The sequence below is a fragment of the Actinacidiphila sp. bgisy145 genome (assembly GCF_057708125.1).
This window is the reverse complement of the sequence record NZ_JBYIRL010000049.1, coordinates 1-56,779: the sequence shown is the minus strand read 5'-3', so window position 1 is coordinate 56,779 and position 56,779 is coordinate 1. Positions and strand designations below refer to the sequence as shown.

The following is a 56,779-nucleotide window of genomic DNA, read 5'->3' as shown; positions in this document are numbered from 1 at the left end:
GGCTGACCCCACCCCACCGGCCCGCGGCCCGACCGGGTTCCGGCCCGTGACCGGCCCGCCGTGATGACGGGCCGCCGCACGGCACCCGCACCTGTGCGGCCATGAAGGCGGTGTCTGCGTGGACCGGGCCGACCGGTCCACGCAGACACCGCTTCGAGCCCGCCGACCGGTCATCGCGCTTCGAGGCGCCACGCTCGTGGACACCCGCTCGGCCCGCACGGACGCCCCTGTCCTCCGCCGGCGGCCTGGACGTGATGGCTAAGCCACCGGCCACCGGCCAGACCAACCAGCAGTGGACACACACCGCGAGGAGACCGCAGTGATCAGCACAGTCACGCGCATGACCGCCGCCCTGGCAACCGTCGCCCTGATGGCGGCCGGGTTGCTGGCAGGCGGTGGCACGGCACACGCCGCTTCGGCGACCGCCGCCGCGTCCACCAGCCAGTTCCACGGAGTGAACTGGGCCGACCCGGACGACAACTTCATCACAGGCCCGAACGTCCCCGTCGGCCTGTCGACCTCGGACAGCTACGCGACCGCCTACACGAAGTCCACGGCCATCCTCACAGGCTTCCAGAACCTCGGGGCCAACACCGTCCGGATGGGGTTCAACGCGGCGACCACCTCCGGGACCTGGTGGAACACCTACACCGCCGCCCTGGACGCCGCCACCGCGCTGGGCATGAACGTCATCGTGGCCCCCTGGTTACAAGGCGGCAAGGTGAGCGACAGCGCGTCCTTCTACCAGATGTGGGACACGATGATCGACAAGTACGGCGGCCACGGCAACTTCTACTTCGACATCATGAACGAGCCCTACGGGTACGACGCCACGGATCTGACCGACTTCGAGGCCACCTGGCTCGCGCGCTACCCCGACCTCCCCCGCGGCCACGTGATCGTGCCCGGACTGTACTCCGACGGAAACCTGTGTGCCGTCGGCGCCGACTCACGCCTGTCCGGCACACTGCTGTCGATCCACATCTACGGCATGTTCGGCGACTCGCACACCACGGAGGCCGCATGGGTCAGCGACTTCACCGGCAACCTGTGCGGGAACGCCGACCGTGCCGTGCTGACCGAGTTCGGTGTCCCCATGAACACCGGCGTCAACTACAACGGACCCAAAGACGGCAACAACGACCTGTCGTACCTGTACGCCATCACGGACACGGTGCGCAGTATGGGCATCGGCTCCGTCCTGTGGACGGGTGTGAAGGGCGCGACCCAGAGCCAGGGCCCCGGGCCCTGTGAGAACGCCTCGTGCGCCATCACCACCCTGAGCGGCAGCGGCACCGACCTCTCGGTGGGCGTCACCAACCAGTCCGGCCTGGACCGCCTTCAGTGGGGGTGGGGCACGGGCGGCAACCCCGGCGGCGGCAATGGCGGCGGAGGCGGCGGCACCAGCGGGGTGCTGCGTGGCGCCGGTTCCGACCGCTGCCTCGACATTCCCAACGTCAGTACGGCCAACGGCGTGCAGACCGACATCTGGGACTGCAACGGCGGCACCAACCAGTCGTGGACGCTCAACTCGTCGCAGGAACTGGTCGCGTACGGCGACAAGTGTCTGGACGCCTCGGGCAAGGGCGGCACCGCCGGCACACCGGTGATCATCTACGACTGCAACGGCGGCACCAACCAGCAGTGGAGCCTCAACGCCGACGGCAGCGTGACCAACGTGCAGTCCGGCCTGTGCTTGGACGTGACCGGCGCCGCCACGGCCGATGGCGCGTTGGTGGAACTGTGGAACTGCAACGGCGGCAGCAACCAGAAGTGGTCCCGGTCGTAGCGCCCCGGTGACGCTCGGGGGCGGTCCCTACGGCGCCAGGATGTCCAGCTCGCGCAGCGCTCCGACGCAGATCTCCCGCATCAGGGACTCCGCGGCGACCGCGTCGCTCGCCCGGACGGCCTCGGCCACCCGCACGTGCAGGGTGACCGCCTCCGGATCGGGCGCGGTGAACATCACGTGGTGCTCGGTGCGTCCGGTGAGCACCTCGGCCACGACGTCCCCGAGCCGGGCGAACATCTCGTTGCCGGAGGCGTTCAGCACCACGCGGTGGAACGCGATGTCGTGCACCAGATAGGCGGCCAGGTCCGCAGCGCGCCCCGCCGCCGCCATCTCCGCGGCCAGCATGGTGAGTTCGCGGCACTGTTCGGGCGTGGCCGTGGCCGCGGCCAGTCCGGCGGCGACCGGTTCCACCGCCGTGCGCAGCGTGGTCAGCGACCGGAGCTGGCGGGGCCGGTCGGCGCCGGCCAGCCGCCAGCGGATGACGGCCGGGTCGAACACGTTCCACTCCTCGGTGCGGCGCACGGTGACGCCCACCCGGCGGCGCGACTCGACCAGGTGCATCGCCTCCAGCACCCGCACCGCCTCCCGCACCACCGTGCGCGAGACGCCGTAGCGGGACTCCAGTTCGTCGATCCGCAACACCGTGCCGGGCGGGTGCTCGCCCGAGGCGATGGCCGGGCCGAGTTCGGCCAGCACGCGGGAGTGCAGGCCGCCGCCCGCACTGCGCTCCCGCTGGTCGCGCGGGGAATCCTGCTGAGGCATGCGCCAAGCGTAGAGCCGACCGGGCGGCCGGTCCGCCGACCGGTCATCACAGTCGTATGACGTTTGCTTCACATCCTCTTGAATAAGTAGTACCTATGGGTGTTCAGTGGTCGCCACGCCGCCGGACGGGGCCCCTGACCACCACCCGGCGGTGTCCGCACCCGTCCGACACCACGGAACACCCCGCAGAAAGGGAGGAAGCATGACGGCCGCCGCCTCCGCGCCGCTCCCCGTGATCGTGGTCATGGGAGTCTCCGGCTCCGGCAAATCCACGGTCGGCGGCCTGCTGGCGCAGCGCCTCGGCGTGCCCTACGCCGAGGCCGACGATTTCCACCCGGCGGCCAACATCGCCAAGATGTCGGCCGGCCACCCGCTGAACGACGCCGACCGGGCTCCCTGGCTCGACGCGATCGCCGGATGGATCGCCGAACGCGGCGACCGCAGCGGCGTGGTGAGCTGCTCGGCACTGCGCCGCCGCTACCGTGACCGGCTGCGCGCCGACGCGCCCGGCCTGTTCTTCCTCCACCTGGACGGCCCGCCGGAGCTCATCGCCTCCCGGCTGGCCGCCCGGACGCAGCACTTCATGCCGTCGGGCCTGCTCGCCTCGCAACTGGAGGAACTGGAGCCGCTCGACGCCGACGAGGCGGGCGCGGTGGTGTCCATCACCGGCGGTCCGCAGGAGATCGCCGAACGGGCGCTCGCCGCACTGCCGCAGCGCCTGGACGCCGTCTGACCGCTGTCTGACCGCCGGAACCTCCTCGTTCCGCGCGGACCGCCCCCCACCCGTCGCCGCCCGCCCTCGCACGGTCCCGCACGGTCCCGCACCTTCCCCGGTGTGCGTGCCCGATGTCCCCCCCGCTGTCCCGTCCCCTTGGAGCCCCTCGTGTCCGCACTCAGCGTCGAGCTGCTGGCCGCCGCCACCCCGCCCCCGATCGCCGACGCGGGCCACACCCGCCTCGCCCTGGCCGCGCTGGCCGGCATCGCCGTCATCGTGCTGCTCATCACCCGCTGGAAGGTGCACGCCTTCCTGGCCCTCACCATCGGTTCGGGGGTGCTCGGCGCGGTGGCCGGCGCATCGCTGGCCGACACCGTCACCAGCTTCACCACCGGGCTGGGCTCGACGGTGGCGAGCGTCGGCACGCTGATCGCGCTCGGCGCCATCCTCGGCAAGCTGCTGGCGGACTCCGGGGGCGCGGACCAGATCGTCGACACCATCCTGGCCAGGACGAGCGAGAAGCGGCTGCCCTGGGCGATGGCGCTGATCGCCGGCCTCATCGGGCTGCCGCTGTTCTTCGAGGTCGGCATCGTGCTGCTGATCCCGGTGGTGCTCCTGGTGGCCCGGCGCAGTGGCCAGTCGCTGATCCGGATCGGCATACCCGCGCTGGCGGGCCTGTCCGTGATGCACGGCCTGGTGCCGCCGCACCCGGGTCCGCTGGCGGCGATCGACGCGATCCACGCGGACCTGGGCACCACGCTCGCGCTCGGCGTGCTGGTCGCCCTGCCCACCCTGGCGATCGCCGGCCCGCTGTTCGGCCGCGTCGCCTCCCGCTGGGTGGACGTCACCCCGCCGGACCGCATGACGCCGGCCCGGGCCTCCGACGAGCTGGAGCGCCGTCCGAGCTTCGCGGCGACGGTGTGCACGATGCTGCTGCCGGTCGTGCTGATGCTCTCCAAGGCGCTCGTCGACGTCATCGTGGACGACAAGAAGTCCTTGGTCTACCGGGTGTTCGACGTCATCGGCACCCCGCTGATCGCCCTGCTCGCGGCCGTCGTCGTGGCCATGTTCACGCTCGGCCGGGCGGCCGGCTTCAGCAAGGACCGCATCTCCGCGACCGTGGACTCCTCGCTGATGCCGATCGCCGGAATCCTGCTGATCGTCGGTGCCGGCGGCGGGTTCAAGCAGACCCTGATCGACTGCGGCGTCGGCAAGATGATCCTCGACTGGTCGGACGGCTGGCACATCTCCGCGCTGCTGCTCGGCTGGCTGATCGCGGTGCTGATCCGGGTGGCCACCGGCTCGGCGACGGTGGCGATCATCTCGGCGTCCGGCCTGGTCGCCCCGCTCGCCGCGAACATGTCGAGCACCCACACCGCGCTGCTGGTGCTCGCGGTCGGCGCCGGCTCGCTGTTCTTCTCGCACGTCAACGACGCGGGTTTCTGGCTGGTCAAGGAGTACTTCGGGATGGACATCCCGCAGACGCTGAAGACCTGGTCGGCGATGGAGACGGTGATCTCGGTGGTCGCCCTCGGTTTCGTGATGCTGCTGTCGCTCGTCGTGTGAGCCGCGGGGCGGGTGGCAGCCGGCAGACCACCGGCCGCCACCCGCCCCGTTCCGGTCGGCAAAGGGCGCCCACCAGCGCGGGCCGCCGCGCCGACCGCGGACGAGCCGACCCTGCCGCTCGCAGAACGGCCCTACGACCTCCGGCACGCCGGCATCGCCTTCTGGCGCGGGAGCACGACGACGACCGCACCGAGGAATCGATGCGGCGCCGGGCAGCCCCGGCTCCGGGTCGTCCGCCCCAGCCGATGCCGTCTCGGCAGGGTGCCGCACCCCTTGCGGGTGATGGCTTGTCGACCTACCGTCGTTCTGCGCATGACAACGATGTCTTCGAGTGGCAACGCGGTGAGGACGCTATGCATTCCACGCGATACGCAACAAGCCGGAACAGGCCGACGGCACGACGCACCACGGGTCGACTGCGGGCGGCGGCACTGTGCGTCGCCCTCGCTCTGGCCGGGTCCGCCGGGACGGCGGTGAGCGCGCACGCCGCCCCCCAGTCCGTGGCGGCCTCCGACGCGGTGCCCGGAGCGGGGAGCGATCTGACCAAGCTGGTCAATCCGTTCATCGGGACGGAGAACGAGGGACTGGACTTCCCGGCCGCGGGCGCGCCGTTCGGCCTGGTGCAGGAGAGCCCGCTGGTGAAGACGGCCGGCGGCACCGGATGTGACACCGAGTCCGCCGGCACCGTCACCGGGTTCAGCCAGACCACCATCAACGGCTGCCGGTTCAACTACCTGCCGATGATGCCCACCACCGGCGAGGTGAGCACGACCGATCCGGCGCAGTACGCCTCGACGTTCAGCCACACCGACGAGACGACGGCCCCCGACTACTACGGGACGAAGCTCGACAAGTACGGCGTGGCCGTCGGGCTGACGGCGACCGCGCGGACCGGGTGGCAGCAGTACACGTTCCCGCGGACGAGCCAGGCGAACGTGATGTTCAACGCCGGCTCCGGAGTGAGCGAGTCCGAGATCCACGTCGTCGGCGACCGCACGGTCGAGGGGTGGGTCGAGGACTCCAAGAAGACCTACTTCGTCGCCCAGCTGAGCCGGCCGTTCACGTCGTACGGCACCTGGAAGGGCACCGACCGCAGCACGGGATCGCGTGACTCGGCCGCGAAGGGCGCCAACGGGGCGTGGGTCACGTTCGACACGACGAAGAACGACGCTCCGGTGGTCGCGAAGGTGGGCCTGTCCTTCACCGGGCTCGCCGGCGCCCGGAAGAACCTCTCGACGGAGACCGGGAAGCTCGGATTCGACTTCGAGGCGGCCCACAAGGCGCTGAACAAGCAGTGGAACACGATGCTGCACAGGGCCGCGATCGGCGGCGGCTCGCACGACCAGCAGGTCGCGTACTACACGGCGCTCTACCACTCCATGCTCGATCCGAACCTCATCGGTGACGTCGACGGGCGCTATGTCGGAGCCGACAAGAAGCTGCACACCGCGAACGGCTACGCCCCCTACAGCAACTTCTCGCTGTGGGACACGTTCCGGACGCAGAACCAGCTTCTGGAGACGCTGGTCCCTAAGGTCGCGCACGACATCGACATGTCGATCCTGGCGGTCGCGCGGGAGGGCGGCGGGCTGCCGCGCTGGTACCTGGAGGACCAGGAGGGCAACATCATGACCGGCGACCCGGTCACGCCGTTCCTGGTCGAGGGCTGGTCGAAGGGGCTGCTCACCGGGGCGGACGCGCAGGAGGCGTACCGGTACCTGCGGGCGAACGCGACCGAGGTACCGGCCGCCGACGTCCGGGAGAACGGGCGCGCCGGGGTGGCGTACTACGCGGACCGCGGATACATCCCCTACGGCCTCAACATCAAGCCGAACGCCGACTGCGCCCCGGGCACGAGCGGCAACTGCTGCCCGACCAAGTCCAACGACAACGACTGCTACTACGGCACGTCGGCCACGCTGGAGTACGCGGCGGCCGACGCCTCACTGGCGCTGATGGCGAAGGGCCTCGGCCACCCGGCCGACGCCGCGATGTTCGCCGAGCGCGGCCAGTCCTACAAGAACGTCTTCGACACGCAGACCAGCCAGTTCCGGCCGCGCACCGCCACCGACGGCACCTGGCTGGCCCCGTACGACCCGGTGACGAGCGACCACGCTTTCCACGAGCAGAACGCGACCCAGTACCAGTGGCTGGTGCCGCAGGACCCGGCGGGGCTCGTCGGCATGCTGGGCGGCAAGGCCGCGACGACCAGCCGGCTGAACGACTTCTTCGCGTACGACGACCTCCTCTCCGACCCGTCGGGGACCGCGCACACGGAGTGGGTCAGCGACCCGTACGACTACTACGACTCCACGAAGTACAACCCCAACAACGAGCCGAACCTCATCGCGCCGTACCTGTACGCGTGGACCGGGCAGCCCGGCAACACCGCGACCGTGGTCAAGGCGCAGGAGACCCTGTTCACCAACACCCCCGGCGGCATCCCGGGCAACGACGACATGGGGGAGATGTCCTCCTGGTACGTGATGTCGTCGCTGGGCCTCTACCCGACGACCAGTGGCGGCAACTTCGACGTCCTCACCACCCCGCAGTTCCCGAACGCCCAGGTGACGATCGGCGCCTACGGGAGGCAGCAGGGCGGCACCCTGACGATCTCGGCGCCGGGTACCAGCATGGCCGATCGGTACATCGCCTCCGCGAAGGTGAACGGCAAGGCGTGGGACAAGGCATGGGTCGGCCAGTCCGACATCGCCCACGGCGGACGGATCGACTTCGCCCTGAGCACCACGCCCACCGCGTGGGCGACGGCCGCGAAGGACGCGCCGCCGTCGATCGACACGGCGCCGAACCCGCAGACGCAGCTCAGCGCGGACGTCTCGCCCGACCAGGTCGCCGTGCAGCCCACGGCGGATGGCCCGTCGGAGCAGCAGGTCGGCCTGACGCTGCTGGCCACCGCCCCGCACACCGCGCGGGTCGCCGTGACCGCCGCGGCCCCGAAGGGGTGGTCGGTGTCACCGTCGCACACGACGGCGACGGCCGCCTCGAACGGGCTCCCCGCCCAGGTGAACGACCGGTTGCGGATCACCGCGCCGGCCGGAACCCCGGCGGGCACCTACGCCGTGTCGGTCACCGCCGAGCTCCCCGGCGCCGCCCCGGTGAAGAAGACCGTCTCCGTCGTGGTCGGACCGGCCGGAAAGTGCGCGATCCGGACCGGCACGTCGTGCGCCGTCGACCTGGACACCGCCTACAACAACGACGGCGTTGCCACGCTCGACGCGCCCGGTCAGGGCGACTTCGACGGCACGGGCCTGAGCTTCGCCGCCGACCAACTGCCCGCACCGGGCCCGGTCACCCTCGGCGGCGTCACCTACCAGGCGCCCCCGACCGCCGGCACCAGCCAGAACTTCGTCAAGTCCACCGGCCAGGCCATCGCCCTCCCGTCCGGTGACTACGGCAGCCTCCACATCGTGGGCGCCTCCGACAACGGCAGCACCGGCGCCGCGTCGGCCACCGCGGTCGTCACGTACACCGACGGCAGCACGGCGACGGTCCCGCTGGAACTCACCGGCTGGGCGAACAAGACCCCGGACTTCGGCAACTCCGTCGCACTGACGACCGCCTACCAGCTCAAGGCGGGCACCGGAAAGACCACGACGAAGGCTTCCCTCTACGAGACGACCGTTCCCCTGGCCCCCGGAAAGCAGGTCCGCTCCCTCTCCCTGACCACCCCGTCCGTCCCGGCCTGGGTCGCCCCCGGCTCAGGCGGCCTCGACTGGCAACGCGACAGCGACCTCGAGATCTACGCGATGACGCTGCAGCGCTGACGATCGCGCTCGCCCCCGCCGACGGGAATTCCGGTGCCTCCGACACCCAGTACGAGCAGTGGAACCCCACCGACAACTCCGACCAGCGCTTCACTCCGATCTCACGCTCGACCGGCACCGGGCCGTCAGGAGGCACCGGCCCGGTCCGGTCGGGCGTGGCAGGCAGATGCCTGGACGCCACCGGCGGCGGCACGGCCGACAGCACCCGGCTGGAGCTGTGGGACTGCAACACGTCGAAACACTGTGCGACATCCTCCTCTAGTGAAGGGCGTCAACCATGCCTCGGGTAATGACTCGTGTGCGGAGACTCACTTCTGTGTGGGTGCTGGCGTTGCTCGCTGCCCTGCTGGCAGCAGTCGCCACGCCGGCTCACGCAGACCCCGGTACGGCGATCAGCGTGGACGGGGCCAAGAGCGGCCGGACATTCGACGGGATCGGCGCGATCAGCGGCGGCGGGGGCAACTCCCGGCTGCTGACGGACTATCCGGCCGCCCAGCAGTCGCAGATCCTGGACTACATGTTCAAGCCCGGTTACGGCGCCGACCTTCAGCTGCTGAAGCTGGAGATCGGCGGCGACGCCAACTCCACCGACGGCTCCGAGCCGTCGATCGAGCATGCCAAGGGCCAGATCAACTGCGACGCCGGCTACGAGTTCTGGCTCGCCGAGCAGGCGGTCAAGCGCAACCCGAACATCGGCCTGTACGGCCTGGCATGGGCGGCGCCCGGCTGGATCAACGGCGGCTTCTGGTCCACCGACACCATCGACTACCTCGTCTCCTGGCTGGGATGCGCCAAGCAGCACGGACTGGACATCAAGTACCTCGGCGGCTGGAACGAACGCGGCCACGACGCCGACTGGTACGTCCAGCTCCGCAAGGCCCTTGACGACGCCGGCTACTCCAAGGTGCAGATCGTGGCCGACGACAGCGGCTGGGACGTCGCCGACGACATGGCCAAGGACCCCGACTTCGACAACGCGGTCTCCATCATCGGCGCCCACTACCCCTGCCAGGGGGACGGCGGCCCCGCCGACAGCTGCTCCAGCACGAAGACCGCACAGGACAACGGCAAGCCGCTGTGGGCGTCCGAGAACGGCTCGCAGGACATGAACACCGGCGCGCCCGCGCTGATCCGCTCGATCACCCGCGGCTACGTCGACGCGAAGATGACCAGCTACTTCAACTGGCCGCTGATCGCCGCGATCTACCCGAACCTGCCTTACTCCACCGTGGGCCTTGCCACCGCCGGGTCACCCTGGTCGGGCAACTACAGCATCGGTGAGAACACCTGGGCCACCGCGCAGGTCACCCAGTTCGCCCAGCCCGGCTGGACGTTCATCGACGACGGCTCCGGCTACCTCGGCGGCTCGGAGTCCAACGGAAGCTATGTGACGCTCAAGTCCCCGAACGGCAAGGACTACTCCACCGTCCTGGAGACCACCAGCGCCACAGCCGCGCAGACCGCGCACTTCACCGTCAAGGGCGGCCTGTCCACCGGTACCGCGCACGTGTGGGCCACCGACGTCGACGACCCGACCTCCTCGACGCAGCTCACGCACACCGAGGACATCACGCCGTCGGCCGACGGCACGTACTCCCTGTCCATGAAGCCGGGTTACATCTACACGGTCACCACGACGACCGGGCAGGGCAAGGGCACCGCCACCGCCCCGGCCGCGCACGCGCTGAAGCTGCCCTACTCCGACACCTTCGACAACGACGCCGCGGGCACCGAGGCCAAGTACCTCTCGGACATGCAGGGTTCGTTCGAGGTGCAGAAGTGCGCCGCCGGACGCAGGGGGATGTGCCTGCAGCAGATGGCGCCCGTCAAGCCGATCGAGTGGCAGGACGACTCCGACGCCTTCACCCTGGTCGGCGACCCGACCTGGACGAACTACTCGCTCCAGTCCGACGTCGAACTGGCCAAGCCCGGCACCGTCGAGCTGATCGGCCGCGCGGGCACCCAGAACCGCCCGCAGTCCCACCAACAGGGCTACTACTTCCAGATCAGTGACACCGGCGCCTGGACCGTCTTCAAGAGCGACGCGAGCGGCAACCGCACCGTGCTGACCCGATCCGCGACCACCGCGCTGGGCACCGGCAAGTGGCACAAGCTGGGCCTGTCCTTCAGCGGTTCGCAGATCACCGCGTCCGTCGACGGCAAGGACATCGGCTCCGTCAGCGACAGCAGCTACCGCGCCGGCCAGGGCGGTCTGGGCCTGACCTCCTACGACACCGACCAGTTCGACAACCTGTCGTTCACGAAGACCGGCAACGACAAGCCGTCCGCGGCGCTTGCGGTCACCCCGTCGGCGGCGAGCGTGCAGCGCGGCAAGACGGTGAACGTGACCACCACCGTCTCGGTGCCGAAGAGCGCCAAGGCCGCGGAAGGCGTCAACATCAGCCTCGCCGCCCCTGGTTTCACCTTCGACACGCAGCCGCAGGTCTTCGGTGAGGTCGAGCCCGGCCAGAGCGCGACGGCGACCTGGCAGCTCACGGCGCCGACCGACAAGGCGGCCACCGCCACGATCAGCGCCACCGCGACCTTCGCCCAGGGGGGCGTAGCGCAGTGGCTGCGGCAGGACGCCCAGGTGTCGGTCGTCAACCCGCCGCCGCCCACCGGCGTCAACGACGTCAGTGACCTCGACTTCGTGGCGTCCACGAACGGTTGGGGCCCGGTGGAGCGCGATCAGTCGGTGGGTGGCACCAACGCCGGTGACGGCTCGCCGCTCACGATCAACGGCACCGTCTACCCGAAGGGACTGGGCACGAACTCGATCAGCGACGTCACCCTCTACCTCGGCGGCAACTGCTCGAAGTTCACCTCCACGGTGGGTAACGACGCCGACGCCGGGGGCAACGGCAGTATGACCTTCAGCGTGCTCGGCGACGGCAAGACCCTCGCCGCCACGGGGACGATCAGGGGCAACGATCCCGCCCAGCAGCTCACCGCGGACCTGACCGGTGTGCAGACCCTCGACCTCGTGGTCGGCGACGCCGGTGACGGCAACGCCTACGACCACGGAGACTGGGCCGCACCCAAGCTCACCTGCTCCGGCTGACGAACGGCGCCCCCCGGGCCGGCCGCGCACGCCCACGCGCGGCCGGCCCGGACACGCCACCGGCGCACCACCACGAGAGGCCGCGGGCCCCATCGGCTCCTGACCGGGGAGCCCGCAACGTGCCAAGCGATTTCAGCACGTGCGTCACCACAATGCTGCGGCGGAAACCCCGGGACCCGCTCCGGCACCGTCGGGCGATGATCGCGCACCGCTCACCCCAGCCCTGTAAACGGCGCTGGAGATGGATTTCCTGGTCGAAAAACCGTCTGCCAGGGGCGTCGCCACTTGTCGCCCCAACTGCACACCGTCGCCGGCAAGAACGCTCCCACCAGGCATTTTAGTGATTTCCTTGAAAATTCTTAAATGTGGCGGTCCGGAAATGATGAAAACCTAGAGCTGATTTTCTTGTATCTCCTCGCGGCCGCAGCGACGCTATCGGGGTGAGCTTCCGGGGGAACGGGAGGCGGCGGTCAGCGGCGACCGCGGGCCTCGGCGGACAGGCGCCGGATTCCCCCGGGAGCTGTTCTGAAGGAGATCTGTTGGACAAGTCCGACTACTTCGACGTGAACACCACCGTGGAGCGGGTCGCGCCGCGCGAGTTGTCGGGAAGGCTGGCCGCCGACATGCCCGCCGTCCCGTACCCGATCGTGCGGTATGCGCAGGTGCTCAAGGAACTGCGCAAACGGTCCTCGGCCGTCGGCGATGAGCAGCAGCAGATGGAGTTCGGACGGCTGGTCGCCGCCTCGTTCGCCGACCTGGCGGCCGAACTCGGCCTGCCCGAAGGCCACTTCGCCGTGGACACCGGCGGTGACCCGCTGCTGGTGAAGGAAGGCACCGGGCAGCACTGGATACTCCCCACGCACTTCGAGGGTGGCGCCTACTTCAGCGCTCCGCACGCCGACCACCAGTACGGGCTGGCCGCGCACCTCATCCCGCGGCTCCGGATCGGCCGTTACGTGCGGTTCGGCAAGGGCAGCGGCATCAACGCCGGCGGCGACATCACGATCGGCGACGGCGCCTGGCTCTCGCCGGGCAGCCTGCTGCTGCGCCAGGACCACGGCGCGTACGGCCGCCCCTCGGTCGGCGCGCGCACCGTCTCGATGACGACGCAGCCGGCGATCACCCTGCGCGACTACGCCTGGGTCGGTCGGGACGCCATGGTCGGCTGGAACAGCGACTACCTGGGCCTGGGCAGCATCGTCGGGACCCGGTCGTTCATCAACAACTGGGTGGGCGACTATTCCATCGTGGGGGACCACGACCGCATCCTCCAGTACCAGCCCTTCAAGGCGTTTCTGCTCGGCCGCTACCACCTGACCGTGGAGGAGACGCTGCGGATCTCCGACTGGGCGGCGGTCGACCGCGACTGGCGGACGGTCTACGCCGAGCACGTGGGCGCACTGCTCGGCTCCGGCGATCTCACGCCGTTCGCCGAGTCCGTCCAGGACGCCGGGGCCGCCCCGCGAGCCCTGCTGGTCCGGCCGGGATCGTTGCGCCTGGTCCCGGCGCTGGCCCGCGGCCGCCTCGATGTCGTCACCGGTGCGCAGGAGCTGACCCCTTATCTGCTGCAGTGGGCGTCGTACGCGAAGGCGAAGCGCATCCGGGTCCGCTCCGACCTCACCGGCACAACGCTGCCGCTGGAGACCGCCGGTACCTACCACTACGACAAGCGGGTCGGCTACGAGGTGGTCGTCGCCGAGCACGACCCGGCCGCCCCGTCCGTGCCGCTCTCGGAACTCCAGCGGGTCCTGCTTCCCGGCGGCGTGCTCATCGCCGAGACCCGCTGCCTGGCCGACGGACCGCAGACCGCGGACCGCCTGGTGGAGGTGCGGGACATCGCGGTGGACGGACGGAGCTTCAAGGTCTTCGCGAAGAAGTGACCGGTCACCGCCTCCAGCCACCATCGAGTGAGAGAGACGACATGACGATCAATACGCGGGAGGCTCCGCTCGAAGCGACCGGCCAAGCGCTCCTGCTGTCGGCGGTGAGTGCCTCCCTCGCCCCCGCGCCGGAAGGCGTCGGCGGCACCTCGTCCTGGTACGACCTGGCGGTGGACTTCGCCGACAGCGGACAGTCCTGGCACCGCTACACCGCCGGACTCGGCGTCCCCGACAGTGCAGCCGCCCGGCCCGGCGCGGCGCGGCTGCCCGTCAAAGTCCCGTTCCTGCCGGCCTCGCCGGCGCTCTCCGCGGTCTACAGCTTCGGGTACTCGCACGCCGCGGTGAACGACGTCAGGGTGGAGAAAGGCAACCTGGACTTCTACTACAAGGGGCCCGGATCGCTCCTCGTCGCCGAAGGGCAGCCGCTGACCGGCACCTCCATGGTCGTCGGCGGCGGCACGGAAGCCGAGTACTGCGCGATCTACTGCGTGAACACGCGGGGCGAGGCCGTCTACCTCGGCCACACCCTCGCCAACGACTTCTCCGACGCCGGGCTGCGCACCGCGCACCGCAACCTGGCCAACCTCTCCAAGCTCCACCCGTCGGCCGTCTGTTCCGATGTCGTCCTCGCGGACCTGCCGGCCGTCAGCACCGTGTACGCGTCCGTCGAACGCGACGGGTCGGCCGTCTGGCGCAGACAGGGCACTCTGGGTCGGCGGGCCATGATCTACTCGCGAGCGTTGATGGAACGGCTGCTGCTGCGACGTGCCGGGCTGTTCCCCCCGGGGACGGTCGTCTACCTTCTGCTGGGTTCCTGTGTCAGCTCCCACAAGGACGGCGTGGAACTGCGTGACGGAGACGTGATCACCCTGCGCGACTCGGCGTCCGGGCTGGAGCTGACGAACCCGGTGAGCTGGTGATGGGCACGCAGCGCGAATTGTTGCTGGAGATCGTCGAGCGCACGCTGACGCAGCTCGGCGCCCGGCCCCCGTACCCGCCCCGGGACGGCCGGTGCCCGGCCGCCCGCCGAGGACCGAGGGGGCCGTTCCTGCTGCCTCGTCGTCCCTGAGAGCCCCGCCGCACGACAGGCGTGAGACGCCGGCCACCCCTCCCTCCCGCCGCGAGGTGTACGGAGGGAGGGGTGGACCGGCGTCGGGGCATGGGCGGAGCTCTTTGACCGACGGGCGCGCTCAGCAGGCGATGACGCCGCCCCCGTCGACGACGACGGTGGCTCCCGTGGTGTAACCGTTGCCCGTCAGGAAGGCGATCGCGTCGGCGACGTCCGACGCCTCGCCCGCCCGGCCCGCCGGCAGCCTCTGCGCGGCGGACGTGAACATCCGGGTCCGCTCCTCCTCGGGCAGGGAGTCCCACAGCGGGGTGCGCAACACCCCGGGGGAGACGGCGTTGACCCGGATCGGGGCCAGTTCCAGCGCCAGTGCCCGTACCAGTGCCTCCAGAGCGCCGTTGACGGCGCTCTGGAGCGCGGAAGCGGGCCCCGGGCGCACTGACAGATGGCCGGTCACCAGGGTCAGCGAGCCTCCGGGGCGCAGGCGTACGCTGCGGGCGAGGTGGTAGGCGCTCCAGAACTTGCTGTCCATGGCCGCCCGTGCCGCGGCCAGCGGCAGATCGTCCGCCCGCCCCCGGGCCGCGCCTGCCGTGCTGGAGACCGCGTGGTCGAATTCGGCCGTTGCGCAGAACTCCGCGACGGCGTCGGCGTCGCGCAGGTCCAGGACTTCGCCGCGGCACCGGCCGCCCACTTCGGCGACTGCCGCGTCCACCCGCTCCTTGCTGCGCGAGACGACCGTGACCTCGGCCCCGAGCGCGGCGAACTCCTTGGCGGTGGCAAGCCCCACACCGGAGGTCCCGCCGGCCACCAGAACGCGCCGTCCGGCCTGACTCCTCATCGTTCCCGTCCCTCCGCTGCCTCCGACCGGCTGTCGGCCTCATCCTCGGTCCGCTCGATGAATGGCGCAAATCGGCGTTCATAACAAGACGAGACGCTGGCTGAATACGGAGGTCCGCCAGCCGTTTCGCCCAATCGTTGCGAGGCTGGATGTGCGCCGCCATTAACGGCCGGCCTTGTAATCCACAAAACAAGTAAACTAAACATAATGTCTACTTGACGGGTCACTTCGCCTGTGTAGACTGAACGGGTTGTGCCGACCGAAGTCCATTTGATGTGCATCGACGCGAAAGTGGAGAGGTACAGTGCTTTGTGCCCGGCGGGCCGGACCGCCATCAGTGCTGCGCGCCGGCCGACCGGAACGGATGGCGGATGGAGGGCGTACCGGCAACGGCGACGCGTCCGCCCGGCCGACTTCCGCCTCGTACATGTGCCGCAGCTCGCGTGCGGCGGCCGACCTGGCTCGCAGCGTTGCCCGTCCCGGTCGCTCGTCCGGTGTCCGACAGGTCGATTGTCGCAGGTCGCAGAGGTTTTTTCGGAGCGTGGACCGGAGCGGCCGCGCATGGTTCCGGCGTGGAGGCGGGGGCGGGTGCGGCGACGGAGAGGTCCGGCGCGCCACGTTGTCCTCCGGGTGCTCCACTCCTTCCGGAGAAATCCGAAGTGAGTATTCCTGATCTTCCGATCTCCTGTTTCTGGTTGCCGAGTCATACCAGCTGATCGGCCTGTGGCCATGCCGTTTAAAGAGGGGGCAGACGCATGCATGTTCTCGCCGTTTCCCGCGACGAGGGATTGGTTTTCGGTATCGCAGAGGACTTACGCGAGCAGGGCTACGAAGTCGAGACGGGACATGAGAGCGGTGTCGTCCTGGAACGCTGCGACGATGTCGACGCCGTATTCCTCGATGTCCTTCTCGCCGATGTGGACGGATTCTACGTCTGCCAGGAAGTTCGGGCGGTGTCGCATGTACCGGTCATCATGATCAGCACGCGGAACGACGAACTGGACCGAGTCTTGAGTTTCCGGCTCGGCGCCGATGACTACATCGTCTACCCGTGCAGCGCACGCGAGTTGACCGCCCGGGTCGAGGCGGCGAGCCGGCGGGCGCTGGCTCTGTGGGAGCCGCGGGCCCGTACCGCGGTCCCGTCACGGCGGATGCGCCCGAACAACCAGGTCCACCAGATCGGCTACGTCCGCGTCGACCTGCGCCGGCGGCGGATCGCCGTGCACGATCGGGAGGTGCAGGTGACCCGCAAGGAGTTCGACCTCCTGGCCGTCCTGGTCTCGGACCCCGAACGGGTCTTCACGCGGGCTCACCTGATGACCGCGGTCTGGGGCCACGACGGTGCCGGTGACACCCGGACCCTCGGCGTCCACATCGCCGGCCTGCGCAAGAAGCTCGGGGTGCCGGAACTGATCGAGACCGTCCGCGGGGTGGGGTTCCGGCTGGCGCCTCCGCGCTCCCGGTCGGCGGGCGGGGAGCGGGCGAGTTGACCGCTCCCCGGGCCGTGTCGGGTGCGGCGGCACAGGCCGGACCGTCACCGGACCTGAGTCGGGCTGCTCGCGGCCGTCTCGGGCCGTTCGGCGGCAGACGCTTCTGCGGCCGGCGCCGGCATGGTCTGGCGGACGCTGACCAGCGTGGCCAGGGCGACCAGTCCGCCCACCACCGGAACGGCTCCGGCGCTCACCGTCGACAGGGCCAGCCCGCCGAGTGCGCCGCCGATCGCGACTCCCAGGAACTGGGCGGAGAAGTGCAGTCCCAGGGCCTGCGGCCGCTGCTGCGGTGCCAGGCCGGCCAGCCGTGTCTGCTGGCTGATGCCGCCGGACCACCAGGCGGCGCCGAAGGCGAACAGCAGCGGGAACTCCACGACCCGGGCCACCGTGGAGACATGGGTGATCGTCAGCACGGTCAGTACGGCCAGCAGGCCGGCGATCACCAGCAGGACGGTCCGCAGGACCGCCGCGATCGGCCAGCGGGCGAGTACGGAGTGGACGACCCGGCCGGCGAGGAAGCCGCCCGCGCCGAAGACGATCATCAGCGACGCCACCCCGCTGCTGCCGAGTCCGGCGGACCGCTGCACGACCGGGGACAGGTAGGTGTAGACGCTGTAGGCGGCGAGGAACAGGCCGAGCGTGGTGGCCAGACCCCAGCGGACGGCCCCGTGGCGCAGCAGGTTCAGCCGCCCGGCGACGGACGAGGACGCCGCCGGGATCTCGGGCAGTCCGAACGCCACCGCCGCGGCGGTCACCAGCGAGAGCAGGGTGACGAACACGAACGCGGAGCGCCAGCCGAACGCGCCGCCGACCAGGGTGCCGATGGGCGCTCCCAGGGTGAGCGCGATGGCGTTGCCGCCCGCGGTCACCGCGATCGCCCGGGGCAGTTCCTCCGGTGTGCACAGCGCCGCGGCGGCGGCTGCGGCCGGGGCCGCGAAGAGCGCGGCGCCCACCGCCGCGAACACCCGGGCGCCGGCCAGTACCCAGATGTCGGGGGCGGCGGCGGCCAGCAGATTGGCCGCCGCGAAGGCCAGTGCCGCCCCGATGAGCAGACGCTTGGGGCGGACCTGCTGGAAGACGCCGATCAGGGGCGGCCCGGCGAGTGCGTAGACGAGAGCGAACACCGTCACCATCTGTCCGCCCACGGAGACCGACGAGTGGAGGTCGTGCGCCACGTCGGGCAGGACCCCGGCGATGACGTACCCCTCCGTTCCGACCGTGAAGGTGCCGAGGGCTAAGAGGTAGATGCGAGGATTCATGGTCTAACGGTACAGTGGTTGTTGAACCTTTGGGAAGGGGGGTGAGGCGTGGCGGATGGCCGGGACGGTCACTGGCGCACGGAGCCCGCTCCCGGCCGGGACAATCGATCGTGACGGCGGCCGTCCGGCTGAGGCGTGAGGGCCGCCGTCGCGATTGCCGTTCCGCAACCGAGGAGACTGAGAAGACCCATGCGAGACCCTGTTCACGCGGACCTGGCCGACGTCAGCCTGGCCGAGGCTCTGCACGGGCTGAGCGAGCCGCTCCGGCTCGCGATCGTCAGCCTCCTCGCCCGCCGGGGCGAGACGGAGTGCAACGACATCTACAACGCCCTGGGCATCAGCAAATCCAACGCCTCGCACCACTTCCGCGTGCTGCGCGCGTGCGGGCTCATCTGGCGTACGCACACCGGCCAGCAGCAGACCGCACGCCTGCGCACCGAGGAGTTCGAGGAGCGTTTTCCCGGTCTGCTCGCCGCGGTGCTGGCCAATGCCGATTCCGAAGCCCCCGACGCCGCGCCCCGGCCCGGTGCCTGATCACGCGACGGCGCGAACACAGGCAGCGCCCGGACCCACCACGGCGGCGGCCGGGGGGCGGACCAGTGCGATCAGGGCGGCGGCCGGCGCCCGGGAGCGGGCGTCGGCCGACTTCGGCAACGACGACGCCGACGGGGCCCGCAGCGGTCGGCCGCCTGCTCGCAACCCGGATCAGCAGCAGCACGCCCCGCCTGGTAGGCGCCCTGGCCGCCGGCCTTCGAGGCGGGCACCGCGCCTCCACCGGGCGGAGGCCGGACACGCGGTCCTGGCCGTCTGCACCGCGAACCTCCGCCTCGGCGGCATCCGCCCCTGCCGGTGCGCTGTTCGCGCTACGGCCGCGCCACCGCGGTCCCGGCCGCGGCCTGCTGGCTGGGGACTGCCGGGCGTTGCGCCGCGCGGGCGAACTCCGTGATGCCGTCGGCGAAGGCGACCTCTGGCCGCCAGCCGAACTCCTCGCGCAGCAGTGCGGAGTCGGCGGTGATGTGGCGGACGTCGCCCAGCCGGAACTCCCCGGTGACCACGGGGGCCGGACCGCCGTACGCGTCGGCGAGCGCGGTCGCCGTCTCGCCGATGGTGCGCGGGGTTCCGCTGCCGGTGTTGTACGCGCCGAACGTGCCGGGCGGGCGACGCGCGATGCCCCCGAGCACGAGGGAGTTGGCCACCGCCACATCGCGGACGTGCACGAAGTCCCGCCGCTGGCCGCCGTCTTCGAAGACACTGGGGGCCTCACCGCGGGCCAGTGCCGAGCGGAAGAAGGAGGCCACGCCCGCGTAGGGGGTGTCTCGCGGCATCCCGGGGCCGTAGACGTTGTGGTAGCGCAGGGACACCGCCCGCGAGCCGGTCGCGCGTGCCCAGGAGGCGGCCAGGTGTTCCTGGGCGAGTTTGGTCGCCGCGTACACGTTGCGGGGATCGGTGGGCGCGTCCTCCCTGACCAGGCCGGAGGCGAGCTCGGCTCCACAGTGCGGGCATCCCGGTTCGAAGCGGCCGGCGGCGAGGTCGTCCACGCGGCGTGGTCCGGGCGTCACCCGTCCGTGGCGCGGGCAGTCGTAACGTCCTTCCCCGTACACCACCATGGAACCGGCGAGCACCAGCTTCCGCACCCCGGTCCGGGCCATGGCCGCGAGCAGGACGGCGGTTCCCCGGTCGTTGCAGTCGACGTAGGCGGGTGCGTCGGAGAAGTCCTTGCCCAGCCCCACCATGGCCGCTTGGTGGCACACGGCGTCGACACCTCGCAGCGCCCGCGTCACCGCCGTGGGATCTCTGACGTCCGCCCTGAACCACTCGGCCTGCGGCGGTGCCGGCGGGGTAACCGGGTGGGCGGTGGGGAGCAGGGCGTCGAGCACGACCGGTTCGTGGCCGCCGGCCAGCAGGGCGGCGACGATGTGGGACCCGATGAATCCCGCGCCACCGGTGACGAGTACGCGCATGCGGTCGGCCTTCCTGGGTGTGGTGGTCCAGCGGTTCGGGGCGGTGCCGCGGCGCCGCCTGGTTCGTGGGTGTGCGCTTCGGCGCGGAGCACCGGTCGCGGGTCGGTCGCGTGCGCTCACCAGCTGGTCAGCAGCAGGTGGTTCAGGAGCAGCGCGGCCACCGCCTGGGCGGCGAGCCAGCCGCGGTGATCGCGTCGTGGGAGGAACGCGGCGCAGGCCGGCAGCCACAGGCTGAACGGCAGCCAGATCCGCTCGGTCTCGGCCTTGCTCATCCCCGACAGGTCGGCGGCGAGCATCGCCAGGAGGAAGCCGCAGGGCAGCAGGACGGCCGCGAGCGCCTGCTCCTCGCCTTGCCACCGGGCCAGGAGGGCACCGACGCCGCGGGGCGCGGTGGGCGGTCCGGCCGGTTCCCGTCCCGGCCCTCCGGAGAACCGGCCGCGCGCCGCGAGCACCCGGCGCAGACCGGCGAACGATGCGGGGCCGGCCGCGGCGACCACCGTGGCCAGGTCCCCGAAGAACCAGTAGCCGTACGGTCGGATGCCGCCGACACCCTGGTAGTAGCGGGTCCGCAGCAGCCCGTACGCCTGCCACCACTCGAAGCCGCTCGCGGTGAACGCGGCCACCACGACCGCGCATCCGGCCAGCACGTATGGCACCGGGCGGACGCTGCGGGCGCACAGCAACACGACGGCCGCCGGGACCACGAGCAGCACCAGCCCGTACGACAGGTAGCAGGCAGCGCCGAGCAGCAGTCCCGCGCCGAACCCCGCCGCCGCACGGGACACGGGTGAGGTGCGGGTCGCGGCGACGGCGAGCAGCGCCAGCGCCCAGGCGGCGACGGCGGCGAAGTAGCCGTCCGCGGCGACCCCGACCCACACCGCTCCCGGCACCAGCACCAGGAACGGCGCGGCCGTCCGTGCCCGCCACTCGCCGGTGAGCAACCGCAGCGTCAGCAGCACCGCGGGAACCAGGGAGGTGCCGGCGGTCATCACGAACGCCGCCGCCCAGGTGCCGCCGCCCAGCCCGATCCGGTCCAGCGCGACGAAGGTCAGCACGGCGCCGGGCGGGTGACCGGCGATGTGGGTGGTCCAGTTCTGCGGGGAGTGGATCAGGATGTGCGCGGTGTAGGTGCGCAGCGCCGGCCCGAGGTGGTCGAAGCGGTGCAACTGGGTGAGGTACTCCCCGGTCTCCAGGAGCCGTCCCGAGACGCCGCGGTGCCAGCCGTCCACCAGGGCCAGTGACCAGGTCCACGCCGACGCCGCGGCCCACGCCGCCCACGGCAGGGCGTGCCGGGACAACCGCGCGGCGGCGGACGGCCCGTAGCCGATGACGGCTGCGGCGACCAGCACGGTGAGCGGTGTGCCCGGTCCGGCGTGCGGGTGCCACCACGCCTCCAGCGGCGGGAACGGCGACCGCAGCGCGTGGCCGTCGTGCTGGAGCCAGGCGCCGACTGCGGCCACCGCGGCGAACAGCAGCAGGGCCGCGGCACCGGCGAGCAGATCCCGGCGGCGCGGCCCACCGTCCGGCGCGGGTCGTTCGGGCCGGTCCGACGATGTCTGCGCGGGGCCCGGGTCGGTGAGGGGGCCCTCGGAGGGGCACGGACCGGCGGAGGGGTGCGGACCGGCGGGGAAGAAGCTCACCTGCCGCACCCTAGACACCCGGTGAGGTGCCGGCGCGGCAGCTCAGCCGGACGTCAGACTTCCGAAAGGTCTGCGGGCGGTCCCGGTCGACGTCAGACTTTCGTCATGGGTCGATCCGGTCGAAGGACCTGTTCACGCCACTAGGGTCGGCCGACATGAAAGTCCCCCCTGCCCGCCGGTTCGCACCCTGGCGCAGTCCGCTGCGCGGCCCGTGGCTGACGTCCGTGCTCGGCACCGTCCTGCTGGTCGGCCTTCCGGTGGTCTTCGTCACCGGCCTGCTGTCCTATGCCGCGTACGACCCCGGCCTGGCGCGTGTGAACGACAAGACGCCGGACAAGGGCCTGCTCGGCTTCTACCTCTTCTCCTGGCCCACGCACCCGTACTGGCTGTACCGGGTGAACCAGGGAGTGCACGTCACGCTGGGGATCGCGCTGGTGCCGGTGCTGCTGGCCAAGTTGTGGTCGGTGGTGCCGAAGCTGTTCGCGCTGCCGCCGGTCCGCTCACTCGGACACGCGCTGGAGCGGCTGTCGTTGCTGCTGCTGGTCGGCGGCGGGCTCTTCGAGTTCACCACCGGCATCCTCAACACGCAGGTGGACTACCTTTTCCCGGGCTCGTTCTACCCGCTGCACTTCTACGGCGCCTGGGTGTTCTGCGGGGCCGCGCTGGCGCACGTGGCTCTCAAACTTCCCTCCGTCGTGCGGGCATTGCGCAGCCGCGACCTGTGGGAGGAGCTGCGAACCCCCACCGCGCGGACCCGCCCGGAGCCGCCCGACGCGACCGGCCTGGTGCCGATGCGTCCCTCGGAACCGACGATCTCCCGGCGCGGCGCGCTCGGCATGGTCGGGCTCGGCTCCCTCGCGCTGCTGGTGGTGACCGCCGGCCAGAGCATCGGCGGGCCGCTGCGCCGGGCCGCGCTGCTCGCGCCGCACGGCCGGTCCCCGGGCGCAGGACCGGGCGCCTTCGCCGTCAACAAGCCCGCGGCCGCGGCGCACATCCGGCCCCAGGACGTGGGCGAGGACTGGCGGCTGACGGTCACCGGCGCCGCCGGCGCGATCCGGCTGAGCCTCGCCGAGTTGCACCGGATGGCGCAGAGCACGGCGGCGCTGCCGATCGCCTGCGTCGAGGGCTGGTCCACCGACGACCAGCACTGGCAGGGCGTACGGCTGCGAGACCTCGCCGCCCTGGTGGGCCACGGCGGCGATCCGCCGGGCGTGTTCGTCGAGTCCGTGCAGCGTTCCGGCTCCTTCCGCGCGGTCGCACTCAGCGCGGGGCAGGTGCGTGACGCCCGCTCGCTGCTGGCCCTGCGGGTCAACGGCGCCCCGCTCACCCCCGACCACGGCTATCCGGCCCGCGTCATCGTGCCCGCCGCGCCGGGCGTGATGAACACCAAGTGGGTCGGCCGGCTCACCTTCGGCGCCACCGACGCCCGGGAGCGGGCGTGAGGATCTTCCGCGTCCTGTACGGCGAACCGTGGTGGCATCTCGCCGCCCTGCTGGCCTCGTTCGCGCTGTGCGGCTACGCCGCGGTCCGGCTGCTCGCCGGCGACTGGTGGGGCGTGGTGCAGTGGACGGTCGGCGCCGCTGTCGTCCACGACCTGGTGGCCGTGCCCCTGTACGGCGGCGCGGACTGGCTGTTGCACCGGGCGGTACGCGCCGGACGGCCGAACTCACCGCGCCGCGTCGCGGTGGTGAACCACATCCGGGTCCCCGCGTTCGTGTCGCTGATGCTGCTCCTCGTCTACTGGCCGCTCATCTCCACCGACAGCGGTGCACACTACCGGGCTGTCACGCTGCTGGACCCTGGCGTCTTCCGCAGCCGCTGGCTGGCGGTCACCGCCGGTCTGTTCGGCCTGTCCGCACTCCACCTGGCTGTTCGCCTGTGGCGAGATCGTCGCGACCGGGGTGACCGCCGCCGCCCGGCGCGCCGCCCGGACCCGCCGGCCGACGCCACGGACGCCTGACACCGCACATACCCGACCGGGCGTTCCCCGCAGCCCGATTCGGGCACAGCGGTTCCGGCGCACGGTCCCGTCGTCCCCGGCCGGCCGTCTTGACGGTCCGTCCGGAGGCGACGCGCCCCCGCGCACCGCCGCCCGGTCGCCGCACTGCCGCCACGTCACACCACCACCACCCGATCACCCGACACCCTGAGGTTCCCCCATGACGTGTTCCGTCGATCTTGTCCTGCCCTGCCTCGACGAGGCCGAGGCACTGCCCTGGGTGCTGGAACGGGTCCCGCCCGGGTGGCGGGCCGTCGTCGTGGACAACGGCTCGCGTGACGGCTCCGCCCGGATCGCCGCGGAGTACGGTGCCACCGTCGTGCACGAACCGCGCCGCGGCTTCGGCGCCGCCTGCCACGCCGGACTCCTCGCCGCCGAGGCCGAGTTCGTCTGCTTCTGCGACTGCGACGCCTCGCTCGACCCCGCCTTGCTCGTGGACTTCGTCGACCGGATCGCGGCCGACGAAGCCGACCTCGTGCTGGGCCGCCGCCGCCCGACGGCTCGCGGCGCGTTTCCGCCGCACGCCCGCGCCGGCAATGCCGCCCTGACCCGCATGCTGCGCCGGCGTACCGGCCTGCGACTGCGCGACCTCGGCCCGATGCGCGCCACCCGCCGCCGGCGCCTGCTCGACCTGGGCGTCCGAGACCGGCGCAGCGGCTACCCGCTGGAAACGGTGGTCCTCGCAGCCGAGGCCGGCTGGCGCGTCATCGAGCAGGACGTGCCCTACCAGCCGCGCACCGGCAGGTCCAAGGTCACCGGCACCTGGCGCGGCACCTGGCACGCCGTCCACGACATGCGCGCCGTGCTCGCCGCTCCCGCCCGCGCGGACCGGAAGCCGGTGACCGTCTGATGGCGACGCTCGTCGTGATCGCGAAGGAACCCGTACCGGGCCGGGCCAAGACCCGGCTCTGCCCGCCCTTCACGCCGCAGCAGGCCGCCGATCTGGCCGCCGCGGCCCTGGCCGACACCCTGGCCGCTGTCGCCGCCACCCCCGCCGACCGGCGGCTGCTCGTCCTCGATGGCGCCCCCGGGGCCTGGCTGCCGCCGGGCATCGACGTCGTCCCGCAGGTCGCCGGCGGCCTTGACCAACGACTGGCCGCGGCCTTCGGGCACTGCGACGGCCCGACCCTGCTCATCGGCATGGACACCCCCCAGGTCACCCCGGCCCTGCTGCACACCGCGCCCGAGCCGGGGACCGGTGCCTGGTTCGGGCCGGCGGCCGACGGCGGGTTCTGGGCGCTGGGCCTCGCCGAGCCCGACCCGGACCTCGTGCTCGGCGTGCCGATGTCCACCCCGTACACGGGCAGGGCGCAGCGCGACCGGCTGACCGCGGCCGGGCTGACCGTGCGCGACCTGCCGGTGCTGCGGGACGTGGACACCGCCGCGGACGCGGCGTGGGTGGCGGCGCAGGCCCCCGGCACCCGCTTCGCCACCGCACTGGCCCACTTGCGTGCCGGCGGGTGAGCGGTGATCCTCCCGATGACGGTGTCCGCCCCACCGGCGTGGTCGGCCGCGGACCCTTATACGGCGGCGATGCGGACCGGTCGCGGCCCGCTGTACCTGTCCGGCCCGGACCGGCGCCTGCTCCACCTGGACGTCGAACGCTGGTGTGCGCCCCCGGACGCCGCCGACCGCACCGTGCTGGCCGCCTGCACCGGTCCCGTCCTGGATGTCGGATGCGGACCGGGGCGCATGGTCACCGCACTCGCCGCGCGCGGCCGGACCACCCTGGGCATCGACGTCAACGCCGACGCCGTGCGCCGAACACGCGCGGCCGGCGGCCCCGCCCTGACCCGGTCTGTCTTCGAACGGCTGCCCCGCGAGGGCCACTGGCGCACCGCCCTGCTGGTCGACGGCAACATCGGCATCGGCGGGGACCCGGACGCGCTGCTCACCCGGCTGCGCCGGCTGCTCCGCGCCGGCGGCACCCTGATCGCCGAGAGCACACCCGGCCCGCCCGACCGGGACGAATGCCTGCACGTCCGCCTCCACGACGGCACCCGGGCCCACGGCACACCCTTTCCGTGGGCGCTGCTCGGTACCCGCGCCCTCGACCGGCACGCCTACACGACCGGCTGGACCGTGACCGCCGCATGGACCGCGGGCGGTCGCGCTTTCACCGCGCTGCGCACGCCGGGACCGCCGGAAGAGCCACCGCAGGAGGGGGCAGCGCGGGGGTAGCAGGTTCTTACGAGTTCCGGACGGTGCGCGCGGGCGGGGCGGCGGGCATGGTCACCGTCAGTGGCCGGGTGCCAGACTCGTGTCCATGAGCAGCGCAACCGTGCCCGAGTCGACCCCACCCGTCCCGGACCGCCGGCGGATCCTCGTGGTGGACGACGACCCGACGGTCGCCGAGGTCGTCGCGAGTTACCTGGAGCGGGCGGGATTCGCCGTCGACCGGGCCGCGGACGGCCCGTCGGCGGTGACCCTGGCTGCGCTGACCCGACCGGACCTGGTCGTGCTCGACCTCATGCTGCCCGGCATGGACGGGTTGGAGGTCTGCCGGCGCATACGGCAGGACGGCCCGGTGCCGGTGGTGATGCTCACCGCACGGGGCGACGAGGACGACCGCATCCTCGGCTTGGAGGTCGGCGCCGACGACTACGTCACGAAGCCGTTCAGCCCGCGCGAACTCGTGCTCCGGGCGGAGTCGGTGCTGCGCCGCGCCGCCGCGCCCCCCGCGGCCGTCCCCTGGCTGCGCTCGGGCCCGCTCGCGCTCGACCCCGCGGCCCGCCGCGCGCTGCAAGACGGCCGTGAACTCCCCCTCACCATAAGGGAGTTCGACCTCCTCGCGTTCTTCCTACGGCACCCCGGGCGTGTCATGGGCCGCGAGGAACTGATGCGCCGCGTCTGGGGCTGGGAGTTCGGCGACCTGTCCACGGTCACCGTCCACGTCCGGCGGCTGCGCGAGAAGATCGAGCAGGACCCCGCCCGTCCCCGGCTCATCACCACCGTGTGGGGCATCGGCTACCGCTTCGACCCGCCGGCCGGCCCGGAAGAGCTTCGGCAGGCCCCGGAGCCCGCCCGCCCTACGGCCGAGCGGCGGCCGGAGGAAGGCGGGGGACCGTGCACGATCTCCTGATCATCGCCGCCTATGCCGCGCTCGGCGCGGTCGCCGCCGGCCTGCTCGGCGCCGCCGCCCTGCGCCTTCTGCGGCACCGCTCCCTCGCGCTGTCGCTGGCCGTCGTCGCGGCAGTGACCGTGGCCGCGATGCTCGCAGGCACCCTGTCCGTGGCGAGGGCCATGTTCCTGTCCGAACACGACCTCGGCGTGGTCACCATGGTCTGCGCGATCGCCGCGGTGGTCTCGCTCGGCGTCGCCTTCATTCTCGGCCGGCAGGTGGTCGCGGGCAGCCGCGCGCTGGCCGCCGCCACCCGGGCGTTCGGTGACAACGACATCTTCGCCGCCCCGGACAGCACCCCGACCGCGGAACTCGCCGCACTGGGGCGGGAACTGGAGGCCACCAGTGCCAGACTCGCCCTGTCGCGGCAGCGGGAGCGGGCCCTGGAGGCATCCCGGCGGGAGCTGGTCGCCTGGATCTCGCACGACCTGCGGACCCCGCTGGCCGGCCTGCGTGCGATGACCGAGGCACTGGAGGACGGCATCGCCGACGACCCCGCGCGCTACCACCGGCAGATCCGCGCGGAGGTCGACCGGCTCAGCGGCATGGTCGGCGACCTGTTCGAACTCTCCCGCATCCAGGCCGGTGTCCTCGCCCTGTCCCCGACCCGGATATCCGTCTACGACCTGGTCGGCGACGCGATCGCGGGCGCGAACCCGCTCGCCACCGAGCACGGCGTGCACCTCGTCGGCGACCACGTCGACCGGACGCCGGTGGAAGTCGACAGCCGGGAGATGACCCGTGTGCTGGCGAACCTCCTCACCAACGCGATCCACCGCACCCCGCCGGACGGAACGGTGGCGGTGTCCGCCCGGCGCGACAACGCGTCCGACTCAGTGATCCTGTCCGTCACGGACAGCTGTGGCGGCATCCCGCCCGACGACCTGCCCCGCGTCTTCGACACCGGCTGGCGCGGCACCGGCGCGCGAACCCCGCCGGCGGGCGCCGGCCTCGGCCTCGCCATCGTCCGCGGGATCGTGGAAGCGCACCAGGGCCGCACCACGGCACACAACGTCCCCGGCGGCTGCCGCTTCGACGTCACCTTGCCCGCGGCGCGCTCCACTCCTGTCAACCCCTGACGGAGCGGGGACGCCGGGGCGATACGCGCCCGGGGGTGCCCCCGTCGGCCGGCGACCGACCCCGGTGGTGAAGGAGCGCTCATGCGCCCGACCCGGCGCCAGGTCAGGTCAGACCCGCCGTGGACGGCTGTCGGAAGAGGCCCGGCCTGTTCTCGCTGTAGGAGACCAGGAGCCGCTGGCCCGGGTATGGCCCGGATCATGGCGGATGCAGATCGTGGTAGTGCGACTCCGTGTTGAGCCCTGCTGCAGAAGAAGGTGCTCAACCGCTGGGAGATGTCGGGAGGAAGCCGGGCACTGCTCCTCGGCGGCGCTGAGCGTGTGCAAGAGGCGCCCGGCCTGACGTAAGGCCAGGCCAGGCGCCTCTGGCGCGGGGGGCTAGAAGAAGCCCTGCGCCTTCGGGGAGTAGGAGACGAGGAGGTTCTTGGTCTGCTGGTAGTGGTCGAGCATCATCTTGTGGTTCTCCCGGCCGATCCCGGAGTTCTTGTAGCCGCCGAAGGCGGCGTGGGCCGGGTAGGCGTGGTAGCAGTTCGTCCACACGCGGCCGGCCTTGATCTCGCGGCCCATCCGGTAGGCGGTGTTCGCGTCGCGGGTCCACACGCCGGCGCCGAGGCCGTAGAGGGTGTCGTTGGCGAGCTTGAGGGCCTCGTCGACGGAGTCGAAGGTGGTCACGGAGACCACCGGCCCGAAGATCTCCTCCTGGAAGATCCGCATGTCGTTGGTGCCGCGGAAGATGGTCGGCTCGATGTAGTAGCCGCCCTCCAGGCCGTCGACGGTGCGGGCCGTGCCGCCGGTGAGCACCTCGGCGCCCTCCTGCCGGCCGATGTCGATGTAGGAGAGGATCTTCTCGTACTGGTCGTTGCTGGCCTGGGCGCCCAGCATCGTCGCCGGGTCGAGCGGGTCGCCGCCCTTGATGGCGCGGGTGCGGGCCACGCAGCGCGCCATGAACTCGTCGTAGATCGAGGAGTGGATCAGGGCGCGCGACGGGCAGGTGCAGACCTCGCCCTGGTTCAGCGCGAACATCACGAAGCCCTCGACGGCCTTGTCCAGGTAGTCGTCGTCGGCGGCGGTCACGTCCGGCAGGAAGATGTTGGGGCTCTTGCCGCCCAGCTCCAGGGTGACCGGGATGATGTTCTCGCTGGCGTACTGCATGATCAGCCGCCCGGTGGTGGTCTCGCCGGTGAACGCCACCTTCGCCACCCGCGGGCTGGACGCCAGCGGCTTGCCGGCCTCCACGCCGAAGCCGTTGACGACGTTGACCACGCCGGGCGGCAGCAGGTCCGCGATCAGCTCGACCACCAGCAGCAGGCTCGCCGGGGTCTGCTCGGCGGGCTTGATCACCACGCAGTTGCCCGCGGCCAGCGCCGGCGCCAGCTTCCAGGTGGCCATCAGGATCGGGAAGTTCCACGGGATGATCTGCCCGACCACGCCCAGCGGCTCGTGGAAGTGGTAGGCGACCGTGTCCGCGTCGATCTCGCCGATCGAGCCCTCCTGCGCCCGGATCGCGCCCGCGAAGTAGCGGAAGTGGTCGACCGCGAGGGGCAGGTCCGCGGCGAGGGTCTCGCGCACCGGCTTGCCGTTCTCCCAGGTCTCGGCGACCGCGAGCTTCTCCAGGTTCTCCTCGATGCGGTCGGCGATCCGGTTGAGGATCACCGCGCGCTCGGTGGTGGAGGTGCGGCCCCAGGCGCCGGCCGCCGCGTGTGCCGCGTCGAGCGCGGCCTCGACGTCCGGCGCGGTGGAGCGGGCGACCTGGCAGAAGGTCTCGCCGGTCACCGGTGACGGGTTGTCGAAGTACCGGCCCTCGGCGGGCGCGACCCACTCGCCCCCGATGAAGTTGTCGTAACGGGCGGCGTAGCTGACGATGCTGCCTTCGGTGCCGGGTTGCGCGTAGGCCATGCGGGGCTCCTCGGAGGTCGCGGAGGGTACGACGGGGCCCACTGTGGCGGCCGGAGGTTGGCGAAAGGTTGGCGCGATCGGCGCGGGCCCCTCACCCCGGGCGGCCGCCCCCACTTCCGTCTATGCTCGCCGCATGCCCAGCCCGTCCGTTATGTCGGCCTTGTCGGTCCCGGCCGGGATCGACACCGTCACGCGCTACCTCGACCTCGCCGGGGTCTGCTCCTGTGCGCTGCTGGGCGGCGCCGTCGCGCGCTCCGCGGGCCTGGACCTGTTCGGGTTCGTGGTCGTCGGCCTCGTCTCCGGGCTCGGCGGCGGCCTGATCAGGGATGTGCTCCTCCAGCACGGCACCCCGATCGCGCTGACCGACTACACCTACGTCGCGGTCGCCCTCGGCGGCGCCCTCGCCGCCTTCCTGATCCCGCTCAGCGAGCACTCCTGGGGCCGGCTGTTCACCGCGCTGGACGCCGCGGTGATCGGGTTCTGGGCGGTGGCCGGCGCCAACCGGACCCTGTCGGCGGGCCTCGGCTGGCTCCCGGCGATCATGCTGGGCACCGTCACCGCGGTCGGCGGCGGCGCGCTGCGGGACGTCATCCTCGGCCGGGTGCCCGCGGTCTTCGGCGGCAACGGCCTGTACGCCACCGTCGCGCTGCTGGTCGCCGCGGTCACCGTGGTCTGCGCCTACCTCGGAGCCCCCACGGTCGGGATCTGCGTGGGCGTCGCGCTGGCCCTGGTCTTCCGGCTCAGCGCCGTGCACTACGGCTGGAACCTGCCCCGTGGACCGGACTGGCGACCCCAGGCCAGACTGGCCGCACTGGTACGGCGCGACCCCCGCGGCACCGGCGGCGACGGGAACGGCCCGGACGGCAGGAACGGCCGGGACGGCCAAGGCGGCGAGAACGGCGCGAACGGCGCGAACGGCGCGGAAGACCAGGACGGCGAGAACGGCCAGGACCCGAGGAGCTGAGGAGCACCCATGAGCGACCCCTCCCGCGCGGTACTCGCCGGCCTGGACAGCGCCCGCCCCGACCTGGAGGACCTCTACCGCGACCTGCACCGCCACCCCGAACTCGGCCTGCACGAGCGGCGGACCGCCGCCAAGGCCGCCGAGGCGCTGCGCGACTGCGGCTACCAGGTCACCGAAGGCGTCGGCGGCACCGGGGTGGTCGCGGTGCTCGCCAACGGCGACGGCCCGGTCGTCATGGCCCGCGCCGACATGGACGCCCTGCCGGTGCGCGAGCAGACCGGGCTGCCCTACGCCTCCACCGCCACCGTGCCCGGCGCCGACGGCACCGACCAGCCGGTGATGCACGCCTGCGGCCACGACATGCACGTCACGTGCCTGGTCGGCTGCGCCCGCCTGCTGGCCGGGGCCAAGGACGCCTGGCGCGGCACCTTCGTGGCGCTCTTCCAGCCCTCGGAGGAGAACGGCGACGGCGCCGACGCCATGGTCGCCGACGGCCTGACCGACCTCGCGCCCCGGCCCGACGTGGTGCTCGCCCAGCACGTCCTGCCCTACCCGGCCGGCTACGTCGGCACCCGCGCCGGCTCGGTGCTGTCGGCCGCGGACAGCCTGCGCGTGACCGTATACGGCCGCGGCGCGCACGGCTCGATGCCGCAGGCCGCGGTGGACCCGGTGGTGATGGCCGCGATGATCGTCGTACGGTTGCAGACCGTCGTCTCGCGGGAGGTGGCCGCCACCGACCCGGTCGTGCTCACCGTGGGCAGCATCCACGCCGGCAGCGGCCCCAACGTCATCCCGGACCGCGCCGTCCTCCAGCTCAACGTCCGCACGTACGACGACGCCACCCGCGCCCGGGTGCTGGACGCCGTCGAGCGGATCGTCCGGGCCGAGTGCCAGGCATCGGGGGCGCCGCGGGAACCGGAGATCGAGAAGGCCGCCGCCTTCCCGCCCACCGTCAACGACGAGGCCCCCACCCGGCGCGTCGCGGCGGCGTTCAGCGCGTACTTCGGCGACAGCGCGCAGACCCTGGACCGGCAGACCGCCAGCGAGGACATGAGCGAGATCCCGAAGGCGTTCGGCGTGCCCTTCACCTACTGGGGCGTCGGCTGCACCGACCCCGAACGGTACGAGCGGGCCGTGCGCGAGGGCACCACCGCCGCGGACATCCCGGTCAACCACAGCCCGGCCTTCGCGCCCGTGATCCAGCCGACCCTCGACACCGGCGTCAGCGCCATGGCGGTGGCGGCCCTCGCCTGGCTCGCCGGGTAAGGGCGGCGGGAGCGGCCGGGGTCCGGGCGGTCAGCGGCGGGACGCCTCGACCCGGCTCACCGCGATGCCGCGCCGCACATCGCCCGGGCCGAGCAGCCGCAGCGCGTGCTCGTGCACCTGCGTGTCGTACGGTGCCCGCTCGCCGTAGCGCAGCGCGAACCGCGGGTCGGCCGAGGCGAGCACCGCCTCCCGCACCCCCACCTCCAGGTGCCCGCGCCAGGCCACCACCCCCGGCGCCTCCGACAGCGGCAGCAGCGGCCCCCGGTAGTGCTCCACCGCCGTACCGGTGTCACCGCGGCCCAGCGCCGCCAGCACCTCGACGGCGTCGCACACCACCGGTGCGGTCAGCGCGTACGTCCGCGTGGCGACCGCGCCGTCCAGCGCGTGCCGCAGCCGGGACACCTCGGCCTTGAACGTGGACGCGGTCACCGGCCGGTCCCCGTACAGCGACTCCCGCAGCCGCTCCGGGGTGAAGCCGCCGGGCTCCAGGGCCAGCAGCGCCAGCACCTCCACCTGCCGCGGCGGCAGGCGCAGCGGCGCCCCGGCCGAGGTGACGCGGGCCGCGCCCAGGCAGCGCAGCTCCACCCCCGGCCGGGCCCGCTCCGGCGCCCGGTCCCGCCCGGCCCCGTCCCGCAGCCGCGCCTCGATCGCCGACGCCAGGGTGCGGACGGTCGGCAGCGCCAGCGGGTGCGAACGGTCCCATGTGGTGGACAGGTCCAGCACCCCGAGCACCCGGCCGTCCGGGGCGTGGATCGGCGCGCAGTAGCAGACCCAGCCGTGCAGGGCCGCGACCAGGTGCTCGGCGGAGAACACGGTGCTGGGGTGGCCGTTGCGCAGCGCCAGCGACAGCGCGTTGGTGCCCATCGCGCCCTCGTCCCAGCGCCCGCCCGGCGCGAAGTTGACCCGCTCGGCGCGGCGCCGCATCACCCGCCCGCCGCACGTCCACAGGATGGTGCCCGCCTCGTCGGTGACCGCGGCGACGTAGCCGGCGTCCTCGGCGATGCTCAGCAGCTCGCCGGCCAGCTCCGTGACCGGCCGGTACAGCGGGGAGCGCGCCCAGCGCGCGGTGCCGCCCGCCGCGGGCGGCGCGCTCTCCAGGCCCGGGTCCACCGTCGGCAGCGAGCGCGCCCACGACTCGGTGACCTCCGGCCGTACCGGCGGCGCGGGCGCCGCGCCGCGCCCGGCGGACCGCAACTGCGGCACCACCCGGGCCCATTCGTGCTCCAGCAGCGTCCGCCGCCGCTTGAGCGCACCCATCTCCGCCATCGTCATCCCGACTTCGTCGTCGTTCGACCCTCGCGCCGCCCGGCCGAGCCCGGCCCGGCGCCTCCTCTCATTCAAGGGGCGGGCCGCCGCGCCGTCGAGCCCCGCGGCCGAAATCGGGCGGCCCCGCGAGAGCGGCCCCGCGAGAGTGGCCCACGCCACTCCGGTTCCGGGAATGGATCACCGCGCCCGGCCGCTCAATGCAGCGGAGGGCCCGCCGACCCGCGAGACCCCGTATGACAAGGAAGTTGGACCCATGTACAAGAAGATCCTCGCCGCCGTCGACGGCACGTCCCACGGCGCGGCCGTGGTCGAGGCCGTGGCTTCCCTCGCCAAGCTGACCGGCGCGGAGGTCCAGGTCATCCACATACGGCCCTCCCAGGTCATCGGCGGCGTCATCGCCAGCACCGTGGTCCCGGTCGAGGAGACCGACGAGAGCCGCCAGGTGGTGGACGAGGCCGTGGCGCGGCTGCGCGGCGACGGCATCACGGCGGACGGCGAGGTCGACGAGGGCCTGCGCGAGGAGCTGGCGGCGATCCTCATCGACCGCGCCGAGGAGCTGGGCAGCGACCTGATCGCGGTCGGCCCCGGCCACTACAGCGGCATCTCCGGCCTGCTGCACCCGAGCGTGAGCCGCGGCGTCGCGAAGGTCGCGCCGGTGTCGGTGCTGCTGGTCCGCAGCGAGGGCGAAGCGGCGTAACGCCGCCGCGCGGTACGGCAGCGGTCGTGCGGCCCGCCCGGGAGGTGTCCGGGCGGGCCGCACGTGTGCGCGCACTTGTCAGAAGGCGCTCAGGCCGTTCGGAGTGCCGTTGCCGGTCGGTCCGTCGTATCCCTCCGTGCCCGTGCACAGGTAGTCCCCGGCGCAGTTGCCGTTGGAGCCGGCGACCACGTCGTTGAGGCCGGCGGCCGCCTCGGCGGAGTAGAGCCGCGAGGCGTCGGAGAAGGCCGAGGGGTTCCCGGCCAGGGCGATCACGCCCGCGATCAACGGCGCGGCCGCGCTGGTGCCGCCCACCACGGACCACCCCGCCCGCGCTCCGGTGGTGTTGTACGTCGCGAGGCCGGTCTGCGGGTCCGCGACCGCGGAGACGTCCGCGACGGTACGGCCCGGGCAGTCGGTGTCCTGCTGCCAGGCCGGCTTCGCGAACCAGGCGGAGCAGCCGCTGCCCGCACCGCTCCACGCGGTCTCCTGCCAGCCGCGGGCGTTGCCGGCCGGCGTCAGGGAGGTGCCGCCCACCGCGACCACGCCCGGGTAGACCGCCGGGGCGGACGGCACGCCGTACCCGGAGTCGCCGGAGGAGGCCACCACGGCCACGCCCGGGTGGCTGTAGGACCCGGCGAAGGCGGCGTCCCCGTTGCGTTCCGTGCCGCCGTAGCTGTTGGACACCTCGGTCGCGCCCAGTGCGGCGGCGGAGTCCACGGCCTGCGCGAGGTCCTGCTCGGTGGGCTCGTCGGCCTCGACCAGCAGGATGTGGCACTGCGGGCAGGCCGCGGAGACCATGTCCAGGTCGAGCGCCGTCTCGGTGGCCCAGCCGGAGGTGCCCGCCGACTGCGGCAGGGGGCTCGCCGCGCCGTCCTGGTCCACCTTGCGGAAGCAGCCGTTGCCGGTGGTGCACGCGGGCAGCCCGTAGGTGGCGCGGTAGACGGCGAGGTCGGCCTCGGCGGTGGGGTCGTCGTAGGCGTCGACCAGGGCGACGGTCTGGTCGGCTCCTCCGGTGGCGGGCAGGTCGTAGGCGGACCTCAGGTCCGCCGGGCCGTAGCCCGCCGGCAGCGCCGCGTCGGCGGCTCCCGCGGCGCCCATGGGCCCTCGCACGCCCAGGCCCCCGGAGACGTCGGTGCGGATCTGCGCCAGGCAGCGGGCCTGCCCGGCCGGTACCGCCGCGCAGGCGTTCCGCACGTCGGCCGGCAGCGTGCGCGCCGCGCCGGACGCCGGGGCGGGCACGGCCGCCTGGACGGTGCCGGCGGCGGACATCGCCAGGGCGAGGGGCAGCAGGACGGTCGCGGCGGTCCGCAGGGTACGGACCAGGCGGGTGCGGGTGGTCATCCCGGGATCGGTCTCCTTGTCCGGTGGGGCGGCGGTCATGACGTGGTGGTGGCGACGGTGTAGGCGTGCATGACCGTCTGGCTGAGGGTGTTGCCGTCGGCGTCCGTGGCGCTCACCCGGATCGAGGGGTTGGTGCCCCGGGCGGCGGCCGGATTGGTCCAGTGGGCCTGGTAGTGGCCGGCGGAGCCGGTGACGGACGCCTTCTGCCAGGTCCGGCCGTCGTCGAAGGAGACCTGGACGGCGGCGGAGGTGATCGCGGCCCGCGAGCCGGCGCCCTGGTACGCCACGTGGCCGATCTCCAGGCCCATCCGCTGGTCGGTGCGGTGGCTGGTGCCGGTGCCGTCGGTGGCCAGGTCGTCGTGCGCGGTCAGCAGCGGCAGGATCAGGCAGGGCGTGCTGTCGGACTGGCCCGCGCAGGACAGGTTCGCCGGCAGGACGGAGCCGGTGTCGGCAGCCGAGGGCAGACCGAAGGTCAACTCGGTGTGGCTGCTGGTGGACTGGCTGACGTTCGGTTCCGCGCCGGCGTCGCGGTCGGCGACGAGCCGGTAGCGGCCCCCGGGCGTGTCCTGGCCCTCGGCGTAGACGCCCGGACCGTCCTCGCTGTCCAGCAGGGTGCCGTCACGGTAGAGGCCGGCCTGGTCCACAGGCGAGGCGTCGGCGTAGACGCTGGGGTCGCCGACGTGGCCCGCGTCGCTGTCGGTCGTCTCCAGGAAAGCCAGCAGGTCGCCGCCGGCGACGCATGCCTCGCAGTCCCCGAACGGGATCGTGTCCGGGTACTGGCCCAGGCCCAGGGCCAGCGGTCCGCGCGCCCAGTCCACCGAGTAGCCGTGTCCGGCCAGCACGGATCGCTCGCCGATGAAGACCAGGTCACCGGTGAACGACTCCTGGAGCCAGTCCCCTCCGTTGAAGGTGCTCAGGTAGTCCGTGACGCGGGCGGGCATCGTCTGCGTCGCGATGGCGGAGAACGAGGCGGGAGCGTTCTGGGTGAGTTCTCCGCTGGTCACCTGGCCGTCGGCGGGGCTGGCCGGGTCGCGGTCGTAGCGGGCCGCGACGGCGGCGAGCTGCCCGCTCGTGACGTGGATCTGCTGGTCGGCGGAGACCTCGTCGGAGGCGGCCGAGTCCAGGTCGTAGCGGTAGTCGCCGGCGTCGGGCGCGTGGCCCGACCACTGTGCGTCGTAGCCGACCGCGCCGACGGCGGCCGCCGGCTGGGGGTTGACGTAGACCGGCGTGCCGTCGGTGGAGGTCACCGAGGCGGTCGGGGCGTAGGAGACCGGCGTCTGCCCGGTGGCGTCCACCCGCGCCCAGTTGGCGCTCAGGTAGTCGGCCACCGCCGGGCGGGGGGTGGCAGCGGTCACCGCCGCCGTGGCCGTGCGCGCGTCCAGGTCCTCGGTGGTGGCGCCGGACACGGTGAGGTCGGAGCGGGTGACCAGGGACTGGGCGGTGACCGCGCCGGCCGCGTCGTACGTCGGCACCAGCATGGCGGCGCTGTAGTGGCCGTCGGGCACCGCCACCTTCTCGACGCCGTCGACGACCGGAAGCACGGCCGCGAACACGGACGCGTCATCGGTGTTCGTCAGCAGGACCTCTCCGGTGGCCCCCGCGCCGGAGCGGTCCTCCGCGTCCAGGGTGAGGATGTCGAGCTTGTAGCCGTCCGACGTGGCACCGCGCAGGGCGTCCGCAGCCGTGCCCGCCGACCCGGTCGTGCCGGACGTGCCGGTCGTTGCGGCCCTGCGGACCGAGGCCACCTGCTGGAACAGCGGAGTGCTCCCCGGCCTGCGGCCTGCCTTGACGTCGGCGCCGATCCGCTGCTTGAGCAGCCGCGCCAGTTGCCGGCCCGATCCGGCGGTGGCGTAGCCGCCGGCCGAGACGCCCCGTCCCGCCGGGGCACCGGCGGGCGCCGGGGTGGTGGACGTCAGCGTCAGCCCGGCCGGGGCGGTCGGGCTGCTGCCGGCGGCGGCGGTGAAGGACACGGTCACCGGCACCCGGTCGGCGGCCGAGGGGTCCTTCACCAGCGCGCTGACGTCGAACAGGGAAAGGTCCAACTGCCGTCCCACGTACGGCAGGGCGGACGCAGGGATCACGTACCGGTCGCCGGAGCCGTCCTGGAAGGAGGCGAAAGCGCCCGCACCGGCGGCGTGCGAGGCCGGCCGCACGGCCAGGACGTCCCGGCCGGAGGCGGTGGTGGTCACGGCGACCCGGTCACCGGTCACCAGCGTGATGTCCCGGGTACGGGAGCCGGCCATGGCCGACAGCGCCTTCGAGTCTCCCGAACCTCCCGAGGCGGCCAGCGCGGTACCACCGCCCACGACCGCGGCCGACGCCGCCAGCCCCAGCGCGAGAGCGCCTCCCACCACACGGGCCAGAACCCGGCCGCGTACCTGGTGTAAAGGGGCCGCTCTTTCCGGTTCCGGCCATCCGGCGGGCCATTCGTCCCTGTGCACTCGTGTCTCCTTCGTCGAGGTGGACTTTCACAGGGAGCTTTGTTCGGCTGGGCGGCCCGGGGAAAGTTTTATGACCAAGCTGTCACCGTGTAACAGCCGCCGGTCATTTCGGTGTGGCAGCCTCGTGCGGCACGGCCTTCACCCGACCCCAGCACGCTCAGGGAGCCACCCCGGTGCACCACCTTCTGCTCGTCACGGCCGATGCGACCTGCGACGACTCCCTCGTGGCCGTACTGCGCGCGATGGGGCACCGGGTGACCGCGGCCCACGGGGAGACGGCAGGCCCCGACCGGACCCGCGAACCGCGCGGAAGGGGCGGACTCGGCGAACCGGTCGACGCGGTGGACCTGGTCGTCCTCGACACCGCGGCACCGAATTCCGGCACCTTCGAGACATGCCGTCGAATTCAGGCCGAATATCCCGCGCCGCTGGTCATTCTCGCCACCCGGGGCAACCCGGAGGACGTCATCACCGGTTTGGAGAACGGCGCCGCCGACTATCTCGTGAAACCGGTGGGCGCGCGCGTCCTCGAAGCACGGCTCCACGCCCTGTTACGCCGCCCGGGACCCCGCCCGCGCCCCTCGGAAGGGGTGCTCGACCTCGGACCGCTGGCCGTCGACACCGCGACCCTCGCCGCGGTCCGGGACGGCACGACGGTCCGCCTCACCCCGACCGAGGCGCGCCTGCTGCTCGCACTCGCCGCCCGCAAAGGCCGGGTGATGCCCCGCCAGACCCTGCTGGAACGGGTCTGGGGACACCGTCACACCCGTCACACCCCGGGCGACCTGCGGCTGGTCGACGCCTGCGTGGCGCGGCTGCGCCGCAAGATCGAGCCGGACCCCGCGAACCCCACCCTGCTGCTCACGGTACGCGGCACCGGCTACCGCCTGTGCCACCGGATGTGAACGGGCGCTCGTCACACGGCCGTACGGTGGCGCGCCGCCGCTAATGTGACGGCATGACGAACGCCTCCGACCTGCCCCCCGACCTCGCGGCGCTGCCCACGGCCGAGTTCGCCTTCCCGGGCCCGCTGCGGGACCAACTCGTCGCGGCGGTGCTCGACGGCACCAAGACCTCCACGACCGGGCTCGTCGCCGACTACGCGCACGAGGGCGAGGAGCTGCCGAAGGCCGGTGAACGGTCGGTGGTGGTCGACTCCGCGCACCGGCCGGTCGCGGTGATCGAGGTGACCGGTGTCCGCGTCGTACCGCTGGGGGAGGTCGACCTCGCGCACGCGAGGGACGAGGGCGAGGGATACGACAGCGTCGCCTCCTGGCGGGCCGGGCACGAGCGGTTCTGGCACAGCGCGCAGATGCGCCAGGCGCTGGCGGACCCCGGGTTCACCGTCGACGACACGACGATGGCGGTGCTGGAACGGTTCCGCGTCGTGACGGACCTGCGCCCGGCGCGGTGACGGCGGGCCGGACTTCCGCTCACGCGCCCGCGGGTGCGGGCGGGGCCAGCAGGTGCTGGACGGCCACCGCGGCGCCCCCGCGCGCCCACTCCTCGAACGGCAGCGGCCGCACCAGCAGGTCGCAGTCCGCCGCGGCGCCGAACGCGCGGGCGGCGAACGTCTGCCGGATCTCCTCCTCGTACAGGTCGTAGGAGGACACGCCCTCGCCCGAGATGACGATCCGCTGCGGGCCGACCAGGTTGGCGACCGCGGCGAGCGCCAGCCCCATCGCCCGTCCGGCCCGGGCGAAGACCGCGCGCACCTCCCGGTGGCCGGCGTACGCCAGCCGCACCGCCCCGGGCATGCTCAGCTCCGGGTCGCCGGCCGCCTCCCGCGCCTGCTCGGTGATCGCGCGGGAGGAGGCGACGGCCTCCACGCAGCCGGTGTTGCCGCAGGTGCACACCCGGTCGGTGCCGCCCAGCGCCAAGTGGCCCAGCTCGCCGGACACGCCGTACGCCCCGGACACCACCCGCCCGCCGACCGACAGGCCGCAGCCGATTCCGGCGCCGACCGTGACCAGGGCGAACGAGGAGAGGCCGACGCCCGCGCCGAACCACTGCTCGGCCACCGTCAGCGCGCGCACGTCGTTCTCGACCAGCACCGGTGTGCCCGTGGCGGCGCCGACCAGCGCGGCGAGCGGGACCTGGCGCCAGTCGAGGAAGGGGGAGTAGCGCACGGTGCCGCCGCGGGCGTCGACGTCCCCGGCGAGGGTGACGCCGATGCTGTGCGCGTCGCCTCGGCCGAAGCCCGTGCCGTCCGCGCGCAGGCGCGCCACCAGCCGGGCGAGGTCGGCGACCACCGTCACCACGTCGTGCGAGCGCAGGTCGGTGCGGCCGGTCGCCAGCGGGCGGGCGGTCAGATCGGTCAGGACGCCGATCAGCTCGTCCGCGGTGACCTTCACGCCCACGAAGTGGGCGCGGTCCGGGCGCACCGCCAAGGGGGTCGCCGGGCGGCCCGAGGCGCGTTCGCCTGTCGGCGGCTGGACCGGGCCGCCCAGTTCCGTCAGCCAGCCGTCCGCCAGCAGCGGGCTCGCTACTTTCGTCACGGCGCCCGGGGACAGGCCGGTGCGCCGTCCGATCTCCGCCCGCGTCAGCGGGCCTTGCAGCAGGGTGCGCAGCACCAGTGACGCGGCCGGCGGCTGGCCATCCAGAGGCATGACCCGCACCTTACATTTCCTGCGGCAAGAAATCCCTCCGGGGGTGGGGGCCGCTGCGGGGGTTCGCCGTTGGGGGTGCGGTGCCGTTGCCGGGTGCGGGCCGGTGGCCTGCTGGGCGCGCAGTTCCTCGCGCCCCTTGCGGGGTTGCGCCGTTGGGGTGGGGGTTCGTTGCCGGGTTGCTGGTCGGTGGTCTGCTGGGCGCGCAGTTCCTCGCGCCCCTGGTGGCGGGGGTGGTGCGTTGCTGGGGGTGGAGGTGTTCGCGGCTCTTGGCCGGCGGGAGGGTATGTTGACGGTGGAAGGAAAGGGTCGTTAGATTCGCGGGGTCGTGGAGTGCTGGATCGCAGGGAGGAGCCCTCGCATGGCTGACTCATCGGCGCGGGTGGTCGCGTTGCGAGCTGCTGGGACGAGCTTGGTCGTGGAGATGACGGAGCCGGTCCCGAGGGTGCTGCACTGGGGTGCGGATCTGGGGGAGCTGTCGGACGCGGAGCTGGGGGCGCTGAGTCTGACGGGTGAGGCCGCGGTGCTGAACAGTTCGATCGACTGCGGTCGGCGGTTCACGGTGTGGCCGACGGAGGCCGAGGGGTGGTCGGGTACGCCCGCGCACTTCGGGCACCTGGACGGGGGCGCGGGGGCGCCGCGCCTGGCGACGTCGCGGGTGGAGCACCGCGCGGACCCCCGCGGTGGCGGCGAGGTGCGGATCGAGCTGGCCGACACCGGCGCGGGTGTGGACGTCGCGCTGACCTACCGGCTGGAGCCGTCGGGCGTGCTGGGGGTGTCGGCGGAGCTGACCCGGCGCGCCGCGGTGGACGCGGACCCGGCACCGTACGACCTGGGGCAGGTCGTGACCCTGCTGCCGGTGCCGCGCCGGGCGAGCGAGGTGCTGGACTTCACCGGCAAGTGGAGCCGTGAACGGTCCCCGCAGCGCCGGGAGTTGGCGCACGGCACGTACACACGGGAGGTGCGGCGGGGCAAGCCCGGGCTGGACTCGCCGTATCTGCTGGCGGTCGGCACCCCGGGCTTCGGGTTCCGGTCCGGCGAGGTGTGGGCCGTGCACGTGGCCTGGAGCGGCGACCAGCGCTTCCTGGTGGAGCAGTTGCCGGAGGGCGCGGGGGTGCACGCCTCGGCGCTCGGCGGGGGCGAGCTGCTGCGGGCCGGTGAGGTGCGGCTCGCACCGGGGGAGAGCTACCGGACACCGGTGAGCTGGTACGCCTGGTCCGCGGCCGGGCTGGACGGCCTGGCCGACCGCTTCCACACGCTGCTGCGGGCCCGCCCGCAGCACCCGTCCCGGCCCCGCCCGCTGGTCCTCAACAGCTGGGAGGCCGTCTACTTCGACCACGACCTGGACCGCCTGCTGCGGCTGGTGGACAAGGCCGCGGAGGTCGGTGTCGAGCGGTTCGTGCTGGACGACGGCTGGTTCCTCGGCCGCCGCGCGGACAACGCCGGGCTCGGCGACTGGCAGGTGGACCCGGCGGTGTGGCCGCGGGGGCTGTCCCCGCTGGCGGACCATGTCCGGGCCCGCGGCATGGAGTTCGGGCTGTGGTTCGAGCCGGAGATGGTCAACCCCGACTCCGAGCTGGCCCGTGCGCACCCTGACTGGGTGCTCGGCCCGGCCGCCGGCCGCGGCCCGACCTCCCGCAACCAGTACGTCCTGGACATCACCAACCCCGACGCCTGGGCGTACCTGCTGGACAGCATCGACACGCTGGTCACCGCCTACGGCATCGCGTACCTGAAGTGGGACCACAACCGGGACCTGCACGAAGCCGTGCACGGCCCGGCGGACCGCCCGGTCGCGCACGCCCAGGTGCGCGCGCTGTACCGGCTGCTGGACACCCTCAAGGAGCGGCACCCCGGGCTGGAGATCGAGAGCTGTGCCAGCGGCGGCGGCCGGGTCGACCTGGGGGTGCTCGCGCGCACCGACCGCGTCTGGGCCTCGGACTGCAACGACCCGGTGGAGCGGCAGTCGATCCAGCGCTGGACCGGGCAGCTGCTGCCCCCCGAACTGGTCGGCGCGCACTTCGGCCCGTCGCCGGCGCACACCACGCACCGCGAGACGGACGTCTCCTTCCGGCTGGCCACCGCGCTGTTCGGGCACGCCGGCATCGAGCAGGACCTGACGTCCTGCACCGGCGAGGAGCTGGCGCGGATCACCGCCTGGACGGCGATGTACCGGGAGCTGCGCCCGCTGCTGCACGGCGGCCGCACCGTACGGGCCGACCTGACCGGGCCCGGCGACGCGCAGCGGGAGGCGCGGCTGCTGCACGGCGTCGTGGCGTACGACGGTTCCGCGGCGCTGTACTGCTGGGCGCGCACCGCGACGTCCACCGAAGCGCAGTACGGCCGGGTGCAGTTGCCCGGGCTCGCCGCCGACGGGAGCTACGAGGTGCGGGTGCGCACCGAGCTCGGGCTGCCGTCGCTGCACCAGACCGGCGGCCCGGCCTGGCTCACCGAGGCGCTGGCGGGCTGGGTACGGCTGCCGGGTGCGGTGCTCGCCGAGGCGGGCGTGCCGCTGCCGACCCTCAACCCGGGCCAGGCGCTGCTCCTCGAGGTGCGCCGGGCGGCGTGACCGGCCCCGGCCCGGGGTACGGGCGCCCGGCGATGTGCCAAGGCCGCCCCGCGGCGCGCGCGAAACGCTACCGTGAGGGCGGGACCTTGGGGGAGATGTGTCGGTCTGGACGCTGTGCGGACCGGAGGGCGGCCCGCCCCGGTCACCGGTGCGCGAGCACCCTGACGGCGAGTCCGACCGCGCCCGAACCGGCGGCGGTCGCGGCGCCGTACACGGCGGCCTGGACGGCGAGGCCGCCCAGGCGGCGTCCGATGCGGCGGAAGCGGAAACTGAAGCGGGATCGGTCCGGTACGTGCACGGTGTGCCTCCCGTGGTCGGCCGGCGCCCACGCGGGTGCGGAGCGCTCGGGCCCCACCAGGCCCGACGCGCCGCCTGGCCGCCGGGTCCGGGCGGGCCGACCCGGAGCGTTCCGGGCGCCCGCCAGGCCGGCAGCCGGCACTCCGGCTCCCGCGGCCCGGGTCCGGTCCGGGGTCCGCACGACCCGGGAACCGGCCGGTGAACGACCGGCCGGCCCCCGGCGCCGAGGCGTGGACGGCCGCCCTGCACCACCTGTGGGAGGCGTCCGGCCGCACCGGCTGGGCGTCGATCGACCGCGCGGTCAACCGCAGGACCGGTGCTCCCGGTCCGGGCCGGCCCGATGCGCGCCCGCGCCGGACCGTGTCGGAGTCGACCTGGTACGGCTGGCTCGAAGGCACCTACGTCCCCCGGTCGTTCGAGACGCTCGCCCCGGTCCTCGACTTCCTCGCCGAGCGCGCCGAACGGCACACCCCGGGCTTCCGGCGGCGGCCGCGTGCGTCGTGGGAGCGCCTGTGGCGGGCCGCCCGCGCCGGGCGGCGCCCGCGCACCGCCGGCCCGGACCCCGCCCGCGCCCCGGCCGACCCCCGGCTCCATCTCCCGGCGGAGTACCTCGCCCGCCCCGACCTGCACGAACGGGCCGTCGCCGCGGTGGGCGCCGCGGACCCCGGGGCCGAACCGCCGACCCGCACCCCCGTGGTGGCGCTCGTCGGCATGGGCGGCGCGGGCAAGTCGGTGCTCGCCCGGGCGGTGGCCCTCGACCCCCGGGTCGCGCGGCGGTTCCGGGACGGCGTCCTGTGGCTGCCGGCCGACGGCCGGTCCGCCGACGCCTGCCGGGGCGAACTGCTCGCCGCGCTGGACGAGCCCGCCACCGGCGCCGATCCCGCGGCCGGACTGCCGGCCCTGCGCGACCGGCTCCGCACCCTCGACTGCCTCGTGGTCGTCGACAACGTCACCTCGGCCGAACAGCTCCTGGCACTGGACGTCTTCGGCCCCGGCAGCGCCCTGCTGACCACCACCCGCGACCTGGAGACGGTGCCGCACGGCTGCCGCCCGATCCTGGTGGAGACGCTGCCGGCCGAGCCCGCCCGGCACCTGCTCGCGGCCTACGCGCGGGTCGCACCGGACGAACTGCCCGGCGCGGCCGGCCAGGTGCTCGGCCACTGCCGCGGGCTGCCGCTGGCACTGGCGATCTGCGGGGCGATGGCCGCCGAGGGCCACAGCTGGACCGGACTGGCGGACGCGCTCGACCGGCCGCGCCCGGACGCGCTGGTCAAACAGTTCCTCGACTACCGGCACGGCTCGCTGACGGCCGCGATCAGGGCGAGCACCGACGCCCTGCCGGAGGTGGTCCGGGCCTGCTACGAGGACCTCGCGGTCTTCGCCGCACGCGGGCCGGTACCGGTCGCGGCCGTGGAACTGGTGTGGCGGCACCGCGGACTGGACGACGCCGATGTGCTCTCCGCCGTCGAACTGCTCGCGCGCCGCTGCCTGCTGACCCACCGCCCCGAGGACGGGACGGTCCTCCAGCACGACCTGCTCCAGGACCACTCCTGCCACGCGGCACGGCGGCGGCGGGCGGAGCTCCACGACCGCCTCGCCGCCGACCTGGCCCGGCGCTGGGGCGGACTCGACAAGGGGCTGCCCGGCCTCGCCCACCCGGTCCCGGCCGACGACCTGGACCGGTACGCCCTGGTGCACCTGGGCGGCCACTTCGCGGCGGCCGGCCAGGCTGACCTGCTGCACCGGCTGCTGGCCGCCGCGTCCGGTGCGCACGGCGGCACCAACACCTGGTTCGCCGCCCACGACCGCGCGGGCCTCGTCCGCGAGTACCTCGCCGACCTCGAACGCGCGCGCGGCCTCGCCGCGTCCGCGACCGACCGCGCCGATCCCGGCGCCGGCCAGGACGCCGGGATGGCCCTGGAGATCCGCTACGAGCTGATCCGCAGCTCGATCGTGACCCGTGCGGCCACCGTGCCCGCCGCCCTCCTGGTAGCCCTGGTGCGGCAGGGCGTCTGGACCTTCCGGCAGGCGGAGGCATACACCGGCCTCATGCCCGACCCGGTGCAGCGCTCCGAGGCGTACCGGCGGCTGGCCGCGGCGACGGGACTGCCGCCGCGCCGGCGCGCCCACCTCCTCGGGCTCGCGATCCGGGCCGCTGAGCGCATCCCTGCGCCCGTCCAGCGGACCAACGCGCTGATCCGGCTGCTGGGCCTGGTCGACGACGCGGCGCGCGAGGCGCTGTTGGAGCGCGCGCTGGCGGCGGCCGACGCCGACCGGCAGCGCTCCGGGGAGATCCGCGCCGCGGTCTTCGCGGCGGCGAGCCCGTGGTTCCCGGAGCGGGCGCAGCGCGAACTGCTGGCAGGCCTGCGGCAGGGCGAGGACCGCCACCACTTCCGGGAGGTGCTGCACGCGGCGCTTCCGGCACTGCCGGAACTCCTGGACGACGTCCTGGAGGTGGCGCGCACGGGCGACGGCTTCCACGAACGGACCCAGGCGCTGCGCGCGGCCCTGCGGGTGGCGGCGCCCGACGTCCGGGAGCAGCTGATCGCGTGGCGGCTCACCGCCGAGCGGTCCGCGCCGGAACTCAGGGGCGGGCGCGGCCTGGTGGCGGAGGAACTCGCCCCCTACCTGGGGCCCGGGGAACTCACGGACCTGGTCGACCGCGAATTGCCCGCGGCCAACGTGCACGCCGCGGCCGCCATCCTGGCCGCCTCGATCCCCCGCCTGACCGGCCCCCGTCGGGACCCGCTCGTCACGAAGGCGACCGCGTTGCTGCGCGCCGGGAAACCGGAGACCCGGCACCGGCGCTGGACGGCGCTGGTCCGCGCGCTGCCCGAGCCCGAGCGCACCGCCGTGCTGGAGGAGCGCGTCGACGACCTGTTCCGCACCGCGCCCGCCACCGCGGTGGACGTGGTGGCCGCCTGCGCCTCCTTCGCGTCCGGCCGGCTCCTGCGCCGGGCGGCGGCCCATGTCCTGGCGGACGGTACGTCGGACGGGACCCTGGAACTCCTCGCGCCCCACCTGACGCGGGACGAACTCGCCGGTTGCCTGTCCTCGGCGCGGCGCGGCAGCCGGCCCGACACGTGGTCACGCCGGCCCGCCGTGTGGGCGCGGGCGCTGGCGCGGCTGACCCCCGGCCGGCCGCCCGAGGTCCAGCTGCGGATGCTCGGCGAGATCGCCGCGCTGGTCGACGGTGACGAACTGGCCGCGCTCCTGTACGAGTTGGCGCCCCGTCTGGACGCCGCCGCGCTCGGCGCGGCCGCCCGGGCGGTTCCCGCGGCGGCGGACGCCCGGACCACGGCGCTCGTGCTCGCCCGGCTCGCCGCACGCGCGCAGGACCCCGACGACCGCGCCGCGCTGCTGCGCCGGGCCCGCGAGGCGGCGTACCGGGGGGACCGGGAGGGCGTCCAGCGCCCGGTGCTCGCGCGGGCCACGACACCGGGGGAGCTGCTCGCGGCCCTCGGCCCGGGCCCGTCCGACCGCGGCGGCAGGTCCCGGCAGTCCCCGGGGCCCGGCCGGTTGTCGGACGCGCAGGCCGAAGCGGCGCTGGGGGCCGCCCGTGCGCTCCACGACGTGTGCGACCGGGCGTGCGCCCTCGCCGCGCTCGCCGGGAGGGCCGCCCCGGACCGGGCGGGTGTGACGCTGCACGAGGCACTGACCACGGTCCTCCTCCCGCACGGACACGTCGACGCCGTGTACTGCCCCGGGTTGGACGTGGTCCGGGAGGCGGCCGAGCGGTGCTCCGGCGCCGCTTCGCCCGACCGCACGTTCGCCGCGTGCGCGGCGCTGCTCGACCCCGGCAACCAGGTCTGGCGGCTGGCCCAACTGGGCTGCCTCCTCGCCCTTGTGCCCGCCTCGCAGTGCCTGCCGGCCGTCGCCGAGACCCTGGAGCGCCTGGCGGAGGAGGACATCGGCACGGAGCACCACGACGACGCGGAAGGGCAGTTGCTCGGCGCGCTGGACGCGGTCGGGCCGCACCTTGACGACGCGGCCCGGCGGCAGGCGCTGCGGGTGGCCCGGAAGCTGTCGCCGGAGGGGGAGACCGAGGCGTACGCCTTGCTCGCCGCGACCGCCGAGCCCCTCGCGCGCGCCGAACTGCTGGCGATGGTGACCGGCAGGCTGCGTGAGCAGACGGCCGTGCTGGACCACTACACGCTGGTCCGGATCATTCCCTGGCTCGGGGAGCGGGACGCCGCCGACCTCGTCGGCCGGCTCCTGCGCCGGCGCGCCGCCGACAGGCGGTGGCTCGGGGCCTTCCCGTACACCGTTGCCGCCCTCGCGCCGCACCTGACCCCCGCGCTCCTCGACCAGATCGCGGGCGTCGTCGCCCGCCACCCCGTCTTCTCCGAACGGGCCGAGGCGCACGCGGACCTCGCGCTCGCCGCGTCCACCGTCCTGCCCGAACGCCGGCCCGCCTTCTGGCGTGCGGCGGTCGCGGACGCCGCCGCGGTCGGCCGGTCCGCGCTCCTCGGCCTGATCGCGCGGCTACCGCTCGACGGCCGGCCGGAGCTCACCGCGCCCCTGCTGGCCGCCGTGCTCGACGTGCGCCGCTGGTGGCCCGACGGCCACCCGGCCGACCCGCCGCCAGGTCCGAACGAAGCGGCCTAGCACAGGCGTTGAGGTGGACGGCGCCGCCCTGCGCACGGCAGGTGCACGATCCCCGTACGGTCGTGCACCTGCCGTGCCGGCGCGGACCGTTGGCGACCTGGGCTTTTGCGGCCCCCTGAGCTGCAAGCTCCCGGAAACGGCACTGACCCTACCCCGAATTCGGGGCGTTCACGCATGTGTCGACACCGCGCGGCACCGACAGTACCGTGAGTCGAGGAATTGCCGCTGCAATTGCATCGGGAATTGCAGCGGCACATGCGCCGGGTCGCCGCGGCAACTGCCGTGATTCCTGGTGCGTGAGCGTATCCGTATGCCGCCCCGACCGACGTAGGAGTGATGCCAGGTGCAGCAGTTCGAGAACGGTGTGCAGGCCAGTTCGATCTCCGGGGTCCGCTGGGTCAAGAGCGGGCGCAGCAACCCGAGCGGCAACTGCGTGGAGGTGGCCGCGCTTCCGGACGGCAGCGTGGCGGTGCGCAACTCCCGGCACCCGGACGGACCCGCGCTGGTCTACACCCGCGCGGAGATCACCGCCTTCGTCGAGGGCGCCAAGGACGGCGACTTCGACCCGTACACCGGCTGACGCCGCCCCGAAACCGCCTCACGCGGCCCGGGTTGCGCACGAGCGGAATGCTCCCTGGCGCATCCCGGGCCTTCGCGGTATACGGGCAGACCACAGCGGTACCCCGGTGCAATAATGGCCCTTCCAGTCTCTGCGTTGGGAGCCCCTATGCCTGCCGCGCCGCACCCCGTCTCGCCGATACAGCTCTTCGAGCGCCGCCCCGAGATGGGCGCCACGGCGATGGGCCGCGTGCTCGGCAACTATCTGCGGGCGCTGCGGGAGAACAGGGCGATCAGCCCCGGCGACGCTGGCCGGCACATCCGCGCGCACGCCTCGAAGATCAGCCGCATGGAGACCGCGCACGTCAACCTCAAGTCCCGTGACGTGGAAGACCTGTTGAGCCTCTACCGGGTCGAGGAGCCCGAACGCGGCCAGATCCTCGCCATGGTGGAGCGCTCCGCCCGCCCGGAATGGTGGCAGCAGTACGGCGAGGTGGTGCCGGACTGGCTCCAGCAGCTCATCGGCCTGGAGCGCGACGCCCACGTCGTCCGCACCTACGAGACGCAGTTCGTGCCCGGCCTGCTCCAGACGCCCGCCTACGCACAGGCCGTGGTGCTCGTCGGCCACCGCCTCGCGTCGGCCGAGGAGCGCGAACAGCGCGTCATGCTGCGGCTGGAGCGGCAGCGGCGGATGACCGAGCCCGGCGCGCCGGTGCTGTGGGCGCTCATCGACGAGGGCGTGCTGCACCGCCCGATCGGCGGCGCACAGGTGATGCGCGACCAACTCCACTACCTGCTGGAGGTGTTGCGGCACCCCGGCGTACGGCTCCAGATCGCCTCCTACGAGGCGAGCGCCGCCGCCACCCCGGGCGCGGCCGTGACCTACCTGCGCTTCGCGCAGGGCTTCCTGCCGGACATGGTCTACCTGGAGCACATGACCAGCGCGATGTACCTCGACCGGCTGGAGGACGTGGACCGCTACCGGGCCGCGCTGGACGAGCTGAGCGCGCTGGCGGCCACCCCGGCGGAGAGCCGGGTGCTGCTCGAAGAGGCGCTGCGGCGGTACGAGTAGCCGCCCCGCGCGGGGGCGGCCGTCCGCCTCAGCGCACCCGGCCCACGCCGCCGTACTCGATCCACTCGTAACTCGGCTGGACCAGGGCGAGTTCGTTGTCGGCGCGCCAGGTGGAGACCTCGACCAGGCCGGGCTCGATGATCTCGGTGCCCTCCAGGTACGTCTCCAGGACGCTGGGCTCGCGCACTTCGCCCCAGTTGCCGCCGGTCGACTGGTCCATGAACGCGCTGACGCCGCTGCGCACTTCGGGGTCGTCGCTGACGAGCTGGCACACCACCAGGAAGCTGCCGGCCGGCAGCCGGTCCCGGACCCGGTGCACCATGCCCGCCGGGTCCTCGGTCTCCTTCACGCAGTGCAGCACCGACACGAACAGCGCGGCCACCGGCTCGTCCAGGTCGATCAGCCGGTGCACCTCCTCGCTCTCCCATATGCTGTCGGTGTCGCGGAAGTCGGCCTGGATGACGGCGGTGTTCTCGTTCTGCTCCAGCAGCACCCGGCCGTGCGCGAGCACGATCGGGTCGTTGTCCGCGTAGACGACCCGCGCGTCCGGGTGGATGCGCTGCGCGATCTCGTGCACGTTGTCCTGCGTCGGCAGCCCGGAGCCGTGGTCGACGAACTGCTTGATGCCGTAGTCCTCGGCGAGTACCCGCACCACCCGGCGCAGGAACTGACGGTTGTTCAGCGCGAGCACCTTCATGCTCGGCACCTGCCCCAGCAGCTCTTCGGTCGCGCTGCGGTCGGCCGGGTAGTTGTCCTTGCCGTCCAGCAGGTAGTCGTACATGCGGGCGACACTGGGCACCGTTATGTCGATGGACGTGCTCGACGACGCGTCTGCGGCTGGCATATGACCCCTCACAACGGTGCTCTGCGTGTGCAACTCCGGTCCGCCGAACGGCCCCCGGTGGCTGCGCACATCTTAGGCAGCGGCGGCGGGGCCGGTCGAGTGGAGTGGCAACGCCGTTACGCGGCGCAGCCCTTGGCACCGCCCGAGGACACGCTCGCGGGCACCGACAGCGACAGCGCGAGCCCCTGGGCGTTCGTCCGGGCACCGGTGAGCGCCACCCCCGCGGGCAGTTGCGGCGCCGTCACGGTGCGCGGCGCGAGCTGCGCGGCGAGCCCCGAGCCGCCCTTGCCCTTCCGCGCCTGCGCCACCGGGATGTTCCGGCCCAGGACGTCCACATCGGTCGGCGTGACGGTCACCGAGTCCCTGCCGGTCCTGATCGAGGTGTGCACGGTCACCGGCAGCGGGATGCCGACGACGGTGCCGGTCAGCACCAGGCCGCCGTGGCCGTCGGGCCCCGGGCGCAGACCCGCACCGCCCCGGGTGAGCTGCTTGCCCAACTCGTCGTAGGCCAGGGTGGCCGTAGCGCTGCCGCCGCTCATGGCGCCCTTGGTGGTCACCTGGTGCAGCTCGGCGGTGACGGTCAGGTCCATGTCGTTGCGCTCCACGTCCTCGGCGCGGATGCGTACGGTGCCGACGTGCCCGGTCAGTATCCGCAGCCCCGCCAGGCTCCCCGACAGCTCCGCCGACACCCGGCCGACCGGCTTGAGCCGACAGCTCGCCGCCCGGGCGATGCGCTCCCGCGCGGTGTGCGCGATGAGCAGGTCGGCGCTCGCGGCGAGCACCGCGAGCCCGGCGATCACGGCAGTGGCCACGACCCACGGCCGGCGCCGCCCCCGCACCAAGCGCCGCCAGGACCCGGCGCCGGGCCGGCGGCCGTCCTCACCCGCGGATTCACCTGCGGGTCCACCGGCGGGTCCGCCTGCGGGCGCGTCGGATATGCCGTCGGTCGCGCGCTGAGGCTGGTCGCTGGGCGTCATGCGTCGGTGCTTCCGATCCGGGGGAGTCGGGCGTGTGGGGCCGGTGCCCCCGGCAGCAGTCTGACCGCGCCGGGCCCCGCCGGGCCGACGGCGCGCCGGGCGGTGCGCGGCCCCGCGGGCAGGACGCGCACGGCAGCGCGCGACACGGCATCGACGGACCTGGCGGGCATGCCGCTCAGCTTAGGCCGTGTCCGACAAGGGGGCGGCCCACCTCGTGCCCGGCGGCAGCCGCGCGGAACGGCAGCACGCGGGGCTCGGCCGTCATCGGCCCTCATCCCTTCCCCGGGGCCGCGCCGAGCGGGTCGGCGAGGAGGTCAGGCACGGCGGCGAGCGCGGCGGCGCGCAGCGGCGGTACCTCCCGCGGGGGCAGCCAGCGGTGGGGCCAGCGGACCCGGGTGCCGGTGCGGCACCAACCCCCCACCGCGCACAGCGCCTTGTCCAGCGCGGGATCGCTGTAGCCGGCGGCCGCCAGCGGCGCCACATGGCGGTCGAGGAAGCCCCGCAGCCGCTCCTGCGTGCCGGCCGCGCCCGCGGGGTCCGCGGACATCCGGTCGTACCAGCGGACCGCGCCCGCCGGGCTCATGCAGGCCACGTTGGAGTACGACCCGGCCGCGCCGCCGCGGCGGCCCGTCGCCAGGGTGTGGCCGGCCACGAACACCGCGAAGCGGTCGGTGAGGCCGCGCGCGACGTCCACCGCGGGCACCTTCAACCCGATGACCTGGGGCAGCTGTTCGGCGATCCGCGCCAGCAGCTCCGGGGTGAGCTGCGTCTTGGCGTACGGCGGGTTGTACAGCACCAGCGGCACCCCGCCCGCGGCCGCCGCCAGCCCGTGCAGCGCGGCCAGCGCCTCGTCGGGCCGCAGCGGCAGCCAGTCCGGCAGCACCACCTGGATCGCGCCCGGCCGCAGCGCCGCCGCGCGGCGGACCCGGTCCAGCGACAGCCGCCCCGCGGGATGGCTCGCGCCGAGTTGGAAGGGCACCCCGGCCGCGGTGCAGCGCGCGGCCACCAGCGCGTGCAGGCGGTCGTACTCGCCCTCGTCGAGGGTGTGGAACTCGCCCGCGGTGCCGTTGGTGTAGACGCCGTGCACGCCCGAGCCGAGCACCGCCGCCAGCGCCTCGTCGAGGCGGTCGAAGTCGATCGCGTCGTCCGCGTCGAGCGGCAGCAGCGTCGGTGCCCAGATGCCGCGCAGGGACTGGGCGGTGAGGACGTCCACCGTGGCCTCCCCGGGTCTGTCGGTCCCGCCGGTCCGGCCATCGTACGGAGGCGGCGAGCCCGCGTGGCAGGGGGCGTACGGTGCGAACCGCTCCGGTTCAGCGCGCCGCCGGGCCGCCCGCGGTGACCAGCCGCCGACCACCGCCACCGCCGGGTACGGCCCCGGACACCGCACCGCCGTGCGCACCGCCCGCGCGGCCCGAGCCGGTGCGCCACACGCCGACGCGGTCGAGCAGCACCCCCTCGCTGCGCACGACCAGCGCGCCGCCCGCCCCGTACGCCCCCGCCGTCCGGAAGTACACGTCCTGCACCGACGCCGGATCGCGCGGGTCGCTCCGGCCGCCCCGCCGGGCACCGACCTCAAGCGCCGCGGGCGGGCCGTCGGGCACTGCGTCGAACGCGTCGAACGTGTCGAACACCAGCCCCGCGATCCGCACCCCGCGCGCGTCCGCGACCGTCATCGACGCCACACCCGGGCGCGGGCGGAGCACCACCGGCCCCAGCCCCAGCACCACCGTGCCGGCCCACTTGACCCGGACGGTGTCCGCGAGGTCGTACCCGCCGGGCGTCAGCAGCAGGTGGCGGCCCTGCGACAGCGCCCGGTTCAGCGCGCGCGCCGAGTCCGCCGGCCGGGCCACGTAGAAGCGGTCCAGCGGCACCGAGCAGCCCGGCGCGCCGCCCGCCGCCCGGTCCGCGCCCGCCGCCGCCTGCCGCAGACCCGGCAGGAACACCCGGTAGTGGCCGCCCTCGGCGGCGTACAGGAACGGCCGCCCGCGGCGCGGCCCGCCGGCCGGCTCCTGCTCCCACCCCTCGACGCCGACGGGGAGCCGGCGCCCGTCCGGACCGCTCCCAGCCGTACCGTCCTCCGCTGCGGCGTCCTCTTCCGCGGCGTCCTCTTCCGCGGCGTCCTCCGCCGCGGCGGGCAGCACCCGGCCGCGCACCCGCACCCGGTGCAGCGGCCCGGTGGGGGACCCGGACCCGGCCCCCTCCCACCGGTCAGGCGCACCCGCGACCCGCACGGCGCCGTCGATCGTGACGTCCTCCGGGTGCGCGCCGAGCCCGACGACCGACGTGTGCGGGCCGAGCCGTACGTCCATGGCGTACCGGCCGGGCCCGAACAGCACGACGCGCCCACCCCCGCCTTCCTCCAGCGCCGCCCGCACCTGCCGCGCCGGCGTCCCCGGGCCGACCACCCGGACGTCCGGGCCGAAGTCGGGCTCGGCGAGTGGCGGCCGGTACGCGGCCGGGGGCGCACCGGCCACGGCCGTACGGCGCCGCAGCGCCTCCCCGACCAGGCCCGTCGCCCCGCCCGCGGCCGCGGGCGCCTCGCATCCTGCGGCGCTGCGTGAAGTCATACGAGACCTACCTCTGTCCGACGGCCGGGCGGCTGCGGTGACGCTGAGAGCGCTCTCTAGGGTCCGTACCCTGCGGGGTCGGGACGCGCCGTGTCAAGGCGTGGTGAGAGCGCTCTCCGCAATCCGGGCGAAGGGGCGGCGGCTGGGGCGGATGGGGTGGGTGGGGGTGCGGTGTGAGGTGCGCGCGGGGTGGGTGCGGGCGGTGGGGGACGGGGTGCGGGGACGGGGCGCGGGGCGTGGACGCGGGCGGGCAGGCGGACGCGGGCGGGCGGACGGACGTGGGCGCGCGCGGCCGGGCCGGAGCCCGGCGTCAGGGGGTCTGGTCGGGGGCGCGGTGCTGGGGCGCGCGGTGCGGGGGCCGGGCGTCCCACGTCAGCTGCTTCAGCTCCATCCGGGCGGCGGGCGCGGTGCCGGGGAGGGTGGCCCAGAAAGGGTGCGCGCTGATCCGGACGGACAGCCGGACCAGGCGGCGGCGCAACACGGTCGTACGCGCGCCCGCGCCCGCGCCTGCCGCCAACTCGCGGTAGGTGGTGTACCAGTCGTGCTGCGCCTGTACGAGGTCGTCGGGGAAGGAGTGGGGCATGGCTGGATTCTGGCACATGTTCGAACGACTGTGCGATTAAGGTGGGGGCGCCGCCCCGTCACGCCGCCAGCCCTTGCTGCCGCGCCCCGGCCGCCGCCGATCCTCAGCGGTGGGCTCTTACGGCGTGGCCGAAAAGCAACGGCGGCCCCCTTTCGTGGGAAAACGGGCGCGGCCGTGCGCGCGTCCCGCGCCGCGAGGGCGGCCGCGGCCGACGGCGACCGCAGGAGGCCACCTGCCCGGCGCACGGGTGGCGCTCGCTCGCCGGTGAGCACCGTGTGCACGGCGCCCGGGGCGCTCGTGGCGCTGGTGGCCGGCGCGGCAGCGGCGCAGGCGTCGGCCGTTTACGGCGCGACAACGGCGCAGGCGTCGGCCGCCCACGGCGGCGTCGGCTCCGCGCCCCGGGTGTGCGCCGGCGTCACGTCGATACCCGACCGCGGCCGCCCCGCCCGGACGCGCCCGGAGGCCGACACAAGCCCGGAGGCCGGCACGTGCCCGCAGACCGGCGCCTGCTCGGAGGCTGGCACGTGCCCGCAGACCGGCGCCTGCTCGGAGACCGCCACCTGCCCGGAGGCCGGCAGTGGCAAGCCGCCCTGCGGCGCGGCCTGGCAGGTGTCGCCGCCCCTACGATGGGGCCGTGGACGCCCAGCCGATGCCCGCCGCCGAGACCGCGATCTCCCGGGAGCTGGTACGGCAGTTGCTCGCCGACCAGCATCCCGACCTGGCCGGGCTCGACCTCGGGGCGCCGGCCAACGGCTGGGACAACATGGTCTGCCGGCTCGGCCGCGAGCACCTGGTGCGGCTGCCGCGCCGGGCGGCGGCCGCCGGACTCGTACTGAGCGAGCAGCGCTGGCTGCCCGGCCTCGCCGGCCGGCTGCCGCTGCCGGTCCCGGCGCCGGTGCGCACCGGGCGCCCCGGCCGCGGCTACCCGTGGGCGTGGAGCGTGGTGCCCTACCTGCCCGGGGAGACCGCGGCGCGGACATCCCCGGCCGACGAAGGAGAGACCGCGCTCGCCCTCGGCGGCTTCCTGGCCGCCCTGCACCGGCCCGCGCCGCCCGACGCCCCCGCCAACGCGGCGCGCGGCATCCCGCTGGCCGGCCGCACCGAGAACCTCGTGGCCCAACTGCCCCACCTGGCCGACCCGGTGGCGGCCGAGGCGGCGCTGCGGGTGTGGCGGCGGGCGCTGGCCGCGCCCGTGTGGGACGGCCCGCCGGTGTGGCTGCACGGCGACCTGCACCCGGCGAACATCCTGGTCGACCGGGGCCGGGTCAGCGCCGTGATCGACTTCGGCGACCTCACCTCCGGCGACCCGGCCACCGACCTGTCCGTGGCCTGGATGCTGCTGTCCGCCCCGGGCCGCGCGGGGTTGCGGGCGGCGTACGGGCGGGCCGACGACGCCACCTGGACCAGGGCGCGGGGGTGGGCACTGGCGCTGGCCCTGGTCTTCCTCGCGCACTCCGCGGACAACCCGCTGATGGCCGCGGTCGGCAGCCGCACCCTCGACGCGGTGCTGGGGCGCGGCGCGGTGGCGTAGTGTACGGGCCGGGGGCGCCGCCGTACGGCGGACGGCAAACGGGGAGGGTGCGCGATGGACGTGGTGCTGCGGGCAGTGGAGGACGGCGACCTGCCGGTCTTCTTCGCACAGATGGCGGACCCGGAGGCGGTGTGGATGGCGGCGTTCACCGCGCAGGACCCGGCGGACCGCGACCGGTTCGAGGAACACTGGGCGCGGGTGCGGGCGGACCCGCAGGCGGTGCAGCGCACGGTGGCCGCCGCCGACGGCCGGGTGCTGGGACACGTCGCGGTGTTCGGGCCGCCGCAGGAGCGCGAGGTCACGTACTGGATCGGCCGGGAGCACTGGGGCCGCGGCGCGGCCACCGCCGCGCTGCGCGCGCTGCTCGCCGAGGTGCCCGACCGCCCGCTGCACGCCCGCGCCGCCGCGGACAACGCCGGGTCGGTCCGGGTGCTGGAGAAGTGCGGCTTCGCGGTGACCGGCACCGACCGCGGCAACGCGAACGCGCGCGGCGAGGAGATCGACGAGGTCCTCCTCGTCCTCGCCGGCTAGGGCCTGTCGTTTGGATCTCCGTGGAAGAAGGAGCGGGGTCCGGTGCGTGCAACTGCAAGGCGGAGGAGGGAGTCGACGCGGAGCGTCGGTGCCCGACGAGAACGCAGCAGATGTGCGTGCCGGGCGACGCGACGCCGCGGAGATCCAAACGACAGGC

43 protein-coding genes are annotated in these 56,779 nt (G+C 73.7%); 27 read left to right on the top strand and 16 right to left on the bottom strand.

The genetic code is table 11. The annotated features are described in order from the left end of the window. Positions 1-319: 319 nt before the first annotated feature. Positions 320-1,789, top strand: a complete 1,470-nt coding sequence (locus AC3ERT_RS32095) for a ricin-type beta-trefoil lectin domain protein (protein WP_435138063.1) — start codon at positions 320-322, stop codon at positions 1,787-1,789. Positions 1,790-1,816: 27 nt separating this feature from the next. Here the strand turns inward: AC3ERT_RS32095 and AC3ERT_RS32090 are convergent, their stop codons facing one another. Then, entirely contained in the window at positions 1,817-2,551 is a 735-nt protein-coding gene (locus AC3ERT_RS32090; protein WP_335980151.1) for a FadR/GntR family transcriptional regulator, read from the bottom strand. 202 nt (positions 2,552-2,753) lie between these two features. Between AC3ERT_RS32090 and AC3ERT_RS32085 the strand changes: the two genes are divergently transcribed. The 6 genes from AC3ERT_RS32085 to AC3ERT_RS32060 all read left to right on the top strand — a co-directional run bounded on the left by AC3ERT_RS32085 (position 2,754) and on the right by AC3ERT_RS32060 (position 14,478). Continuing rightward, on the top strand, positions 2,754-3,284 hold the full coding sequence (locus AC3ERT_RS32085; RefSeq protein ID WP_335980153.1) for a gluconokinase: 531 nt from the start codon (positions 2,754-2,756) through the stop codon (positions 3,282-3,284). A gap of 150 nt (positions 3,285-3,434) precedes the next feature. Then, positions 3,435-4,832 carry a GntP family permease gene (locus AC3ERT_RS32080; RefSeq protein ID WP_335980154.1) on the top strand — a complete coding sequence of 466 codons (1,398 nt, stop codon included), beginning with the start codon at positions 3,435-3,437 and terminating at the stop codon, positions 4,830-4,832. A 473-nt stretch (positions 4,833-5,305) separates the two neighbouring features. Continuing rightward, the gene (locus AC3ERT_RS32075) at positions 5,306-8,617 is read left to right on the top strand and encodes a GH92 family glycosyl hydrolase (RefSeq protein WP_435178351.1); all 3,312 of its coding nucleotides are present in this window, start codon (positions 5,306-5,308) and stop codon (positions 8,615-8,617) included. 397 nt (positions 8,618-9,014) lie between these two features. Next, entirely contained in the window at positions 9,015-11,678 is a 2,664-nt protein-coding gene (locus AC3ERT_RS32070) for an NPCBM/NEW2 domain-containing protein (RefSeq protein WP_435178349.1), read from the top strand. A 539-nt stretch (positions 11,679-12,217) separates the two neighbouring features. Then, positions 12,218-13,558, top strand: coding sequence for an acyltransferase (locus AC3ERT_RS32065; protein WP_435178347.1), 1,341 nt, complete (start codon positions 12,218-12,220; stop codon positions 13,556-13,558). A 41-nt stretch (positions 13,559-13,599) separates the two neighbouring features. Further along, entirely contained in the window at positions 13,600-14,478 is an 879-nt protein-coding gene (locus tag AC3ERT_RS32060) for a hypothetical protein (RefSeq protein ID WP_435178345.1), read from the top strand. A gap of 270 nt (positions 14,479-14,748) precedes the next feature. Here AC3ERT_RS32060 and AC3ERT_RS32055 read toward each other — a convergent pair whose 3' ends face one another. Then, complete coding sequence (locus tag AC3ERT_RS32055) at positions 14,749-15,462, bottom strand: SDR family oxidoreductase (protein ID WP_335980169.1); 714 nt, start codon at positions 15,460-15,462, stop codon at positions 14,749-14,751. Positions 15,463-16,217: 755 nt separating this feature from the next. Here AC3ERT_RS32055 and AC3ERT_RS32050 point away from each other — a divergent pair. Continuing rightward, positions 16,218-16,952 carry a response regulator transcription factor gene (locus tag AC3ERT_RS32050; RefSeq protein WP_435136951.1) on the top strand — a complete coding sequence of 245 codons (735 nt, stop codon included), beginning with the start codon at positions 16,218-16,220 and terminating at the stop codon, positions 16,950-16,952. A 44-nt stretch (positions 16,953-16,996) separates the two neighbouring features. Here the strand turns inward: AC3ERT_RS32050 and AC3ERT_RS32045 are convergent, their stop codons facing one another. Further along, complete coding sequence (locus AC3ERT_RS32045; RefSeq protein ID WP_435136954.1) at positions 16,997-18,211, bottom strand: MFS transporter; 1,215 nt, start codon at positions 18,209-18,211, stop codon at positions 16,997-16,999. Positions 18,212-18,400: 189 nt separating this feature from the next. Here AC3ERT_RS32045 and AC3ERT_RS32040 point away from each other — a divergent pair, with 189 nt between their 5' ends. Continuing rightward, entirely contained in the window at positions 18,401-18,745 is a 345-nt protein-coding gene (locus AC3ERT_RS32040) for an ArsR/SmtB family transcription factor (RefSeq protein WP_335980179.1), read from the top strand. Positions 18,746-19,074: 329 nt separating this feature from the next. Here AC3ERT_RS32040 and AC3ERT_RS32035 read toward each other — a convergent pair whose 3' ends face one another. After that, on the bottom strand, positions 19,075-20,172 hold the full coding sequence (locus tag AC3ERT_RS32035; RefSeq protein ID WP_435178342.1) for an NAD-dependent epimerase/dehydratase family protein: 1,098 nt from the start codon (positions 20,170-20,172) through the stop codon (positions 19,075-19,077). Positions 20,173-20,288: 116 nt separating this feature from the next. Then, positions 20,289-21,812 (bottom strand): hypothetical protein, encoded by a 1,524-nt coding sequence (locus AC3ERT_RS32030; RefSeq protein WP_435178340.1) that lies wholly within the window; start codon positions 21,810-21,812, stop codon positions 20,289-20,291. Positions 21,813-21,967: 155 nt separating this feature from the next. On the opposite strand from AC3ERT_RS32030, the gene AC3ERT_RS32025 reads away from it, so the two are divergent. The 7 genes from AC3ERT_RS32025 (at position 21,968) to AC3ERT_RS31995 (ending at position 28,011) form a co-directional block, all read left to right on the top strand. Then, positions 21,968-23,254, top strand: coding sequence for a molybdopterin-dependent oxidoreductase (locus tag AC3ERT_RS32025; protein ID WP_435178338.1), 1,287 nt, complete (start codon positions 21,968-21,970; stop codon positions 23,252-23,254). Next, positions 23,251-23,772, top strand: a complete 522-nt coding sequence (locus AC3ERT_RS32020; protein WP_435178336.1) for a hypothetical protein — start codon at positions 23,251-23,253, stop codon at positions 23,770-23,772. Before AC3ERT_RS32025 ends, AC3ERT_RS32020 begins: the two co-directional genes overlap by 4 nt. Before the next feature lie 199 nt (positions 23,773-23,971). Next, a complete protein-coding gene (locus tag AC3ERT_RS32015) occupies positions 23,972-24,661 on the top strand; it encodes a glycosyltransferase family 2 protein (protein ID WP_335980192.1) in 690 nt (229 codons plus the stop codon). Then, positions 24,661-25,275, top strand: a complete 615-nt coding sequence (locus AC3ERT_RS32010; RefSeq protein ID WP_435178334.1) for a TIGR04282 family arsenosugar biosynthesis glycosyltransferase — start codon at positions 24,661-24,663, stop codon at positions 25,273-25,275. Before AC3ERT_RS32015 ends, AC3ERT_RS32010 begins: the two co-directional genes overlap by 1 nt. Positions 25,276-25,344: 69 nt before the next feature. Continuing rightward, positions 25,345-25,992 carry a methyltransferase domain-containing protein gene (locus AC3ERT_RS32005; protein WP_335980197.1) on the top strand — a complete coding sequence of 216 codons (648 nt, stop codon included), beginning with the start codon at positions 25,345-25,347 and terminating at the stop codon, positions 25,990-25,992. Positions 25,993-26,077: 85 nt separating this feature from the next. Continuing rightward, positions 26,078-26,893 (top strand): response regulator transcription factor, encoded by an 816-nt coding sequence (locus AC3ERT_RS32000; protein ID WP_435178332.1) that lies wholly within the window; start codon positions 26,078-26,080, stop codon positions 26,891-26,893. After that, positions 26,878-28,011 (top strand): sensor histidine kinase, encoded by a 1,134-nt coding sequence (locus AC3ERT_RS31995; protein WP_435136974.1) that lies wholly within the window; start codon positions 26,878-26,880, stop codon positions 28,009-28,011. Before AC3ERT_RS32000 ends, AC3ERT_RS31995 begins: the two co-directional genes overlap by 16 nt. 375 nt (positions 28,012-28,386) lie before the next feature. Here the strand turns inward: AC3ERT_RS31995 and adh are convergent, their stop codons facing one another. After that, positions 28,387-29,904: an aldehyde dehydrogenase gene (adh, locus tag AC3ERT_RS31990; protein ID WP_435178330.1), complete on the bottom strand. Its 1,518-nt coding sequence runs from the start codon at positions 29,902-29,904 to the stop codon at positions 28,387-28,389. Between the two features lie 133 nt (positions 29,905-30,037). On the opposite strand from adh, the gene AC3ERT_RS31985 reads away from it, so the two are divergent. Together AC3ERT_RS31985 and AC3ERT_RS31980 are read left to right on the top strand one after the other, a co-directional pair. Continuing rightward, complete coding sequence (locus AC3ERT_RS31985; RefSeq protein WP_435178328.1) at positions 30,038-30,868, top strand: trimeric intracellular cation channel family protein; 831 nt, start codon at positions 30,038-30,040, stop codon at positions 30,866-30,868. 9 nt (positions 30,869-30,877) lie between these two features. Further along, entirely contained in the window at positions 30,878-32,134 is a 1,257-nt protein-coding gene (locus AC3ERT_RS31980) for an amidohydrolase (RefSeq protein WP_435178326.1), read from the top strand. Between the two features lie 30 nt (positions 32,135-32,164). Here the strand turns inward: AC3ERT_RS31980 and AC3ERT_RS31975 are convergent, their stop codons facing one another. Next, complete coding sequence (locus AC3ERT_RS31975; protein WP_435178324.1) at positions 32,165-33,406, bottom strand: AfsR/SARP family transcriptional regulator; 1,242 nt, start codon at positions 33,404-33,406, stop codon at positions 32,165-32,167. A gap of 247 nt (positions 33,407-33,653) precedes the next feature. Here AC3ERT_RS31975 and AC3ERT_RS31970 point away from each other — a divergent pair, with 247 nt between their 5' ends. Beyond that, positions 33,654-34,097 (top strand): universal stress protein, encoded by a 444-nt coding sequence (locus AC3ERT_RS31970; RefSeq protein WP_335980206.1) that lies wholly within the window; start codon positions 33,654-33,656, stop codon positions 34,095-34,097. A 78-nt stretch (positions 34,098-34,175) separates the two neighbouring features. Here AC3ERT_RS31970 and AC3ERT_RS31965 read toward each other — a convergent pair whose 3' ends face one another. Together AC3ERT_RS31965 and AC3ERT_RS31960 are read right to left on the bottom strand one after the other, a co-directional pair. Beyond that, positions 34,176-35,477 carry a S53 family peptidase gene (locus AC3ERT_RS31965; protein WP_435178322.1) on the bottom strand — a complete coding sequence of 434 codons (1,302 nt, stop codon included), beginning with the start codon at positions 35,475-35,477 and terminating at the stop codon, positions 34,176-34,178. Further along, positions 35,474-37,789 carry a molybdopterin-binding protein gene (locus AC3ERT_RS31960; protein ID WP_435178320.1) on the bottom strand — a complete coding sequence of 772 codons (2,316 nt, stop codon included), beginning with the start codon at positions 37,787-37,789 and terminating at the stop codon, positions 35,474-35,476. Before AC3ERT_RS31960 ends, AC3ERT_RS31965 begins: the two co-directional genes overlap by 4 nt. A gap of 263 nt (positions 37,790-38,052) precedes the next feature. Here AC3ERT_RS31960 and AC3ERT_RS31955 point away from each other — a divergent pair, with 263 nt between their 5' ends. Further along, positions 38,053-38,784, top strand: coding sequence for a winged helix-turn-helix domain-containing protein (locus AC3ERT_RS31955; protein WP_435178318.1), 732 nt, complete (start codon positions 38,053-38,055; stop codon positions 38,782-38,784). A 53-nt stretch (positions 38,785-38,837) separates the two neighbouring features. Then, positions 38,838-39,293 (top strand): ASCH domain-containing protein, encoded by a 456-nt coding sequence (locus tag AC3ERT_RS31950; protein ID WP_435178316.1) that lies wholly within the window; start codon positions 38,838-38,840, stop codon positions 39,291-39,293. A 19-nt stretch (positions 39,294-39,312) separates the two neighbouring features. Here the strand turns inward: AC3ERT_RS31950 and AC3ERT_RS31945 are convergent, their stop codons facing one another. Beyond that, on the bottom strand, positions 39,313-40,488 hold the full coding sequence (locus tag AC3ERT_RS31945) for an ROK family transcriptional regulator (RefSeq protein ID WP_435178314.1): 1,176 nt from the start codon (positions 40,486-40,488) through the stop codon (positions 39,313-39,315). Positions 40,489-40,846: 358 nt separating this feature from the next. Between AC3ERT_RS31945 and AC3ERT_RS31940 the strand changes: the two genes are divergently transcribed. Next, the gene (locus tag AC3ERT_RS31940; RefSeq protein ID WP_435178312.1) at positions 40,847-43,054 is read left to right on the top strand and encodes an alpha-galactosidase; all 2,208 of its coding nucleotides are present in this window, start codon (positions 40,847-40,849) and stop codon (positions 43,052-43,054) included. A 142-nt stretch (positions 43,055-43,196) separates the two neighbouring features. Here the strand turns inward: AC3ERT_RS31940 and AC3ERT_RS31935 are convergent, their stop codons facing one another. Continuing rightward, positions 43,197-43,352, bottom strand: coding sequence for a hypothetical protein (locus AC3ERT_RS31935; RefSeq protein ID WP_435178310.1), 156 nt, complete (start codon positions 43,350-43,352; stop codon positions 43,197-43,199). 197 nt (positions 43,353-43,549) lie between these two features. Here AC3ERT_RS31935 and AC3ERT_RS31930 point away from each other — a divergent pair, with 197 nt between their 5' ends. The 3 genes from AC3ERT_RS31930 to AC3ERT_RS31920 all read left to right on the top strand — a co-directional run bounded on the left by AC3ERT_RS31930 (position 43,550) and on the right by AC3ERT_RS31920 (position 49,589). Further along, positions 43,550-47,959 carry an NB-ARC domain-containing protein gene (locus AC3ERT_RS31930; protein WP_435178308.1) on the top strand — a complete coding sequence of 1,470 codons (4,410 nt, stop codon included), beginning with the start codon at positions 43,550-43,552 and terminating at the stop codon, positions 47,957-47,959. 343 nt (positions 47,960-48,302) lie between these two features. Continuing rightward, on the top strand, positions 48,303-48,539 hold the full coding sequence (locus AC3ERT_RS31925; protein WP_335980226.1) for a DUF397 domain-containing protein: 237 nt from the start codon (positions 48,303-48,305) through the stop codon (positions 48,537-48,539). Between the two features lie 147 nt (positions 48,540-48,686). Next, positions 48,687-49,589, top strand: coding sequence for a helix-turn-helix domain-containing protein (locus tag AC3ERT_RS31920; protein WP_435137012.1), 903 nt, complete (start codon positions 48,687-48,689; stop codon positions 49,587-49,589). Between the two features lie 28 nt (positions 49,590-49,617). Here AC3ERT_RS31920 and AC3ERT_RS31915 read toward each other — a convergent pair whose 3' ends face one another. From AC3ERT_RS31915 to AC3ERT_RS31895, 5 genes are all read right to left on the bottom strand, one after another. Continuing rightward, positions 49,618-50,433, bottom strand: a complete 816-nt coding sequence (locus AC3ERT_RS31915) for an SAM-dependent methyltransferase (RefSeq protein ID WP_335980229.1) — start codon at positions 50,431-50,433, stop codon at positions 49,618-49,620. A 116-nt stretch (positions 50,434-50,549) separates the two neighbouring features. Further along, the gene (locus AC3ERT_RS31910; protein WP_435178306.1) at positions 50,550-51,245 is read right to left on the bottom strand and encodes an LmeA family phospholipid-binding protein; all 696 of its coding nucleotides are present in this window, start codon (positions 51,243-51,245) and stop codon (positions 50,550-50,552) included. 436 nt (positions 51,246-51,681) lie between these two features. After that, positions 51,682-52,623: a dihydrodipicolinate synthase family protein gene (locus AC3ERT_RS31905; protein ID WP_335980237.1), complete on the bottom strand. Its 942-nt coding sequence runs from the start codon at positions 52,621-52,623 to the stop codon at positions 51,682-51,684. A gap of 97 nt (positions 52,624-52,720) precedes the next feature. Beyond that, positions 52,721-53,977, bottom strand: a complete 1,257-nt coding sequence (locus AC3ERT_RS31900) for a hypothetical protein (protein WP_435178304.1) — start codon at positions 53,975-53,977, stop codon at positions 52,721-52,723. Positions 53,978-54,287: 310 nt separating this feature from the next. Then, on the bottom strand, positions 54,288-54,560 hold the full coding sequence (locus AC3ERT_RS31895; protein ID WP_435178302.1) for a hypothetical protein: 273 nt from the start codon (positions 54,558-54,560) through the stop codon (positions 54,288-54,290). A gap of 634 nt (positions 54,561-55,194) precedes the next feature. Here AC3ERT_RS31895 and AC3ERT_RS31890 point away from each other — a divergent pair. Both AC3ERT_RS31890 and AC3ERT_RS31885 read left to right on the top strand, forming a co-directional pair. After that, the gene (locus AC3ERT_RS31890) at positions 55,195-56,091 is read left to right on the top strand and encodes an aminoglycoside phosphotransferase family protein (RefSeq protein WP_435137025.1); all 897 of its coding nucleotides are present in this window, start codon (positions 55,195-55,197) and stop codon (positions 56,089-56,091) included. A gap of 54 nt (positions 56,092-56,145) precedes the next feature. After that, a complete protein-coding gene (locus tag AC3ERT_RS31885; protein WP_435178300.1) occupies positions 56,146-56,622 on the top strand; it encodes a GNAT family N-acetyltransferase in 477 nt (158 codons plus the stop codon). The last annotated feature ends 157 nt before the right edge of the window (positions 56,623-56,779 follow it).

Excerpts from the sequence above, each read along its gene's own strand:
- AC3ERT_RS32090 (WP_335980151.1), bottom strand. The coding sequence starts at position 2,551 with ATGCCTCAGCAGGATTCCCCGCGCGACCAGCGGGAGCGCAGTGCGGGC.
- AC3ERT_RS32085 (WP_335980153.1), top strand. The coding sequence starts at position 2,754 with ATGACGGCCGCCGCCTCCGCGCCGCTCCCCGTGATCGTGGTCATGGGA.
- AC3ERT_RS32060 (WP_435178345.1), top strand. The coding sequence starts at position 13,600 with ATGACGATCAATACGCGGGAGGCTCCGCTCGAAGCGACCGGCCAAGCG.
- AC3ERT_RS32055 (WP_335980169.1), bottom strand. The coding sequence starts at position 15,462 with ATGAGGAGTCAGGCCGGACGGCGCGTTCTGGTGGCCGGCGGGACCTCC.
- AC3ERT_RS32050 (WP_435136951.1), top strand. The coding sequence starts at position 16,218 with ATGCATGTTCTCGCCGTTTCCCGCGACGAGGGATTGGTTTTCGGTATC.
- AC3ERT_RS32045 (WP_435136954.1), bottom strand. The coding sequence starts at position 18,211 with ATGAATCCTCGCATCTACCTCTTAGCCCTCGGCACCTTCACGGTCGGA.
- AC3ERT_RS32040 (WP_335980179.1), top strand. The coding sequence starts at position 18,401 with ATGCGAGACCCTGTTCACGCGGACCTGGCCGACGTCAGCCTGGCCGAG.
- AC3ERT_RS32035 (WP_435178342.1), bottom strand. The coding sequence starts at position 20,172 with ATGCGCGTACTCGTCACCGGTGGCGCGGGATTCATCGGGTCCCACATC.
- AC3ERT_RS32025 (WP_435178338.1), top strand. The coding sequence starts at position 21,968 with ATGAAAGTCCCCCCTGCCCGCCGGTTCGCACCCTGGCGCAGTCCGCTG.
- AC3ERT_RS32015 (WP_335980192.1), top strand. The coding sequence starts at position 23,972 with ATGACGTGTTCCGTCGATCTTGTCCTGCCCTGCCTCGACGAGGCCGAG.
- AC3ERT_RS32010 (WP_435178334.1), top strand. The coding sequence starts at position 24,661 with ATGGCGACGCTCGTCGTGATCGCGAAGGAACCCGTACCGGGCCGGGCC.
- AC3ERT_RS32005 (WP_335980197.1), top strand. The coding sequence starts at position 25,345 with ATGCGGACCGGTCGCGGCCCGCTGTACCTGTCCGGCCCGGACCGGCGC.
- AC3ERT_RS32000 (WP_435178332.1), top strand. The coding sequence starts at position 26,078 with ATGAGCAGCGCAACCGTGCCCGAGTCGACCCCACCCGTCCCGGACCGC.
- adh (WP_435178330.1), bottom strand. The coding sequence starts at position 29,904 with ATGGCCTACGCGCAACCCGGCACCGAAGGCAGCATCGTCAGCTACGCC.
- AC3ERT_RS31985 (WP_435178328.1), top strand. The coding sequence starts at position 30,038 with ATGCCCAGCCCGTCCGTTATGTCGGCCTTGTCGGTCCCGGCCGGGATC.
- AC3ERT_RS31980 (WP_435178326.1), top strand. The coding sequence starts at position 30,878 with ATGAGCGACCCCTCCCGCGCGGTACTCGCCGGCCTGGACAGCGCCCGC.
- AC3ERT_RS31975 (WP_435178324.1), bottom strand. The coding sequence starts at position 33,406 with ATGACGATGGCGGAGATGGGTGCGCTCAAGCGGCGGCGGACGCTGCTG.
- AC3ERT_RS31970 (WP_335980206.1), top strand. The coding sequence starts at position 33,654 with ATGTACAAGAAGATCCTCGCCGCCGTCGACGGCACGTCCCACGGCGCG.
- AC3ERT_RS31965 (WP_435178322.1), bottom strand. The coding sequence starts at position 35,477 with ATGACCGCCGCCCCACCGGACAAGGAGACCGATCCCGGGATGACCACC.
- AC3ERT_RS31950 (WP_435178316.1), top strand. The coding sequence starts at position 38,838 with ATGACGAACGCCTCCGACCTGCCCCCCGACCTCGCGGCGCTGCCCACG.
- AC3ERT_RS31945 (WP_435178314.1), bottom strand. The coding sequence starts at position 40,488 with ATGCCTCTGGATGGCCAGCCGCCGGCCGCGTCACTGGTGCTGCGCACC.
- AC3ERT_RS31940 (WP_435178312.1), top strand. The coding sequence starts at position 40,847 with ATGGCTGACTCATCGGCGCGGGTGGTCGCGTTGCGAGCTGCTGGGACG.
- AC3ERT_RS31920 (WP_435137012.1), top strand. The coding sequence starts at position 48,687 with ATGCCTGCCGCGCCGCACCCCGTCTCGCCGATACAGCTCTTCGAGCGC.
- AC3ERT_RS31915 (WP_335980229.1), bottom strand. The coding sequence starts at position 50,433 with ATGCCAGCCGCAGACGCGTCGTCGAGCACGTCCATCGACATAACGGTG.
- AC3ERT_RS31900 (WP_435178304.1), bottom strand. The coding sequence starts at position 53,977 with ATGACTTCACGCAGCGCCGCAGGATGCGAGGCGCCCGCGGCCGCGGGC.
- AC3ERT_RS31895 (WP_435178302.1), bottom strand. The coding sequence starts at position 54,560 with ATGCCCCACTCCTTCCCCGACGACCTCGTACAGGCGCAGCACGACTGG.
- AC3ERT_RS31885 (WP_435178300.1), top strand. The coding sequence starts at position 56,146 with ATGGACGTGGTGCTGCGGGCAGTGGAGGACGGCGACCTGCCGGTCTTC.